The 57,671-nt window shown below is 55.9% G+C and carries 43 protein-coding genes and 11 pseudogenes (2 of these 54 running past the window's edge); 22 read left to right on the top strand and 32 right to left on the bottom strand.

Annotated elements, in window-relative coordinates:
• Together H1Y61_RS24000 and H1Y61_RS23995 are read left to right on the top strand one after the other, a co-directional pair.
• Nucleotides 1–120 carry the 3' portion of a hypothetical protein gene (locus H1Y61_RS24000; protein WP_180575352.1) on the top strand. 45 nt of this gene lie to the left of the window's left edge, so the window shows 120 of its 165 coding nt (coding positions 46–165); its start codon lies off the left edge, out of view; it ends in the stop codon at nt 118–120.
• Nucleotides 117–779: a hypothetical protein gene (locus H1Y61_RS23995; protein WP_180575351.1), complete on the top strand. Its 663-nt coding sequence runs from the start codon at nt 117–119 to the stop codon at nt 777–779. The genes H1Y61_RS24000 and H1Y61_RS23995 overlap by 4 nt, the downstream gene beginning before the upstream one ends.
• Before the next feature lie 40 nt (nt 780–819).
• On the opposite strand, the gene H1Y61_RS23990 is transcribed toward H1Y61_RS23995, so the two are convergent.
• The 5 genes and pseudogenes from H1Y61_RS23990 to H1Y61_RS26800 form a co-directional block, all read right to left on the bottom strand.
• Entirely contained in the window at nt 820–1,125 is a 306-nt protein-coding gene (locus H1Y61_RS23990) for a DUF2958 domain-containing protein (RefSeq protein ID WP_180575350.1), read from the bottom strand.
• Nucleotides 1,126–1,231: 106 nt separating this feature from the next.
• The gene (locus H1Y61_RS23985; RefSeq protein ID WP_180575349.1) at nt 1,232–2,176 is read right to left on the bottom strand and encodes a nucleotidyl transferase AbiEii/AbiGii toxin family protein; all 945 of its coding nucleotides are present in this window, start codon (nt 2,174–2,176) and stop codon (nt 1,232–1,234) included.
• Entirely contained in the window at nt 2,166–2,753 is a 588-nt protein-coding gene (locus H1Y61_RS23980) for a DUF6088 family protein (protein WP_180575348.1), read from the bottom strand. The genes H1Y61_RS23985 and H1Y61_RS23980 overlap by 11 nt, the downstream gene beginning before the upstream one ends.
• Nucleotides 2,754–2,891: 138 nt before the next feature.
• On the bottom strand, nt 2,892–3,878 hold the full coding sequence (locus tag H1Y61_RS23975; RefSeq protein ID WP_235680977.1) for a 3'-5' exonuclease: 987 nt from the start codon (nt 3,876–3,878) through the stop codon (nt 2,892–2,894).
• Between the two features lie 58 nt (nt 3,879–3,936).
• A pseudogene (locus tag H1Y61_RS26800) lies at nt 3,937–4,035 on the bottom strand (hypothetical protein); the annotation flags it as partial.
• A 98-nt stretch (nt 4,036–4,133) separates the two neighbouring features.
• Between H1Y61_RS26800 and H1Y61_RS23970 the strand changes: the two are divergent.
• Nucleotides 4,134–4,379 (top strand): hypothetical protein, encoded by a 246-nt coding sequence (locus H1Y61_RS23970; RefSeq protein WP_180575347.1) that lies wholly within the window; start codon nt 4,134–4,136, stop codon nt 4,377–4,379.
• A gap of 21 nt (nt 4,380–4,400) precedes the next feature.
• Nucleotides 4,401–4,873, top strand: a pseudogene (locus tag H1Y61_RS23965) (transposase); the annotation flags it as partial.
• 73 nt (nt 4,874–4,946) lie between these two features.
• Here the strand turns inward: H1Y61_RS23965 and H1Y61_RS23955 are convergent.
• The 4 genes and pseudogenes from H1Y61_RS23955 to H1Y61_RS23940 all read right to left on the bottom strand — a co-directional run bounded on the left by H1Y61_RS23955 (nt 4,947) and on the right by H1Y61_RS23940 (nt 9,169).
• Nucleotides 4,947–6,298: pseudogene (locus H1Y61_RS23955) on the bottom strand (IS3 family transposase).
• Nucleotides 6,299–6,772: 474 nt separating this feature from the next.
• Complete coding sequence (locus H1Y61_RS23950) at nt 6,773–6,976, bottom strand: hypothetical protein (protein ID WP_041699854.1); 204 nt, start codon at nt 6,974–6,976, stop codon at nt 6,773–6,775.
• Nucleotides 6,977–7,060: 84 nt separating this feature from the next.
• Nucleotides 7,061–8,071 (bottom strand): IS30 family transposase, encoded by a 1,011-nt coding sequence (locus tag H1Y61_RS23945; RefSeq protein ID WP_180575345.1) that lies wholly within the window; start codon nt 8,069–8,071, stop codon nt 7,061–7,063.
• A 309-nt stretch (nt 8,072–8,380) separates the two neighbouring features.
• Complete coding sequence (locus H1Y61_RS23940) at nt 8,381–9,169, bottom strand: DUF4394 domain-containing protein (protein WP_180575344.1); 789 nt, start codon at nt 9,167–9,169, stop codon at nt 8,381–8,383.
• A 204-nt stretch (nt 9,170–9,373) separates the two neighbouring features.
• On the opposite strand from H1Y61_RS23940, the gene H1Y61_RS23935 reads away from it, so the two are divergent.
• Entirely contained in the window at nt 9,374–9,919 is a 546-nt protein-coding gene (locus tag H1Y61_RS23935; protein WP_180575514.1) for a sigma-70 family RNA polymerase sigma factor, read from the top strand.
• Nucleotides 9,916–10,620: an anti-sigma factor gene (locus H1Y61_RS23930; RefSeq protein ID WP_180575343.1), complete on the top strand. Its 705-nt coding sequence runs from the start codon at nt 9,916–9,918 to the stop codon at nt 10,618–10,620. The genes H1Y61_RS23935 and H1Y61_RS23930 overlap by 4 nt, the downstream gene beginning before the upstream one ends.
• Nucleotides 10,621–10,699: 79 nt before the next feature.
• Here the strand turns inward: H1Y61_RS23930 and H1Y61_RS23925 are convergent.
• Together H1Y61_RS23925 and H1Y61_RS23920 are read right to left on the bottom strand one after the other, a co-directional pair.
• Nucleotides 10,700–11,453, bottom strand: a pseudogene (locus H1Y61_RS23925) (IS6 family transposase).
• 241 nt (nt 11,454–11,694) lie between these two features.
• Nucleotides 11,695–12,756: a zinc-dependent alcohol dehydrogenase family protein gene (locus tag H1Y61_RS23920; RefSeq protein WP_235680976.1), complete on the bottom strand. Its 1,062-nt coding sequence runs from the start codon at nt 12,754–12,756 to the stop codon at nt 11,695–11,697.
• A gap of 14 nt (nt 12,757–12,770) precedes the next feature.
• Between H1Y61_RS23920 and H1Y61_RS23915 the strand changes: the two are divergent.
• Nucleotides 12,771–13,070, top strand: a pseudogene (locus H1Y61_RS23915) (acyl-CoA thioesterase); the annotation flags it as partial.
• Nucleotides 13,071–13,204: 134 nt separating this feature from the next.
• Here H1Y61_RS23915 and H1Y61_RS23910 read toward each other — a convergent pair.
• Nucleotides 13,205–14,476: a HAMP domain-containing sensor histidine kinase gene (locus H1Y61_RS23910; RefSeq protein ID WP_180575342.1), complete on the bottom strand. Its 1,272-nt coding sequence runs from the start codon at nt 14,474–14,476 to the stop codon at nt 13,205–13,207.
• The gene (locus H1Y61_RS23905) at nt 14,476–15,162 is read right to left on the bottom strand and encodes a response regulator transcription factor (protein ID WP_180575341.1); all 687 of its coding nucleotides are present in this window, start codon (nt 15,160–15,162) and stop codon (nt 14,476–14,478) included. Before H1Y61_RS23905 ends, H1Y61_RS23910 begins: the two co-directional genes overlap by 1 nt.
• 155 nt (nt 15,163–15,317) lie before the next feature.
• On the opposite strand from H1Y61_RS23905, the gene H1Y61_RS23900 reads away from it, so the two are divergent.
• From H1Y61_RS23900 to H1Y61_RS23890, 3 genes are all read left to right on the top strand, one after another.
• Nucleotides 15,318–16,790 carry an efflux transporter outer membrane subunit gene (locus H1Y61_RS23900; RefSeq protein ID WP_180575340.1) on the top strand — a complete coding sequence of 491 codons (1,473 nt, stop codon included), beginning with the start codon at nt 15,318–15,320 and terminating at the stop codon, nt 16,788–16,790.
• Nucleotides 16,791–16,852: 62 nt separating this feature from the next.
• A complete protein-coding gene (locus H1Y61_RS23895) occupies nt 16,853–17,893 on the top strand; it encodes an efflux RND transporter periplasmic adaptor subunit (RefSeq protein WP_180575512.1) in 1,041 nt (346 codons plus the stop codon).
• Nucleotides 17,890–20,973, top strand: coding sequence for an efflux RND transporter permease subunit (locus H1Y61_RS23890; RefSeq protein WP_180575339.1), 3,084 nt, complete (start codon nt 17,890–17,892; stop codon nt 20,971–20,973). Before H1Y61_RS23895 ends, H1Y61_RS23890 begins: the two co-directional genes overlap by 4 nt.
• 37 nt (nt 20,974–21,010) lie before the next feature.
• Here the strand turns inward: H1Y61_RS23890 and H1Y61_RS23885 are convergent, their stop codons facing one another.
• Complete coding sequence (locus tag H1Y61_RS23885; RefSeq protein WP_180575338.1) at nt 21,011–22,306, bottom strand: Zn-dependent hydrolase; 1,296 nt, start codon at nt 22,304–22,306, stop codon at nt 21,011–21,013.
• Nucleotides 22,307–22,311: 5 nt separating this feature from the next.
• Nucleotides 22,312–23,154, bottom strand: coding sequence for a BtpA/SgcQ family protein (locus H1Y61_RS23880; protein ID WP_180575337.1), 843 nt, complete (start codon nt 23,152–23,154; stop codon nt 22,312–22,314).
• A gap of 46 nt (nt 23,155–23,200) precedes the next feature.
• Between H1Y61_RS23880 and H1Y61_RS23875 the strand changes: the two genes are divergently transcribed.
• Nucleotides 23,201–24,097 (top strand): ribokinase, encoded by an 897-nt coding sequence (locus tag H1Y61_RS23875; protein ID WP_180575336.1) that lies wholly within the window; start codon nt 23,201–23,203, stop codon nt 24,095–24,097.
• A 5-nt stretch (nt 24,098–24,102) separates the two neighbouring features.
• On the opposite strand, the gene H1Y61_RS23870 is transcribed toward H1Y61_RS23875, so the two are convergent.
• The 10 genes and pseudogenes from H1Y61_RS23870 to H1Y61_RS23825 all read right to left on the bottom strand — a co-directional run bounded on the left by H1Y61_RS23870 (nt 24,103) and on the right by H1Y61_RS23825 (nt 34,367).
• Nucleotides 24,103–24,867 (bottom strand): glutamine amidotransferase, encoded by a 765-nt coding sequence (locus H1Y61_RS23870; RefSeq protein ID WP_180575335.1) that lies wholly within the window; start codon nt 24,865–24,867, stop codon nt 24,103–24,105.
• 29 nt (nt 24,868–24,896) lie between these two features.
• A complete protein-coding gene (locus H1Y61_RS23865; protein WP_180575334.1) occupies nt 24,897–25,964 on the bottom strand; it encodes a phosphotriesterase family protein in 1,068 nt (355 codons plus the stop codon).
• Between the two features lie 3 nt (nt 25,965–25,967).
• Nucleotides 25,968–26,972 (bottom strand): ABC transporter permease, encoded by a 1,005-nt coding sequence (locus H1Y61_RS23860; RefSeq protein WP_180575333.1) that lies wholly within the window; start codon nt 26,970–26,972, stop codon nt 25,968–25,970.
• Entirely contained in the window at nt 26,969–27,784 is an 816-nt protein-coding gene (locus H1Y61_RS23855) for an ATP-binding cassette domain-containing protein (protein WP_174113670.1), read from the bottom strand. The genes H1Y61_RS23860 and H1Y61_RS23855 overlap by 4 nt, the downstream gene beginning before the upstream one ends.
• Nucleotides 27,781–28,737 carry a substrate-binding domain-containing protein gene (locus H1Y61_RS23850; protein WP_174113686.1) on the bottom strand — a complete coding sequence of 319 codons (957 nt, stop codon included), beginning with the start codon at nt 28,735–28,737 and terminating at the stop codon, nt 27,781–27,783. Before H1Y61_RS23850 ends, H1Y61_RS23855 begins: the two co-directional genes overlap by 4 nt.
• Nucleotides 28,738–28,774: 37 nt before the next feature.
• Complete coding sequence (locus H1Y61_RS23845) at nt 28,775–29,794, bottom strand: LacI family DNA-binding transcriptional regulator (RefSeq protein WP_174113685.1); 1,020 nt, start codon at nt 29,792–29,794, stop codon at nt 28,775–28,777.
• A 378-nt stretch (nt 29,795–30,172) separates the two neighbouring features.
• Nucleotides 30,173–30,517 (bottom strand): annotated as a pseudogene (locus tag H1Y61_RS23840) (radical SAM protein); the annotation flags it as partial.
• Nucleotides 30,511–31,866, bottom strand: coding sequence for an FAD-dependent oxidoreductase (locus tag H1Y61_RS23835; RefSeq protein ID WP_180575332.1), 1,356 nt, complete (start codon nt 31,864–31,866; stop codon nt 30,511–30,513). The gene H1Y61_RS23835 and the pseudogene H1Y61_RS23840, both read right to left, overlap by 7 nt.
• A complete protein-coding gene (locus tag H1Y61_RS23830; protein ID WP_015918666.1) occupies nt 31,863–32,168 on the bottom strand; it encodes a ferredoxin family protein in 306 nt (101 codons plus the stop codon). Before H1Y61_RS23830 ends, H1Y61_RS23835 begins: the two co-directional genes overlap by 4 nt.
• Before the next feature lie 72 nt (nt 32,169–32,240).
• A complete protein-coding gene (locus tag H1Y61_RS23825; protein WP_180575331.1) occupies nt 32,241–34,367 on the bottom strand; it encodes a molybdopterin-containing oxidoreductase family protein in 2,127 nt (708 codons plus the stop codon).
• 185 nt (nt 34,368–34,552) lie between these two features.
• On the opposite strand from H1Y61_RS23825, the gene H1Y61_RS23820 reads away from it, so the two are divergent.
• Nucleotides 34,553–35,467, top strand: coding sequence for an AraC family transcriptional regulator (locus tag H1Y61_RS23820; RefSeq protein ID WP_087730802.1), 915 nt, complete (start codon nt 34,553–34,555; stop codon nt 35,465–35,467).
• Nucleotides 35,468–35,960: 493 nt separating this feature from the next.
• Nucleotides 35,961–36,956: a helix-turn-helix domain-containing protein gene (locus tag H1Y61_RS23815; protein WP_235680974.1), complete on the top strand. Its 996-nt coding sequence runs from the start codon at nt 35,961–35,963 to the stop codon at nt 36,954–36,956.
• A 60-nt stretch (nt 36,957–37,016) separates the two neighbouring features.
• Here H1Y61_RS23815 and H1Y61_RS23810 read toward each other — a convergent pair whose 3' ends face one another.
• On the bottom strand, nt 37,017–38,267 hold the full coding sequence (locus H1Y61_RS23810) for an acyl-CoA dehydrogenase family protein (protein ID WP_174113667.1): 1,251 nt from the start codon (nt 38,265–38,267) through the stop codon (nt 37,017–37,019).
• Between the two features lie 582 nt (nt 38,268–38,849).
• On the opposite strand from H1Y61_RS23810, the gene H1Y61_RS23805 reads away from it, so the two are divergent.
• The 3 genes and pseudogenes from H1Y61_RS23805 to H1Y61_RS23795 all read left to right on the top strand — a co-directional run.
• Nucleotides 38,850–39,290, top strand: coding sequence for a hypothetical protein (locus H1Y61_RS23805; RefSeq protein ID WP_180575330.1), 441 nt, complete (start codon nt 38,850–38,852; stop codon nt 39,288–39,290).
• A 21-nt stretch (nt 39,291–39,311) separates the two neighbouring features.
• Nucleotides 39,312–40,595, top strand: a complete 1,284-nt coding sequence (gene tnpC, locus H1Y61_RS23800) for an IS66 family transposase (RefSeq protein ID WP_180575329.1) — start codon at nt 39,312–39,314, stop codon at nt 40,593–40,595.
• Between the two features lie 11 nt (nt 40,596–40,606).
• Nucleotides 40,607–42,188, top strand: a pseudogene (locus H1Y61_RS23795) (putative bifunctional diguanylate cyclase/phosphodiesterase); the annotation flags it as partial.
• A gap of 38 nt (nt 42,189–42,226) precedes the next feature.
• Here H1Y61_RS23795 and H1Y61_RS27040 read toward each other — a convergent pair.
• From H1Y61_RS27040 to H1Y61_RS27180, 3 genes and pseudogenes are all read right to left on the bottom strand, one after another.
• Nucleotides 42,227–42,385 carry a hypothetical protein gene (locus tag H1Y61_RS27040; RefSeq protein WP_322790787.1) on the bottom strand — a complete coding sequence of 53 codons (159 nt, stop codon included), beginning with the start codon at nt 42,383–42,385 and terminating at the stop codon, nt 42,227–42,229.
• A 226-nt stretch (nt 42,386–42,611) separates the two neighbouring features.
• A pseudogene (locus H1Y61_RS23785) lies at nt 42,612–43,715 on the bottom strand (IS630 family transposase).
• Between the two features lie 82 nt (nt 43,716–43,797).
• Nucleotides 43,798–44,620: pseudogene (locus H1Y61_RS27180) on the bottom strand (methyl-accepting chemotaxis protein); the annotation flags it as partial.
• A gap of 357 nt (nt 44,621–44,977) precedes the next feature.
• On the opposite strand from H1Y61_RS27180, the gene H1Y61_RS23775 reads away from it, so the two are divergent.
• From H1Y61_RS23775 to H1Y61_RS23755, 5 genes are all read left to right on the top strand, one after another.
• Nucleotides 44,978–46,336, top strand: coding sequence for a hypothetical protein (locus H1Y61_RS23775; protein WP_180575328.1), 1,359 nt, complete (start codon nt 44,978–44,980; stop codon nt 46,334–46,336).
• Nucleotides 46,337–46,381: 45 nt separating this feature from the next.
• Nucleotides 46,382–47,971 (top strand): hypothetical protein, encoded by a 1,590-nt coding sequence (locus H1Y61_RS23770; RefSeq protein ID WP_180575327.1) that lies wholly within the window; start codon nt 46,382–46,384, stop codon nt 47,969–47,971.
• A gap of 634 nt (nt 47,972–48,605) precedes the next feature.
• Entirely contained in the window at nt 48,606–50,492 is a 1,887-nt protein-coding gene (locus H1Y61_RS23765) for a sigma-54-dependent Fis family transcriptional regulator (RefSeq protein ID WP_180575510.1), read from the top strand.
• A gap of 164 nt (nt 50,493–50,656) precedes the next feature.
• Nucleotides 50,657–51,730: a 2,3-butanediol dehydrogenase gene (locus H1Y61_RS23760; RefSeq protein ID WP_180575326.1), complete on the top strand. Its 1,074-nt coding sequence runs from the start codon at nt 50,657–50,659 to the stop codon at nt 51,728–51,730.
• Between the two features lie 121 nt (nt 51,731–51,851).
• On the top strand, nt 51,852–53,654 hold the full coding sequence (locus tag H1Y61_RS23755; protein ID WP_180575325.1) for an NAD(P)/FAD-dependent oxidoreductase: 1,803 nt from the start codon (nt 51,852–51,854) through the stop codon (nt 53,652–53,654).
• 301 nt (nt 53,655–53,955) lie between these two features.
• Here H1Y61_RS23755 and H1Y61_RS23750 read toward each other — a convergent pair.
• Nucleotides 53,956–54,629, bottom strand: a pseudogene (locus H1Y61_RS23750) (4-carboxy-4-hydroxy-2-oxoadipate aldolase/oxaloacetate decarboxylase).
• A 261-nt stretch (nt 54,630–54,890) separates the two neighbouring features.
• On the opposite strand from H1Y61_RS23750, the pseudogene H1Y61_RS23745 reads away from it, so the two are divergent.
• A pseudogene (locus H1Y61_RS23745) lies at nt 54,891–55,821 on the top strand (IS481 family transposase).
• Nucleotides 55,822–55,834: 13 nt separating this feature from the next.
• On the opposite strand, the gene H1Y61_RS26790 reads toward H1Y61_RS23745, so the two are convergent.
• Nucleotides 55,835–56,263 (bottom strand): methyl-accepting chemotaxis protein, encoded by a 429-nt coding sequence (locus H1Y61_RS26790; protein ID WP_235680972.1) that lies wholly within the window; start codon nt 56,261–56,263, stop codon nt 55,835–55,837.
• 125 nt (nt 56,264–56,388) lie between these two features.
• Nucleotides 56,389–57,671: the 3' portion of an FAD-binding oxidoreductase gene (locus H1Y61_RS23735; protein ID WP_180575324.1), read on the bottom strand. The gene runs 418 nt beyond the window's last position; 1,283 of the gene's 1,701 nt are visible here — the last part of the coding sequence; its start codon lies off the right edge, out of view; it ends in the stop codon at nt 56,389–56,391.

Here is a 57,671-nt window from a genome sequence, read left to right as displayed (position 1 = left end):
ACGAAGACCGTCTCGGGTCTTCCTATTGAAACCTTGCTTGGGCTGATTGCCCTTGGCGCATTCGGCCTGGCTGCATTCGCGATCTATGCGGTGCTGTCGGTGGCAGGGAGGCATAAGTGAAATCACTGTCGAAGTGGGTGCGTTTGCCATCGGCCTGGATCGAGGGAGGCGGCTTGCGTGATTTCGTGTGGGAGAAAGAGGTAGGCGGCGATAACATCGCGGCCCTTATGGCGTTGATGGCGATCGCGCATCATGCGGATGCGGAGACAGGTGAGTCTCACGTTACCTATGACGTGCTGTGCAAGGCCACGGCGGGCGACGAACTGGAAATCGTTGATCGCGCGTCCAATGGCCGGAGCACGTATCAGCTACGCAACTACGATCGTGAAGGCGGATGGGCCATGCTGCTGGCCAAACGGCTTTATGCCGGCGGCCGCGTCGCCAGCCTCACGGAGTTCCGCTTGCGCAGCGTCACCGAACTCAATGCGCTGAAACTCTATTTCCTGTTCGTCGCCCGCCGTGGCCGTGACACGAATATGGCGAACATCAGCTTCCCGAAGATCCATGAATACACCGGCGTCGATCCCGCGAAGATCAAAGCGGCGACAAGTTTGCTGGCGTCGTCGTCGCTCGCCTATATCGAGCGTATTCCCAGCCGCACGAACGACATGGGCGTATCGAACGCCTATCGTCTTGTCGGTCTGGAAGCCTATCAGCACATGGGCACGCGGGGGCGTGGTCAGGATGCGAACGATTTTTACTGGCTCAGCGATACCTAGCCTAAAGAGAGGGCGCCATTCGGAGATGACGCCATCGAGGCTAGGCATTGATCCGCGAAAGGGTCGCTGCTTCGCTCGCATACGCCGACAAGGTCTTCTTCGGCGTGAAATGCAGGTCACGTTCGACCCTCAGCCCGGACGGACCTGCCACGCTGGTCAACTCGATCATGCTGACCGATCCCAGCTCGGGAAGGCCCATGCCGAGATAGCGCAGGCCGAAGGCCGGGTCCGGTTTGTCCGGATCGATCTCCGTCAACAGCCAGGTGGCATTGCTCCATCGCGTTGACCACCGGCTCGAAGTCGATCTCGTCGTCGTTGCGCCGGACCGGTTGCTGCTGGCGACCATTCGCCAGCAGCTTCGTGGCAATCTCTTTAGTGAACAACATGTTGGCCCCCCTATGCGTCAGCTTTGGGAGCGCGAAGGACGATGCGACCGGAATACGAAGGATCCGTCAGAGGCGCGCGGCGTAGAAGGTGATGCTGGCGAGGATTTCTTTCAGGCTGGGCCTGCCGTGATAATAGAGCGACGACGTCCGCTCGTATGCGCGCTCGTAAAGTCCGAACGTCTCTGGGTCGGAAAGGCTGAACGCGGGATTGCTGCTGATGTCCTGATTGTCGGCCTTGGGGAAGCGCGTTTGCTTGTGGGCAACATACGCGTCCGAGCCGAGGAAAGCTTGCACGTCCGGTTGGTTAAGCAGGCAGTAGACGTCGTAATAATGCCGGAGGAAATTGGCGGGGAACTGGCCGGTTTCCTGCTGTTTGCGATATTTGGTGGAGATGGTCTGGAGCTTCTCGACCAGTGTGTAGCCGGGCTCGTAGCAGGGAACGGCCATTGCGCGATTATCGATCAGGTCGACACGCGATGCAGCGTAATCATAGGCCCAAGAGCTGATATCCTTGTTGATATTGGGAGCCACCGTGTCGAAGCCGGCTTCGAGCAACACGCCGTCCTTGAGATCCGATTTGGCGCCGGTCGTCTCGGGGTAGTAGAGGCGGATGCCGCCGCTGCGATACGTCTCGTTGTCGAATTCGGTATCGCGCTCGATCTTTTGGATTCCGTCGATCGTGATTTTCTCGGCCAGCCAGTCATAGAAGGCCTTCCGGCTTTCACGATGCGCCGCCTTGTCGTGATTGGGGCCGGTTTTTACCTCCATCGCCTTCGGCGGCTCGATACGGATATCGATATCCTCCGAGAAGCGGTTGATGATGCGGTATCCTTTCGAGAGCGAGGTGCCGCCCTTCAGCTCGAATGCCATCTCCAACTGCTGCAGTCCGTACAGGCAGTGCATGATCCAATAGTCTTTTTCGACCAGCACCGGCTGCACTTTCATTTGGTCAGCGACGATGCGCAGCAGGGAAGCAAAATCCTTGTGCCTATGGAGGAAATCAGCTGGCATGCGTATCTGCGGCGAGGTTGTTGAAAAATTTCCGCGTGCGCACCACGCCGTATTCCTTAGCGGCACGGGTGAGGGCGGCGCGATTGCCTTGCAGGGCACGTTCCTTCACGCGAGCCAGCACCTGATCTCGGTCCTCGGCCAGCTGGTCGAGATTGTTGACCAGATCGACCAGTAGGAATTCTTTGGTCAGGGTTTTGGGAAAGGCTGGCTTTCTGCGGAACTCGAACTCTCGGCCGCCCAGCATGAAGTTGCCGTGGCGCTTATGGTTATAGACGACGGTCTTGTTATAGAGCTGCGTCGCGCCGACACCGAGGCTATTATAGGCATTGGGCGAGGTGACGAGGTAACGGTCATCCTTCAGGAAAGCCTCGACGAGCGCGTCATCCTCGGCGGGGGCTTTGCCGAACGCGGTCTGCTTCGGTCGGTGATAGACGCCGGTCGATAACTTGTTCAGGTATCCTTCTGCCAGCAGCTGCTGAAGATGCCGATCGACAGACGACGACCATTGGGCGAGGTCCTCCCTACGGTAGACCTTGCCGGACCGCAGATGCTTTTTCAATTCCTGTAACTTCGTCATGGGTTAGCTCCTGCACTCACTATACCGACATATGGTCGTGATTGCAATTTTCTCCAAATTTCATGCATATTCTGGCGACGACGAAGCATCTATTTTACTGAAGTTATTGAATTATATAAGGGAGATTTCCGGAAAAATTCACTGCTCGAATACTGAAAATCCAGGAAATGACTTGCCCTCCGGAAGGTCATGGACGATAGCAACGACATAGCGTGCCCTCGTCAAGGCGACGTACAGCTTGGCACGCGCTTCTCCTTCCAATTGGTCCTTTGGGTCTTCCAGCCACGACATCATCTTTTCCGTGGGATAGATAACGACGCGGTCAAAACCGAGGCCTTTAGATCGTCCGAACGTAAGCGTCGGTAGATCGGCCGCCGCGACCTTGATGCTGGAACTCCATCGAAGCTGCACCGGCTTACCCGTTTTGAGATAGCTAGGCAGGTCCTTGCGCCTGACGATATGAAGTCCTGCATCATCAGGGACCGGCTGGCGGCAATGGTCGCAGTCGCATGCAGCGGTCGCTGCCATGGCAGGATAGAGTTTCGAGGACAGCGCACAAATAGCAGCGCTATTGCGGTGCGATGTGGCAAGGCTCGCCGTATCAATCTCGCAGGTCACCTTTTTAGGCAGTCTTTCGCGAATGAAGTTTTCGATACCGCCGTTCCTATATTTCTCGTGACGGGCTTCTAGATGGGTGAGATAGGTGACCTGCCTCGGGTTCCCTACGAGCACGACATGGGAAGGTGTTTTGAACAAGGCCACAAGGATATCGAGATCGTAGCCAGCAAGATCCTGCACTTCGTCAACGAAAATGAACGGGTAGATGCGTGAGAACCGCTCGAACACTGCGCCGGCGGCCTCCTTGTTGCACCGGATGACCAGCTTCGCAAGTTTGTCGGAATAGACGCGATTGCGGCGATCGAAATAGTAGCGTTGGAACTTATCCTCTCCCCAATAGACGGGGAAACCTTTTGCGTTCTTGTAGCGTAATCCCGACCGTTTGGAATCGAGCAGCATGCCGGCGACATCCCACTCGAAAAGCCTGCCCTGAAATGGTTTGATGCCGTGCTCGATCAGCAGGCTGAACCATGTCTGAATGTGCACATTGCCGGGGGACCGAACCATGGAGTTCGAAGAATTTCCGGCGGATCTCTTCTTCGTTCGATTCCGTGTAGGTGGTGATGAGGACGCGTTGCGATGCAACAGCGAGCGCCTGTTTCACGAGATAGGTGGTTTTCCCCGATCCGGCGCCTGCAATCACCAGCTTGTTAGGCCCCGTCATTTGGCGATCGCATCCAGAATATATTGCGGGTAGGTGATCTTGGTATCCGACGAAAAGATCGTCAGCGCGCACTCGGTCTTTCTGCCCAGCATGTATTTATGGAGGTTGTCGAGCGTGTGATCCGTGCCGAACAGCGTGTTGAACAGCTTAAGGCTGTTCGCCTTCAGCAGCTTGGGCTCGAGCGTATTGTAGTTGAAGGCCTTGTCACCAATGCCGAGGTCGCCAGCATCGATCTCGGCATCGTAGCAGATCTGGATGTGGTCGATGCCTTCATAATCAGTGTACTTCTTCTTCAGCCTGTCAACACTGGACTTGCCCGGAAGAAGTGGAGAGCGAATCCCTAACCTTTGATAGGATTTCGCCCTATGACGAACACGAAGAAGAATTCACCCGGCCGCCACGCCAAGTTCACAGATGCTTTCAAAGCTGAGGCTGTCCGACTTGCGCGCACCAGCGGCAGGCCGTTGCGTGCAATATCCGATGATCTTGGCGTTGGGCTCTCGACGCTTGGGAAATGGGTGAGCGCCCACAAGGAAGCCGACCTGCTTTCTGGACCACACGAAGATACTGCCAAGGAACTGGCGCGTCTTCGCAAGGAAAATGAAATTCTGCGTCAGGAGCGCGATTTATTAAAAAAAGCAGCCGCCTTCTTTGCAAAGGAAACCATGAAATGAAATTCAAGGTCATTGCGGCAGAGAAGGCCAATGTTCCTGTTCAGCGTGCCTGCACGCTTCTGGGTGTCAGTGAAAGCGGATATTACGCTTGGGACATACGCAAACCAAGCCTGCGACAAAGGACGGACATGGTTCTTTTGGCTCATATCCGGGCTCAGTTCACTGTCCGTCTGCGAAAGATTTGAGACAGATTGGCGTTGCGAAGATCGGAGTTTCTGGTCCGTCGTTATGTTTGTTTTAAGCCGCTCGCTGACGATGTTGCAAGCGGCGCTGTTTGATGGTGTCGCGTTTGATCCTTTCGCGTTCGAGTAGGATGGTATTGCCGCGTCCGAAGTAGACGTCGGCCGGGGTCAGATTGCTGAGACTCTCGTGATATCGGCGATGATTGTAATGATCGACGAAGGCTGCGATCTGGGCCTCAAGGTCCTGCGAGAAGTAATGGTTTTCCAGCAGAATGCGGTTCTTGAGCGTCTGGTGCCAGCGCTCGATCTTGCCCTGGGTCTGGGGATGGCCCGGCGCACCATGCACCTGTTCGATGGATCGCTGTTCGAGCCAATCGCCAAGATCGGCAGCGATGTAGCATGGGCCATTGTCAGATAGCAGGCGTGGTTTGTGCTCGACTCTCGCCGTGTCGCATCCTGAGGCCGTCAACGCCAGCGTGAGCGTATCGGTGACGTCTTCGACCTTCATTGTGGTGCACAGCTTCCAGGCGACGATGTATCGCGAGAAGTCATCCAGGATGGTCGACAGATAGAACCAGCCCCAGCCAATGACCTTGAGATAGGTGAAGTCAGTTTGCCAGAGCTGGTTGGGCCGGGTCGTCTTGTCCTTGAACTCGTCGCCGGCCTTGATGACGATGAAGGCCGGCGAGGTGATGAGATCATGGGCTTTGAGCAGACGATAGACCGAAGCCTCTGATACAAAATACTTTTCCGTATCAGTGAAGCGAACGGCAAGCTCGCGCGGCGACAGTTCGGCCTGCTCCAGCGCCATGTCGATGATCCGGCTGCGAACATCGTCGGGAATGCGGTTCCACAGCCGAGACGGCGCTGAATGCCGATCCTCAAGTCCATCGACACCATGGGTCAGGAACCGATCATATCAGCGGTAGAACGTGGGTCTTGGAATACCGAGCTTGTCGAGTGTGGCCTTGATCGGCAGGTGTGACTGCTCGACGATCCAGATGATCTCAAGCTTCTCGGAGGCGGGATATCTCATTCCTCGTCGCCCCCATCCGCTATCATGCTTTTTTTGAGAAGCCGCAGTTCCAGCGCTTGCTCAGCCACGACCTCCTTCAGATCGCGGGTCTCACGGCGAAGAACCTTGACCTCATCAGAGGTGGCAGCACGCGCCGTATCGCCAGCCAGGCGCTTCTTGCCAGCTTCGAGAAATTCCTTCGACCAGCTATAATAAAGGCTCTCGGCAATGCCTTCGCGGCGGCACAGCGCGGCAATGCTGTCCTCGCCACGCAGGCCTTCCAGCACGATGCGGATTTTGTCCTCCGCCGAGTGGTGCTTGCGCGTCGCACGCCGGATATCCTTGATGACCTGTTCGGCCGCTGCTTTCTGCGGCCCGGATTTCTGTCTCATCTTCGCTTCCTTTGATAGGGCTACGATGAACCAGAAATCCTCCCTTCTCAATTACCAGTCATTTGTCTCAAAGGCGCTGATGGCGGACATGTTGTAATAGGCGGCGGCAATGTCACTAAGTTAAAAACGCTTCCGACCAATGCCCGTCACGGCGATAACGCCAATGCATTCAAAGGCGGATTTGCTCTGTGGCTGGATTCCCGGTTCCAGACTTGACTGGCCTTCGACTTCTGAAGACAGCGTGGCGTTCACTTTAGGAACTGCTGCTGCCTTGGCGATCTATTGAATGATGATTATCGGTCTCAAGAAGCGGATAAATCGTCGGCTTGGGCCATTTTGCATGTTCAATTTGCTTTTTTTATAATCGCGGTCAACGCTCGGTGCCTATGGCGGTGTTAAACTCCACAGCGGACACTCAGATAGACATGACAACCACTTCGGCGCGTCTAAGTTCTGCTATCATTGCTGGTCTTATTATGTACTTAAGCCATCGAACACTTCGAGGAGTGCATCAACAATCGCTTGACCCATTGCATTCCCCGCAACGCCGATCTGTGCCTCGTCCATATCACGAGCAGCGAGTGCGAGATGTCCCCCTTGTTCAGCGACAATGGCACGCGCCCGTTCTATCGCCCAATTTGCAAAGTCTGCACGTGTTTCGATGGTAACAGTATCCAATGGAGCCTCCGATTCGGTTTATGCAATTTTTGAACCCACCCCCCTGTGAGTTCACGCTGAAGCGCGACCTGCGTGGCTTTCAAGCTAGCTGGCATGTCGCATCTGCGCGAGCAGTTTCTTGCGGAAGACCTCAGCCGGCGTTCGGTAGCCGAGGCATTTACGCGGTGTCTGATTGAGTCGATTGCAGATCTCAATCAGATCGGTGTCGGCTACGGACAAGGGATCGACGTCCCTGGAAAGCCATTTTCGCGCTCGCCTGTTTGTATTTTCGACCGTTCCTTTCTGCCAGGGCGACTGAGGGTCACAAAACCATGTTTGCGTGCCTATACCAGCCTGAAGGTACGGCCAATCAGTGAATTCTGTGCCTCGGTCGAATGTCATTGATCGGCGGGCGAGGTGAGGGAGGCTCCTCAGCGCCTGGATGATGCCATCCATGACCGGGCGGGACTGGCGATCATTGTTGCGCAACAAGATCGTAAAGCGGCTCACCCGCTCAACGAGCGATGTTACGTTGGCCTTGCCGAACTTCTTCCGGAACTGAATCAGATCGCATTCCCAATGCCCGAACTGCTTGCGTTCAGCAACGACATCTGGACGATGCAGAATGTTGAGTTCCGGACTAAAGCGTTGACCATGCTTGCGTCTTGCATGTCGTGGTCGTCGCTTAGCTCGATGCTCCGGCAGGTGACGCCACAGCTTGATGGCATGATCGTCGGCCGAGTATGCGAACTTGTAAATTGTCTCGTGGCTGACAAAGATCGGATGCTGTTCCAGCCGCATGCGACCGGCGATCTGCTGGGGCGACCAACCATGCATGATCCGGTCGATCACGGACTGCCTCACATTCGCAAAGCGCGCCAGCTTCCGCAGCTTGGCGCGCCGTTCGCAAGCCATGTCATGCGCCGTGACGCAATAATAGCCATTCAGGTCCGGGACCACCTCATCGATGAACGTATTCCGCTTGATTTCACGAAAGATCGTCGAGCGATGACGACCGAGTGTCTCGGCGATCATCTCAATACTCTGGCCCGCCATACGCCAGCGAGCGATCTTGCGACGTTCGTCCAAGTCGATATGGGAGTAGGTGCGTTTCATTGCGCTTTCCTTGCAAACGATAAACCTTTGTTATCTATTGCAAGTCGCACTTCATCCTTGAACCCACCCGCCGCACATCATTAAAATTGATAATCTATCTTATGGAACATAATTCAAAAGGGAATTTTGATCCAATTTCAAATAATCCCGATGTAATGTGATGTGAACTGTTCTCTGTTAAAGTCTGCACCGCACCTCTCCATTTCATCTCAATTAATCAGAGCCTTACGGAACCGATCGCAGGGGTCACCCTCCGACGACGCGTCAAGAAGAGGAAGGCAGGCTCATCGCCTGCCTTCCTCGTCAGTATCAGGTCGCTGGCAGGACTGCGATGTCCCGCACCTCATTTTCCAGACCAGAGATCGCGCCGACTTCGGTCGCTGCGCCCGTTTCGAGATTGACGGTGTAAAGCATCTTGCTTGCCACCAGATAGGCCGTGTTCTTGCCGCCCTCCATTCCTTGAATGTCGAAGGCATAGGTCGCGGGCTTGTCTTTCAGGCCAAGCTTGCCGATGGCTTTCAGTGTGCCGTCATTCGGCTTTGTCTGCTGGATCAACGCTCCGATAGTGGCGTCGATATTGTACATCGCAGTCTTTTCCGGCTTGCCGATGGAATTGGTATAGGCGGCTGCGACGATGTTCGGAGTCTCGCCCTTATGCATATCGCCCTCTTCGAAAGCGAGCACGCCGTCAACCGTCACGGCACCCGTATCGGGGTGAACGCGGTGGTTGGTGGTGCCGGTCATGAAGCGCAGGCGGTCTGCCATCGGGTTGAAATCGACCACGACGGGCGCGTCAGTCATGGTCAGCATCTTGTCCATCTTCGCCACTTCGCTTGCAGCGCCCGTCTCCAGGTTGATTCTGACAATACGGTGGTCCGGCGTTACGCCAATGACCGTCTTGTTGCCAGAGCGATAATCGATGCCGACGAGCTTATCGACGCCCGTAACATCCATCGTCTTTGTCACGGAAGGTTTTTCCGTATCGAAAATCACGAGTGTCTTGTCGCCGCTCAATGCCAGAACGGGTGCCGCAAAGGTCGATGTTGCCGTGGCAATGACAGATATGGAGGCTGCTAAAGCAAAGCGAATGGTCTGCATGTTTTTCTCCCGTGCGTTCAAAATCGAAGAAGGTTCCGCCGTCTGGCTCACGACCTTCCATCTTGAAGACACAACAGACGATGCGTTTGGATGCAGCGCTCGAAAATATTTTTGATGACTGCATCTATTCCGCTCTCGCGGCGGGTATAGTTTGCAAAAGGCAGGCGGTTTGCGCACTAATCTAAGGAGATGGTTTTGACAGTGATGGGCTCCAGGCCGGTTAATCTCGATGAGGCGCTTGATGGCTGCGCAAAGGGCGACCGCCTGGCATTGCGACACATCTTTGATCAGGAGGCGGGTAAGCTCATCGCGGTTGCCCAGCGCATCGTCAGACGTCGCGAGCTTGCTGAAGAGGTCGTGCAGGACTCTTTCATCCGTATATGGACGCATGCCTACCAGTACCGTTCTGATAGCGGTTCGGCGCGCGGCTGGATCTATGCCATCGTTCGAAACCGGGCGCTCAACCTGTTGCGTGATGGCAAGCGGGAACACTCCGTCGAGGAGGTTGAAACGCTTCAGGACGATCAGCAGACGGATGAAATCATGGCAGCATGGCATCGCCTGGATCGCAATTCACGTCTCTATGACTGTCTCGGTACGCTGGAAGATACCAAGCGCCAGGGAATTCTCATGGCCTATGTTGGCGGTTATTCCCATGGCGAAATTGCAGGCAGGCTGCGCATTCCGCTCGGCACCACCAAGTCGTGGATCAGGCGCGGGCTTCTGGCGTTGCGGGAGTGCATGGCATGAGCTACGACCGCAAAGACATAGCGCATCTCGCCGACGAATATGTGCTGGGATTGCTCGAGCCAACGCAGGCGGAAGAAATCGAGAACGCCATGGAACGTGACCCTGAACTCAGGGCTGCCGTTGCTGCCAGTCGAGATCGTTTCCTGCCGCTCGATACGAGTATGGCTCCTCGACCCGTCAGCGAGGATCTCTGGAAGCGTATCGAGGCTTCCCTGCCAGTTCAGGACAACCGTCTCGCCAAACCAAACACACATATCGCAAACGATAATGGCTCTCGCCGCTGGAAGTTGGCTGCACTCACGTCGCTTGCCGCCTCGCTACTGCTCGTCGTCGGCCTCGTCTACAGCCTGACCAGAACGGTGGAGCCACTCGTCGTCGCCGTCCTCGTCAACGAGGCGGGAGAGGTTCAGGCGGTTGTCGAGGATTTCGGCAATGACCAGGCCTCCGTGCGGCTTCTGGCGGATTTCGTCGTTCCGCGTGACAAGACGATCCAGGTCTGGACCCTGCCCTCTCGCGATGTCGGGCCGGTCCCTCTCGGCCTGCTGGAAGGCGTGCGTTCCGCCCGCCTCCATGGGCCGACGCTGCCGAAGCCGCGCAACGATCAGCTTTATGAGTTGACGCTTGAGCAGGCAGGCGGTTCGCCGACCGGTCGTCCCACAGGACCGATACTTGCCAAGGGATTTGCCCGTATGCCGCGATGACGCTTCAGTGGCACAGGCAACTGAGGGGCTTGTCGCAAAGATTTTCGTGGGCCGCGATTATCCCCTAAACGGTGTGCATTTATACTTTGTTAACCTTTTGCAGTCCGAAGAGGCGCGCAAAGCAGATCGTTCTGGTCGTTGACGGTCCAGCCGCCAAAAAAGCCGAAGCCTTTCCTCAACCACAGCATCGCCTCGAAACCCGCGATGGTTCGCCGCGCAGTGTTGAATGACTGGAACCCGCCGATCTTGGGCATGTTCTTCTTCAGCCGGAAGTGGTCGCTTTCGATGCCTTGTTGGAGATGCTTGGTGGCATAGTGCACAGGATCCGGATGCAACAGCCCGCTATCGACCGATGTTTTGATCGCCGACGGAAACGTATTGGCGCCATCCGTGCCGATCTTATTCGGCGACAACAAGGGTTCGTCTTTGAGCATCTTGCGGAAGAACCGCTTGGCGGCATCAAGACCGGGCTTTGCCCTCAGCAGGAAGCCGACAGGATTGCCGTGCTTGTCGATTGCGCGATACACGTATCGCCACTTGCCGCGAATCTTGACGTAGGTCTCATCGACACGAACCGAGCCGCAATGTGGCCGACGAAACTGACGTAACCGCTTCTCGATCATCGGTGCGTAGGCCAGAACCCAGCGGTTGATCGTGCTATGATCGACCTCGAAGCCGCGCTCTGCGAACATTTCCTCCAGGTCGCGGTAGCTAAGCGGGTAACGCAAGTACCAGGCAACCGCCTGCATGATCAGCCACGCCTCAAAATGCCGTCCCTTGAAATCGTCTTTCGATTGGCGTTTCAGCTTCTCGGTAATGGCATTCAGAACCATCGGTACGCTCCGCAACAATTGGAGCGGAATTTCTCTTCCGATAGGCAACATACCGTTAAACGAAAAAAATTGCGACAAGCCCCAGATCGGACCATCGTTGTTAAGGGCCATTGCGTGGGGGTGGATGATAGAGGTTTCTTGTTGCTCGATGTCGCCGGACAGGGAGTGAGAGCATTTTCAACCGGCGATGTAGGCGCTTGACCTGGCTTCTAAAAACTCACGACCGGTTCAATTGAAATCATCATGCAATAATCACCTTCCCGGCGGAAGACAGATTACTGGCATCAATCAGCGCTTCGCGCAAATTATCCAGGCAATATCTGCTACGGATTTTAGAGGATATTTCGCCTTTTTTAATGAGAGCAGACACGCTTGCGTAGGCGTGATGTACGTGAGGGAGTGGCACCTCTCTAATCCAACTGCGCAAATGAAACATAGAAAACCGGATATCAGGCCTATCGGACCAGAATGATGGCGGGATCGAATGTCCCGACAACAAGCCGTAATGCACGAATTGGCCGTTTGGCCGCAGAATTTTAGCAAGTGCGACGGCCTCATGGCCTCCAACGTTATCGAAGACAATGTCTACCAAACCATCGTTTGCCAGGCATTTGATGGATGCCAGATATTCGTCAGCTGTTTTATAGATTACCGTGGTGGTGGAAGCCCCTGCTAAAAGCGAAGCGGATTCCTCGCTCCGGACGAAAGCGATCGGCGCCAATCCCGCGATATTTGCAATGCGGATCATCATTTGCCCGATTGCTGAACCCGCTGCCGTGATTGCAATCCGCATTCCAGGCCTGACCCGTCCTATCTCGTTGAGCATGACCCATGCTGTCATCGGATTTACATAGCTCACTGCCGCCTGTTCATCAGAAATATCGTCGCAAACCGCCAAGCACCAGGCCGCATCGGCATCTTTGAGATCCTGCCAGGCGCCAGCGCTGCCGATTGGCATGACGCGATCTCCCTTTTGCAAGGTGGAAACGCCAGATCCGATTTCTTCGACAATACCAACGCCCTCGAAACCAGGAAGGAACGGCAAGGCTATCCGCGATCGGTAAGCGCCGGAAATGGTAATGAGGTCTGACGGGTTGATCGAACGAGCGATCATTCTGACCCGCACACAGCCCTCAGCAAGCTGCGCAGGCCTATATGCTTCGAGTTCAACCACTTCGCTCGCTTCGCCAAATTCTCGAATTATCGCTCTTTGGAACATTGCTTTTCTGTTGCGTAAGGTTGAAACTAACAACTTAAAGGGGAAGATGCCCGTCCGTGACAGAAAAGCCAATACAGCCTGCACAGTTCAGGGTCTCAATGCGGGATATCGATATATATGGCCATGTCCACAATTCCGTTTACCTGGACTACTGCGAGGATCCAGTTGTCGAATTTCTCCGCGAGATCGGAATTCTTTCGCAGTTCAGGCATAGAACATCTGGCGTTGCGTATCATGTGAAAAAAGCGGAAATCACGTTTCACAGCCCTCTCGACGTCGATGACCTCGTGCAAGCGGACGTGAAGGTCGCTCGGATAGGCAATATAAGTTTGACGTTCGAAATCAACCTCCATCGCGAGCGAGATCATGTCTTTTGCGCGACCGGACAACTCGTATGGGCTCTGATGATGTAACCGCTCTCCTGTGTGGACCCATGGAGACCCACCTTCGCACATTGAGGTCGTCGGAGAGCGGTTACATCATCAGAGCCGGCCGTTCCACATATGAGTCAGCCCCAGTTTTCGATGCTACTTCATAAGCCAGGAGAAGCTGGCACTTTCAGCGTCATCAAAAGATGACCTTCTTGTGTAAGGCTGGCAACTGCGCTGCCATGATGTAGTTCCAGGGCTTTGCGCGTAATGGCAAGGCCCAGCCCGTGACCCTTCGCGGTTTCACCTATTTCGGATCGGGAAAACGGCAGAAAGATCCTCTCCAGATCGCAAGCGGGAACGCCGGGGCCATTGTCTGTGACGCTGATCGACAGGACATCCCGAAACGCCTGCGCCGTCACGGCAACGGTCGAATCGTCCGTTGTAAATTTGACTGCGTTTCGAACAACATTCTCTATGGCCCGGTAGATGAGTTCTCCGTTCAATGTTGCGATAAAACTGTCGCAGCCGCTATAGGTCACATCGACCCCCCGATCCTGCCCTTCAAAGCAGGCGTCATCGACAATCCGGGTTATCAGATCAATGAGATCAATGGTCTGGCGTTCTGGCGGTGCATGTTCGGGCGAGCTTATGCGTGCCAGCGTCAGGATTTCATCGACAAGGGCGTCGAGCCGCATGACTTCCCGCCCCATACGCGAGGCGATCATATCGATGCGGCCCGGATTCTTGTCCAGCACGCCCAAAACGGCCTGTAATCTCGAGAGTGGCGAGCGGAGTTCATGGGAGACATCATGAAAGAGCCGTTGTTGCGCTTCCTGCAATTCCTGCAAGCGTGCGGCTGTCACATCGAAATCCATTGCCAGCGCCGTGATTTCATCCTGGCCTTTGCCGAAATTGCCACCGATTCTGGTGTGAAAATCGCCTTTCGCCAAGGCACTGAGCCCATTTCTGAGCTTGGCCACAGGACCGACCAGATAGCGTGTGATCCAAAGGGCCGATAACGTACTGGCAATAACTGTGGCGATCCATGGCAAAGCATCTGGAAGCGCGTCCTCAATGAAATTATAATGTCTGAGTTGACTGGAAAGACGGAAACAAGCGCCGTCGTGATGGCGATAAATGGCCAGGGTCTCGTCGTTACCCGTTGCGCATTGAAGATTCGGCACGGGCGAAATACTAACACTCACCGGATTTGCGAAAGTGACCCAAGCCTGTGCAAACTTACCGGCCTCGACCAAGCCTTTTTGCTCAAGGACGTCCCCTATGGTCTGCAAGACAAACGATATGCGTTCTTGCTGCCTCTCGCTTTTCAGCGGAAACAGATGGAAGACCCTATCCAGTGAAATGATGCCGACGATAGACACGGTCATCGCCAGCCAGACGAAAATGAAGAATTTTCGGAAAAGCCTTGTCATCAAACATCCCGGATGAGTTGGTAGCCCTGTCCGCGCACGGACTGAATCCAGGACTGCCCGTCCTCCCGTCGGCCCAGTTTCTGTCGCACGCTGCTGATGTGAACATCGATGCGTCGATCAAAGGCCACCAGCGGACGGCCGAATGCCTGCTTTGAGATAAACTGCCTTGAAAGCAGCTGTCCCGCATTGCGCACCAACACTTCAAGCAGGATAAATTCTGTGCCGGTGAGCTCAAACGGCAGGCCGCGCCATTCCGCAGTTCTGTTGGCCGGGTTTAAAACCAGATCACCCGATCGCAATTGGTTGGTCTCGACATCCTTTTCCGGGCCAATGCGTCTGAGGATCGCGCGGAGCCGGGCAACAAGCTCACCGGATGAGCAGGGTTTTGCCACATAATCATCAGCACCCAGATTGAGGCCGGAAATGCGGTCTACGTCATCGCCACGGGCGGTGAGCATGAGAACGGGAACCTCGCTGACGCGGCGTATTCGTTGCAAAACATCAATTCCGTTCATTTGCGGCATCATGATATCAAGGACGATCATATCGATCCTGCGGGCAGCGATCTCAGCCAGTCCCTGCTTGCCATTGACCGCTGCAAATACCGTGAAGCCTTCTTCCGTCAGGTACTCACTCAGAATCGTGGTCAGCTCCTTATCGTCGTCAATCAAGAGTACATTGGTCATCGATCTGGTCTGCCATTGAAATTATAAAGGACAGGATAAACCGGCCGCACGGCTAGCAAGTGTTATTTTACCCAATTTTACACATCCCTGACGGCACTTAACATTCACATCTTTAAAGATCGGTCCGCACGATTGCGAAACCAGGGCCGGATCTGATGACGCCAGCACATGACAATGCACTTCAACCGAACAGTATGCGGCATGGCAAATGGTGGCTCAGTCTGATTGTCGTACCCTTGTCGGCCTGCGTGGCGGTGACCCAGTCAAATGTGGATATTTCCAAATTGGCAGACCGCTGGCATGCGACGTTGCCGCATTCGGGCAGCACCGCACAGCTGGTTGATTGGTGGAACACCTTTAATGATCCTGCCCTCTCAGAGCTTTTGCGCACCGCCGAAGCCAACAGCCCCACCCTTGAATCCGCAGTTGCCGAGATTGAAGAAGCCCGCGCCACCTTGGCCTCATCAAAGGCAGACTATTTCCCATCCCTGACCGGTTCCGGTTCCTATGACCGTTCTGGAACGAGGGGATCAAGAGCCAGCCGCGTTTCCCCCTCCACCACGGGTACCGGAGAGCTGGATGCCTCGTGGGAGCTGGATTTTTTCGGCAAGACGCGCAACACCGTCGAGGCCGCCCGCCAGCGCGTGGCCGAAGAAACGGCAGACTGGTATGATGCGCGCGTCACACTTGCCGCTGAAGTTGCCGATGACTACGTGCAATACAGGGGATGTCGGCAGTTGCAGGGCATTTATGCAGCCGAGCTGGTTTCTCAACGCGATACTGTCAAGGCAACGGAGGTTTCCACCGCATCCGGATTGAAATCGACCTCCGATCTCGCCCTGATCAAAGCAAGTGCGGCGAGCACGTCTTCGTCCCTGAAGTCACAGGTGGCGGATTGCGAGGTTCTGATCAAATCGATTACCGAACTCGTTGCCGTTGATGAAGGCAAAGTGCGCGATATTCTCAATAAAAGCTCGTCGAAAATACCCCGCCCTGCAAAACTGTCCGTTGATGCAATACCAGTCAATGTTATCCGGCAAAGACCGGATGTGAACGCGCTGGAAAAAGAAGCCGCCGCCTCGCTTGCCGATGTCGCAACGGCCAAAGCCGATCTTTACCCAAGCTTTTCTCTGAGCGGCACGCTGACGGCGAGCCATTCGACATCCAGCGGAACAAGCCTGCCGTGGTCCTTTGGGCCAGCCGTTTCAATCCCGATTTTTGACGGCGGATCGCTTCGCGCCACCGTCAAATACAAGGAAGCGGCCTATAAGGCTGCCATTGCGAGTTATAAGTCCGGTGTTCTGACGGCCATCAACGCCGTGGAAACGGCGATGGTGAATGTCGATAGCACAGAGCGTCAGATTGGTGATGCTGTGGTCGCGGCAAAGAACTACCGGGCGTATTTCAAAGCCATAGACACCAATTGGAAGGCGGGCGGGGCAAGTGTTCTCGACCGCGAAGATGCGCGCCGCGAATTGCAGGCCGCCGAGTTAACGCTTGTGGAAAATCAACGCGATGCCGTGCGTGATTGGATCGCTCTTTACAAGGCGATGGGCGGCGGCTGGACCCCGAATGCAACGGGCGGCGTGATGGCAAGTGACGTAGATGCCAAAGGAGTAAAACAGTGAGTTCAGTTTTCCGCAGTGCGGGGTTGGTTGTTGTGTCGGTGGCGTGTCTTGGCGTGCCATCTATGGGCTTTTCCAAGACCGAGCAAGCGCAAACCACGCAGTCTGCGGCGCTGACAGTGTCCGTTACCACACCGCAAACATTGCAATGGGCAGACACGATTGCGGTCAGCGGCTGGTTGGCGGCGTGGCAGGAAGCAATTGTTGCAGCCGAAACCGGCTCTTTAAAAATCACGGATATTCTGGTTGATATCGGCTCTGTGGTGCAGAAAGGCGATGTGCTGGCGAGATTGTCAGATGCAAGCGCCATCGCCGATGTTCACAAGCAGGAAGCGGCTGTCGCCTCTGCCAAGGCCACGCTCGCCAAAGCGAAAGCCGATAGCCTGCGGGCAAAAAAGGTCACGGGTTCTGGCGCGTTGTCCGATCAGGACACCCTTGGCTATTACATCACCGAACAGACAGATGCAGCCGATCTCGCGTCTGATGAAGCCTCGCTTGAATCAAGCAAGATCACGCTTGCGCAGACAACGATAACAGCACCCGACAGCGGCATTGTTTCATCGCGTTCCGCCGATCTTGGCAATGTGGTTTCAGCCGGAACCGAGCTGTTTCGCCTCGTGCGTCAAGGACGCATTGAGTGGCAGGCAGAAGTTCCGTCCTATCAACTGCCGCGCATCCATCCCGGTGCCAAGGCCATCATTCATGATCCATCGGGCCATGATCAATCAGGCAAGAGCTTTGAAGGAACTGTCCGCCTTGTCAGCCCGATTGTCAGCAATGACACGGGACGCGGCACGATCTATGTGACCCTTCCAAATGATCCTGATATCCGGGTTGGCCTCTACGAATCCGGCACCATTGAGCTTGCCGTCACGCCCGCGCTCACCCTGCCCGAAACCGCTTTGGTTTACAGTGACGGCATCAATTACGTCTTCAGGGTCAACGCCGATAACCGGGTTACGCGCTTGCGCGTCGACATTGGCCGACGCAATAACGGCCGGGTTGAAATCCTTTCAGGGATTGATGCTCACGCACAGATTGTGGAAGCAGGGGGGGCCTTCCTGTCCGACAATGATCTCGTGCTTGTGAAGGCCGCCACCAAATGAATATTTCAGCTTTTTCCATCCGCAATCCGGTTCCAGCCATTCTCCTGTTTGCACTCATGACCGTTTGCGGCTTGATTGCCTTCGAGAAACTCAAGATTCAGCAGTTTCCGGACATGGACCTGCCGACAATCAAGATCAGCGCGACACTGGATGGCACCGCGCCATCGCAACTTGAAACCGAAGTTGCCCGCAAGATCGAAGACAAGCTGGCAACCCTCAACAAGCTGGACCATATCACCACGACAATCACCGACGGCTCCGTCTCGATCAGCGTCTCCTTCAGTCTGGAAAAAGACGGGGAACAGGCGCTGAATGAAGTTCGCAACGCGGTGGATAGCGTCACCGATCTGCCATCGGCGATGCAAACACCCAGCGTCTCGCGGGTCACGGTGCAATCGTCGGTGCTACAAACCTATGCGGTGCGATCAACCAAGCTGAATGAAACGGAACTGTCGTGGTTCGTTGACAATGATATGACCAAGGCTTTGCTGAAAGCCCAAGGCGTCGGAGAGGTTGATCGTTTTGGCGGTGTGGACCGCGAAATTCATGTCGATATCAACCCGGACTTGCTGACTTCATTTGGTGTGACGGCGGCGGACGTGTCATCCCAGCTGAAATTGGTGCAGGAAAATGCCTCCGGCGGGCGTGGAGATTTGAACGGGCTGCATCAGACAGTGCGCACATTGGGGGCCGTCAACTCCGTCAAAGACATTGCAGCACTTTCAATTCCGTTTTCCAATGGCAAGAGTGTGCGTCTCGACCAGATCGCCAAGGTGACGGATGGCTTTTCCGAACGTTCATCGCTTGCTTATATGGGGCAGACGCCGGTGATTGCCGTTGAGGTCAAGCGCAGCAACGGCTATTCCGATACGGGTGTCGCCACCGACCTGACGCGGGTGATGGCAGCATTTGCAGCCGAGCATCCCGAAGTCGAAATTGTGCAGGCCTACACCACGGTTCAGCCAACAATCGACAATTATGAAGCGTCGATGCACATGCTGTACGAGGGAGCGGCGCTGGCGATTGTCGTGGTGTTTCTCTTCCTGCGCGATTTTCGGGCAACCCTTCTTTCTGCTGTGGCTTTGCCGCTCTCCATCATTCCGACATTCCTGGTGATCTATCTGGCGAATTTCAGCCTCAATACGATTTCGCTGCTTTCGATTTCGCTGGTGGTGGGGATTCTCGTTGACGACGCAATCGTCGAGGTTGAAAATATCGAGCGACATCTGCGCATGGGCAAAAAACCCTTTGATGCCGCCATGGAGGCCGCCGACGAAATCGGCCTTGCGGTGATTGCAACCACATTCACGCTGGTTGCGGTTTTTCTGCCAACCGCGTTCATGGCCGGGATTCCCGGGTTGATCTTCAAGCAGTTCGGCGTCACCGCCGCCGTCGCGGTGCTGGCATCGCTGATGGTTGCGCGTTTTCTAACGCCGATGATGGCTGCTTACATGATGAAGGCGACGCCGAAAGTGGAAGTGGATGGGGTCATTATGAAGACCTATCTCTCCATTGTGCGCGCATGCCTGCGCCACCGTTTTCTGACCAGTCTTGGCATTATCGTCTTTCTTGTCGTGTCACTTTCGGCAGTGTCTCTGCTGAAGACCGGCTTCTTTCCCGCCTCTGACAACGCACAGACGCAAGTGACATTGACAATGCCGCCGGGATCAGAGCTTTCCGACACGGAAGCCATGTCGCTGAAAGCCGTAAAACTGATTTCAGGCCTTGAAAACATCAAGCGCGTGTTCACTGTCGTCGGCTCCACCACAAGTGGCGGCGGTGCCGATAGCAGCACAACCAGTGACGTGACAACCGCCACATTGGTGGTTGATCTTACCCCAATCAATGATCGAAAACTGAAGCAATCGCAAATCGAGCAACAGATGCGCGATGCCTTGCAGCAGCTTGCTGGTGTACGTGTCGAAGTTGGCAACGGCGGCAATGGCACCGAGCTGCAGCTGACGCTGGCAAGCGATGATCCGATCCTTCTCGATCAGACCGCTGCTGTTGTGGGAGAACAATTGCATGGCTTGAAAGGCATTGGCGGCATTACATCCAGCGCAGCCAGACAGGCCCCCGAAATTCAGATCAGCCCGAATTTTGCCCGTGCGGCGGCTTTGGGTATCACCTCGGATACAATTGCGGATGTTGTGCGCGTGGCAACCGATGGCGACTATTCCACATCACGGTCCAAGTTCAATCTTCCGCAGCGGCAGATCGATATCCGTGTTCGGCTTGATCCGAAATATATTCGCAACCTTGATGCTATCTCGCAACTGCAACTCTCCGGGACGAACGGCAAAGTATCACTCGGCGCGATTGCCGGAATCCGGATCGGGGGCAGCCCCTCGGAGATTGATCGGATCGATAGATCCCGCAACATTACCTTCACCATTCAGTTGAATGGCCGTGCCTTGGGAGATGTCAACAAAGAGGCGATGGCGTTGCCGGGCTTGAGCCACCTTCCGCCGGGGGTGCATGTTGTGCAGCAGGGCGAGCTTGAGCGGATGTCGGAATTGTTCACCAGCTTTGCCTTGGCCATGGGCATCGGTATCTTCTGCATTTATGCGGTGCTGGTGTTGTTGTTCCATGATTTCATGCAGCCAGCGACAATCCTGATGGCACTTCCCCTCTCGCTTGGCGGCGCACTCTTTCCGTTGATTGCCACAGGCACGAGTTTCTCCATGCCCGCCGTCATTGGCCTGTTGATGCTGATGGGCATTGTCAGCAAGAATTCAATTTTGCTGGTGGAATATGCCATCATGGCGCGACGCAATGGCATGGACCGCTACGAGGCGCTTATCGATGCCTGCCACAAGCGCGCCCGACCCATCGTGATGACAACCATCGCCATGGGCGCTGGCATGGCCCCCGTTGCACTGAGCCTCAGCGGCGGCGATACGAGTTTTCGCCAACCCATGTCCATCGTTGTGATTGGCGGTTTGCTCACATCCACCGTTCTGAGCCTATTGGTGATCCCCGTCATTTTCACCTTTGTTGATGACCTGCTGGGTCTTGTCAAACGGCCCTTCGTGAAGAGCCAAAAGGATATTGCAGATGGGGAATCCGTGAACGGCTGATGGTTTCGATTCGGTTGATTGGCTGTGTCCTGGCACTCTAACGGAGGTGAGCGACAACGACAGATGCCTGTGTCGCCAAGTTTGACAGGAGTTGCACGCTCGCGGTCAGCAGCACTTGCGCTCCTGCGACAGAATCCGCAGGTTTGACATACTCTTCTTCGTTATGGCTCAATCCGTCTCGGCATGGGGTGAAAATCATCGCAGAGGGTGCGACATGATTGATGAAGAGTGCATCGTGAAAAGCGCCGGACACCATGGATTTATGGGCAAAACCAGCCTTAACAACCGCACCCTCCAGTATGGTAACCAGATGATCTGGGAAACGCGCTGGAGCCATGTCGAAAAGCAGTTCCATTTCGAGATCACATCCATTCTTCCCGGCATGATCCTGCAGGACCTTGCGTATCTTCGCTTCAATCAGATCCAGTTGGTCACCATTGGGGTGGCGGATATCCAGCGAAAACGTCACCGCTGCCGGAATGGCATTGATGGCCCCCGGCTCCAGCGAAAACCGGCCGACTGTCAGGCGTGATTGGGCATCCCCCGGCATGATGTCATTATAAAGCACGTTCAAGCCGGAGACGGCGGCGCGCATGGGGTCTTTGCGATAGGACAATGCTGTGGTGCCTGCATGGGCAGTCTGGCCCGAAATGGTCACCTGAAGCCAGCGGGTGCCCTGAATGCCTGTGACGATGCCGATGGGCAGATCCTCTTTTTCCAAGGATGGGCCTTGCTCGATATGCACTTCAAGATAAGCAAACACCGGAAAGCCCAGCGGCCTCATGGCCGCGCCTTGCAAATCATCAAGCGTTGCTGTCAAGTCATCGGAAAACAGCGCGCCATCCGTTGCCCGCGCCATAGACCATGCGGCGGGAATGGCACCCTGCGAAAAGGCCATGGACCCCATGCATCCGGGTGAAAAACGGCAGCCCTCTTCATTGGTGAAGGCAACAACCTCGACAGGCCTGACGGTGTCTATGCCATTGTCTTCCAATGTTTCCAAAACTTCGAAGGCGCAGAGTGTGCCCAGCGCACCATCAAACCGCCCGCCAGAGGGCTGGCTGTCGAGATGGCTGCCGATCAGCAGCGGCGGCAAATCCGGGTTCTGGCCCTCGCGGCGCAAGAACAGATTGGCGATCGGATCTTGATAGACGGAAAATCCACGCGCCCGGCCGAGATCGGCCAGCAATTGCCGCGCCTGACGATCAAGCGCCGTCAGGGCCTGCCGATTAACACCGCCTTTGGGCGTTGCGCCAATCGCGGCAAATTGGTCCAATCGGGCCAAAAGCCGCTTGCCATTGACCTCTAACAGTCCTTCACCCGCCTGTGCCATGGTATTTACGCCTTCAAGCCAGGCTGGGCCGCCGCCACGAAAGCTTTGACCCGTTCGATATCGACCGGATTCCACCAGACATCGCCATGTTTGAGTGATGAAGCGACGATAACCCCGTTGGTGCGTTTCAGGATCTCGACGATATTGTCCTTGGAAACACCCGAACCAACCAAAAGGGGCAGATGCGTCGCCGCTCCGATCTCTTCAATCTCCTCCATGGTCGCGGAATTGCCGGTGCGCTGGCCGGTGGCAATCACCGCATCGGCATCGAAAAACGCAAGGTCACGGGTCAATTCCTGAATGGTGCGGTCGGCAGTGATGGCGTGGGCGCCGTGCTTGACATGGCTATCGGCAAACACCTTGATATGCTCTGCCCGCAGCATGGAACGGTAGCGCATGGCCTCCGCCGCTCGTCCCTCCATGAAGCCTTCATTGGCGACATAGGCATTGGCCCATTGGTTGACCCGCACGAATTTTGCCCCGCCCGCCATGGCAATGGCAAAGGCCGGAATGGGTGCATTGGCCAGCACATTGATGCCAAGCGGAACTCCAACTGAGCGGCAAATGCGGTCGGTAACAACGCTCATGAAAGCAGATGTTTCCGGCCCAATGTCATCCGGCTTGGAAAAGGGAATGTCGCCGTGGTTTTCAATGATCAGTCCATGCATTCCGCCCTCGATCAGGGCCTCGGCATCAAGCATACAGGCATCGTAAATCTCAGTCATGCTCGCGCCGCGATAACGCGGCGCACCGGGAAAGGCCGGGCAATGGATCATGCCGATCAGCGCCTTGTCGCGCCCGAAAATTTCTCGCATAGTGCTTGATGTGTTGTCGGATATATTCAGCATTTCTCATTTCCTTTTGAAAGCCTGCCATGCGTGTTGAAAGTCTGTGATGCGTGCCTGGGTCGTCGGTAATGTCGCAATCGATGAAATCATGTCCGTACCGACCATGCCAGAGGCCGGGGCGTCGATTTTTGGCCAGCAGCAAAGCACGGATCTGGGTGGCAAAGGCGCCAACCAGGCGATTGTTCTGGGCCGCGCCGGTTTGGACACCACGCTGATTGCCGCTGTCGGCAACGACCTTCGCGCCTCGATGATCCGGCAGAGCCTGTCGCTGGAGCCGATCGATACCCGCTTGATCGAGCTTGTCGATAAAGCCAGCGATATCTCGATGATCTTCACCACGCCGGATGGCGAAAATGCCATCATCACCACAACAGACTGTGCCACCAGCCTCCGGCCCGAGCATGTTACCAGTGCCTTACAGGCGGCAAAACCCGGCGATCTGGCCATTCTCCAAGGCAATCTCACCGATGACACCACGGCTGCCCTCCTACACGAGGCCAAACGCTGCGGCCTGATCACCGCCTTCAACCCATCACCGCTGCGGCCCGGCTTTGCCGCCCTTTGGTCGCTGATCGACATTGCATTTTTGAACCAGGGCGAAGCCGATAAGCTGACAGGTGAAAGCGGCGAAGCCGCCACCCAAAGCTTGCGTGATGCCGGTGTTGGTACCGTCATCATCACACTTGGCGGCAAGGGTGCAATCTTGGCGGATCGCACCGGCACCACCACAATCCCAGCCGTTCCATCCGTTGCTGTTGACACCACAGGTGCAGGCGACACGTTCATGGCGGTTGCGCTTGCATCCAGCCGTTTGCGCCATGTCATGCCCGATTGCTTGGCGCTGCGCCATGCAGCACAGGCCGCCAGCATCACCGTCAGTCGCCGGGGAACCCGGTCTGCGTTTCCATCACAGACCGAGTTGGCAGCTATCCTCGCCACGTGAAAGCATCACCGTGCTTGCGTCATCCAGCCGAGAATGTTCTTCCACAGCTTGCCATAGCCTTCCCATTCACAAAACGCAGGCGAGAGCCAATGAGGGCCGATATCCGAGGTCCAGGCCACGGTGCGACCCTTGCCAAACGTGCCGGTGACCAGTAGCGGATGGCTGCCCTGATCCTTCGGCAGACGCACGATGACCTCCGCACCCTCGCGCACCTCAACCTCGTTGACACCGAGCAGCAAAGGCCATTCACCGGTCAAGCCGGCAACTGTTGGGTGGTCGGGCTTGATCACATCGGCACTGGAGCCTTCCGGAATTTCCACCCGGTCATCATAGGGCAGGCAGGTGACGGGCAGCACGTCTTCCACCGGCGTGCGACGCCAGCGGGCCTTGCCGTCAATGCCCTGGAACGAGAAATAGCCGCCAACCATCAGCAGGTTGCCGCCCTTTTCCACCCAGGCCTTGATCAGCTTCAGGCGGTTGGGAACGGTCTTGGAATGCAGCCACACAGCAGGCGGCAGCAGCAGGGAATTGGCCCCGATGTCCGAGAGAATAATGACATCATAGGCATCGAGACCGGCCATCTCGAAGGGGAATTTTTCCACGGCTTCATGGGCAGGCATATAGGTCAGCTCAAATTCGCTGCCCTCCAGCGCTTTCACCAGCGGCTCCGCGCCCAGATGAAAGGTGACGCTGCCGAATTGGTCAAAACCTTTGTAATGGGTGGCGGAGCTGACCCAGCTTTCACCCACGAGGAGAATTTTCTTTGTCATGATTGTGTTCCTTATCTGTGCAACAGGTCTCAGGCGGCAGCCTGAAAGACCGAACGGGGATTGCCCCGCATGAGGGTGGTGAGAGCGTCAGCACCGAGGCCATGACGCTGGAGGCGCGGCAAGAAATGCTGCAAAATATAGGCATAGCCATTGCCGCCATAGCGGCTGAGCATCATCTTCAAAAACACATCATGGGAGAGCAGGATGCGGTCGAGATGGCCCATCTCCACCAGCTTGACGATGGCGCGGGCGGCATCCTCATCGCTGGGGCATTGCACCTGCTGATCGGCGTAGAAAAAATCCATGCCGATCATGTCATATTCAATGAAGGCACCCCGGCTGGCCAGTTCGTCTTGATAGGTCAGATCATCATGGGATGGGTTCATGTGGCACAGCACCGTGTGGCGCAGGTCTGCCCCTTCTTCGGCAGCTATATCCAGCACTTTGTGACCCAGCCGATACCAGCCCGGCAGATGCACCATCAGCGGCAGGCCGGTGCGTAGCTGCGCCTGGGCTGCGGCCCGCAGTGACTTTTCTTCCTCAGCGGTGAAATCAGAGGAGACGCCAATTTCCCCAATCAGGCCGATTTTGACATCGGTGCCATCGACGCCAACCAGCGCTTCCTGCACGATTTCATTGGCTATGGCCTCCACCGTCATCTCCGCCACCTTGGCGGGGTGGGATGAGGCCAGATAATAGCCTGCGCCCATCACAATATTCAGCCCGGAGGCCTTGGCAATACGGCGCAGCGCCAGAGGATTTCGGCCAATGCCCTGACAGGTTGGCTCCACCACAGTCTTGCCACCCGCTTTGGCAAAATCCATCAGCTCGGTGATCGCCAAAGGCTCATCATCCAGCGTGATATTGTGCTTGTTGACGAAGGGGTCCTGGCGCAATTCGCCCAGAATTTCCATACAGACAAAGCCTTCCGCCAGATATTGCCTATCAGGCGTTTTGGGCTGATGCCACCAGCAACGGCAATCATTGAGGATATGCTCGTGCATCAAGGTTACGCCCATCTCGTCCACGCCGATGGGGCCGGCCACCGTCATCACTTTGCCGGAGCGGATATGAGCCTCAGAGAGTTCACGGGTCATATCTCACCCCTTCTTCGCCGCGCCAAAGCGGAAGTTTGCGGAAAAGATCCGGGTGTTCAGCCAGATCGCCACCAGAATGATCGCACCCGTGACAATCTGCGTGAAAAACGGCGAGATATGCATGAGGATCAGGCCGTTGCCGATCACCGCAATGGTCATGGTGCCCAGCAGCGTTCCCAGCATCGTGCCGCGCCCGCCCGTCAGCGACGTGCCACCCAGAACCACGGCAGCAATCACCTGCAATTCAAAGCCGACGGCGGCGTTGGAAGAGCCGGAGCCAAGACGCGCGGCAATCAACAATCCGGCAAGGGCGCAAGCCACGCCCGACACCAGATAGACGGAAGCGACAATCCACTTGGCGGGCATGCCCACCCGGCGCGCGGCTTCCAGATTGGAGCCGACGGCCACCACCTGACGTCCGTATTTGGTCGAAGTGACCAGCACAAACCCAAACACAGTCACGGCAATGGCTATCAGGGCCGGAACCGGAAGGCTCAAGAACTCGCCACGACCCAGCGTGAAGAAGCCCGGCACCTCATTGATCGGAATGGAATAGCCTTGCGTGATGTAGAGCGCCACACCGCGCAAGATCGACAGGCCCGCCAGTGTGACAATAAAAGCCGGAATGCCCTGATAGGCAATGAACCACCCCTGGATCAGGCCGATCACGCCACCAAGCACCAGCATCAGCAGCACGGCCAAGGGCCATGACAGGCCGGTTGCCAGCACAATCGCCACCGTTGCATTGATCAGCGCCACCAGCGAGCCAACGGAAAGATCGATGCCGCCGGTAACAATCACCAGTGTCATGGCAACCGCAACAATCAGAATGGGAGCAGCTTGTCGCACCACGTTGAGAATATTGCCCAGTGTGAGAAACGTATCGGTCGTGATCGAGAAAAACACCATGCAGGCGAAGAAGAAGATCGCAATCGACAGAACCTGGGCATTCTCGGTGATAAAGTCTGCGAAGGGCGAGCCTTTGGCGCGTTCAGTATAGGCGGTCAATGTCTTTCCCCCCCGACGATCAATTTCACCAGATCTTCAAGGTTGGTGCTGCCAATCTGCCGTTCGGCCACTTTCGTACCCTCATACATTACAGCAATGCGGTCGCAGACGCGAAACAGGTCCTGCAGGCGATGGGTGATCAACACCACGGATACGCCTCGAGCCTTGACGCGGTTGATCAGTGCCAGCACCGCTTCCACTTCCGCCACGGCCAGCGCCGAGGTCGGCTCATCCATGATCAGCACTTTGGGGTTGAACGACGCCGCACGGGCAATGGCAATTGCCTGCCGCTGGCCGCCCGACAATTTCTCAACCTTGGCAGTGAGGCGCGGAATGCGGATTTCCAGCGCATCCAGCATCTTGCGGGCTTCCACCAGCATCCGGGCGCGATCCAGAAACGGGCCTTTGGTCAATTCCCGGCCCAGAAACAGGTTGCCAACCACATCAATATGGTCACACAGGCTCAAGTCCTGAAATACCATCTCGATATTGCGCGAACGCGCCTCAGCGGGACCGGAAAACCGCACCGCCTCGCCATCCAGCGTTATGGTGCCATTATCGGGGATGTAGGTGCCGGAGATCACTTTGGTGAGCGTTGATTTCCCTGCCGCATTGTCGCCGACCAGACCCAAGCATTCGCCGGGAAACAGATCGAGATCAACACCACGCAGCGCCTGATGCGAGCCAAAGGTTTTGCGGATACCACGAAGCGAAATCCGGGGTTCACGCGCACCGCCTTCTCCGGGTTGCCGGGGGAGATCAACTCCCCCGGCTCCAGGGACAGCGGTTGGGAGCTGTCCACCGGAAATCATTTGAACACGGCCCGGTAAGGCTCAACATTGGCCTTGGTGACGATGGTGACAGGCACGGCAATGGTCTTTTCAACCGCGCCACCGTCAGCAATGGTCTTCAGCGCTTTCACAGCCGCTTCACCCATGGCTGCCGGGTCCTGCTGGATCACGGCTGCAACATAACCGGCGTCAATACCGGCAATGGCCTGAGCGGTCAGATCCCAGCCAAACACTTTGATGCTGTCCTGCTTGCTCTGGCTTTGCACGGCAGCAACGGCACCCAGCAGCGCGGGCTCGCCGGTGGCATAGATCGCCGTCATGTCCGGGTTGCCGGTGATCAGGTTTTCAGCCGCTGCCAGCGCATTGTCCTGGACGTTCTGGCCATCAACCACACCTGCTGACGTGATGCCGGAGACGCCCTTGATGGTGTCTTCGAAGCCCTTCTGGCGGATATTCTGGATGAAGGAGTTCAACGCGCCGACAACTCCCAGCTTGGCTTTGCCACCCATGTCCTTATTGACGTAATCGACGAAGAATTTGCCAATATCGGCACCCGCCTTGGCGTTATCGACGCCGATCTGTGCCTTCTGGGGGCCAGCAGGCAGAATGCTGTCGATGGCGACCACCGGAATGCCTGCATCCGCTGCCTGTTTGACCGCTGGCATAATGCCGTTGACGTCGATGGCCACAACGGCAATGCCGTCCACCTTCTGCTGAATATAGGTCTCGATGGCGCTGTTTTGGGCCGCAGGGTCATTGTTGGCATTGAAGATTACCAGTTTTGCGCCAGCCGCATCAGCGGCCTTCTGTGCACCCTGATTGATCTGGTTGAAAAACAGTGCCTGTTGATTGATCTGCACCAGCGCAAAGGTTTTTTGCGCGGCATTGGCAATTCCTGCCGTCAGGCAAAGGCCGGTGAGGGCCGTGACAGCCAAGGCTGCATTGATGGTTCTACGTGTGAAAGTCCGGGTCATCATTCCATCCTCTGGTTAGATTTGCCCATTGCTTTTGTTATTTCGCAGGCGGTGCAACGGAGTTCCGCACGACGATTTCCACTGGCAGCAATTCCTCCGATGCTTTCGCAGGCTGTTGCCAATCCGTATCGAGAAGCAGCGAAAGAGCGCGGCTTCCCATTCCCCGCACCGGCTGACGGATGGCCGTCAACGGCGGGGCAAAAAGATGCAAAGGTCCAACATCATCGAAGCCGATGACGGAAATCTGCTCAGGAATGGAGATCCCTTCCGCTCGCAGCACTTCAATGACACCGATGGCGATTTCGTCAGAGCTGGCGAAAATTGCGGTCGCCTCGCGGCTTCCCGCCAGAAAACGCCGCGCCGCCTGCCTGCCAAACTCTGCGGTATAATCGCCGCAATAGCGCTCAATCACCGCATTCTCACCGTGCTTGGCGCGCATGGCGGCTTCAAAGCCGGTAAAGCGGCGCTCGGTGCTGATCATCACATCCGGCCCGCCAATATAGAGAACATGCCGATGGCCAAAACCGGCCAGATGCTGCCCGGCCAGTTCTCCGCCTTGCCGGTTGTCACAAAACAGCTTTGGCACCGTCGCATCCGGCACGTCTTCATCGACCACAACCACTTTTCCGGTGCGATTGATGATCGCCGCCAGCTCACCCTGGTCAGGGTGATTGGTGATAAAGATCAGGCCATCCACATGGTTGCGCTCCAGCAGACTGAGATATGCCATTTCGCGGCCCGGGCGATTTAGCGTGGCATAGAGCGACAGCGCCAAACCGCGCAGATCCGCTTCCTCTTCAACGGCGGCCACCAGAGTTGCAAAGAACGGATTGGCAATATCCGGCACCACAAGACCGATGGTGTCCGAGCGGCCACGGCTGAGACGTCTTGCATGCGGATTTGGCTGATATTTGAGCGCGACAATGGCGTCTTCAATCCGCTTGCGCGTCTCGCCGGGGAGATCAAGCGAGCCATTCAGCATGCGCGACACGGTGGTCACCGACACGCCAGCGGCGGCGGCAACATCCTTTAGCCCAGTGACCCGTTCCTTGACCATATCCACCCTGTAAAGCGGTTTAGTAAAACGCTTTACAAAGTTCACATAACCCTGCACTTTTTGTCAAGCAACCATAAGACTATTTTTTAGTCGGCGGCGAATGTCGCATAAAATGTAAGCGAAAAATTCTCTCTATCGTTTCAATGAACACCCTTTTATGGCGGTAAAATCCGGGGTCGCGTCGCCTTAATTTACAATCTGAGAAAGGTGGCGTCGCCTTAACCGAGCACAGCATGCGATCGTTGCTTCGGCGTAAATATCAAGCTTTGATTGACAAGGCGATCTATCTGGCTCTGATGATGTAACCGCTCTCCTGTGTGGACCCATGGAGACCCACCTTCGCACATTGAGGTCGTCGGAGGGCGGTTACATCATCAGAGCAAGCTGAGTGCCGTTCGTCGTCAATGTCAGTTCTTGTAGCGGACCGCCTTGCAAATTGCGTCCCAACGAGCGGATTAAGTCGATGATACCCTTACGAACGAGAGGTTCACCACCCGTGAGACGGATCCGCGTGACGCCGGATCGGATGAAGGCAACCGCAAGACGTTCCAGCTCATCAATCGACAGCACATCACGCTTCGGCATGAATGTCATGTTTTCCGGCATGCAATACATGCAGCGTAGATCGCAACGATCGGTCACTGAAAGACGTAGATAAGTTACGCGGCGACCGAACCGGTCGATCAGACCACACGAAGGCAAGGCAGTCCCGCGGGTCAGCATGCTGTGCGCCTCTTTGTGACGACAGAAATCATCTGGTCGACAGACAAAAATTTTTCTCGGGGCTTTCCAGCAAGACGGCCTTGCTCCAATTCCGCAGCATCGATAGCCTGCCACGACGCGAAATCGATGTGGACACCATGCTTACCGGCCAGCCTTGCGATCAAGGCATCGGCATCCGCGAGCACGCGATGATCATTGCTGGAAATATCGGCAAGAACATGCTGCACTGTTTCGACTGCGCATGCCCTGTTGGTACCAATCGTGCCTTGTGGGCCGCGCTTGCTCCACCCACAAACATAGGTCGCTTGATGAGGGCCTCGTCCTGCTACATTGGCATGAACGCCCCTCGCCTCGTCATAGGCAACGCCCGGAACGGGCGCAGACCGTCTGCCGATGCTGGAAAATACGAGACCGCAGTCGATGGAAACCGGCATAGACCTATCGCCGGATAGGCTGGAGCCTCGGCTGAATACCATCCGCTCAACCCGCTCTCTTCCCTCGATAGCGTGCGGCTGCAGATGGAACCGGAACACGCAACACCGCTTCCGATCCGAGATCTGCGTCGAGAACGATGCCAGCATGCTGACAGCTGCCCTTTTCTCAGCGTCAATGCCATCAGGCAAAGCGGCGACATCCGGCACCGGATCGTCCGGATCAAGGACGGGGTCGCAGTCCGAGAGCATGCTGAACTCCTGCAATTCCTTGGCCGAAAAGCGCGTTTCGAGCAGGCCACGACGCCCGACGACCTGCACCTCGCGGATCTTGCTTTCGGCTAAGGCCTCCAGCGCATGGGCCGCGATGTCGCTATGACGCAACTCGTCGGTCGTCTTCAGCAGGATGCGGGCAATATCGAGAGCGACATTTCCATGTCCGACAATCACCGCACGCTCACCGGAGAGGTCGAAGCAGCAATCGCGATAGTCAGGGTGACCGTTATACCAGCCGACGAAATCGCTAGCCTGGTGGCTTCCCGGCAGGCTCTCGCCAGGAATACCCATCTTTCGACCTAACGCAGCACCCGTCGCAAGAATGACGGCATGATAGCAGTCAAACAGCGTGTCTATCGTCACGTCGATCCCCACGTCGATCCCGCCGACAAAGCGGAAGCCGGGCATGCTGGCAATACGATCGAATACGGCGGTCACCTGTTTCAATTTCGGATGATCCGGCGCCACGCCGAACCGCACCAGGCCATAGGGCACCGGCAGCCGCTCGAACATGTCGACTTGAATGTTGATCGGCGCTCTCAACAGAGCTTCGGCGGCGTAGAAGCCGCTTGGGCCTGCACCGACAATGGCGATGCGGAAAGGCGAAGCAGCCTTCGCTGCGGCGGCAATTGTGATGGTCATGATGTCAGAGCCTGCCGTCGCTCCTCAGCCCCTGGCAAGGGCGGCAGCCGACTGGCGACCACCGGCGTTTCTGCAGCGCGGCGACGATTGATTTCAATCCACTCTTGCTTGTCGGCTGGCAGGAGATAGGACGCATGAATGGCGCCGACGGGGCAAACAGGCGCACAACCACCGCAATCGATGCAGTTATCGGGATCGATATAGGTCATTTCCTCATCGATATGAAAACACTCGACGGGACATACAGTCACGCATTCCGTATAGCGGCATCCGGAGCATTGGTCGGTTACAACATAGGTCATGGTCAGCTTTCATCATATGTGGCAGACGATTTGGTGAACACGCCATCATCCGCCCGGAAAATCTTGAAGGAGTCAGGCCATTGCAACCTGGACCAGCGCATCGGAAAATGTCGGCGCCCGGCCGAGATCGGCATAGGCGGGCGGCGTCACGGCATGCACGGTCGCGCCCTTTCGGTTGGAGCGCTGCCAGTAGCCGGACGGAGCAACCACAACGCCACGCATGACATCGGGCGATAATGTCGCAAATGCCTCGAACATTCCGCGATCATTGAACACGCGGATCGGCGCTCCGGCGATGATACCGCGTTCGCTGGCGTCGTCAGGGTGCAGCAGCACCGCCTGCTCCTCGCCGGCCTGCGCAATCTGCGCCGGCAGATTCCCGTAATTCGAGTTGAGAAAGGCGTGGCTTTTCGGAGAAATCAGGCTGAGCGGATACTGCTGCGCCAGAACCGGATGGGTTGCGGGGCTCTCGTTGGGACGGATGTAATGCGGGAGCGGATCGACCGCTTCGCCCGATTGGTCGCCACCGTAACCCTGCCTGAACAGCGGCGCGACGAAATTGCCGCCTTCGGCGAGGGTTGATTTGAATTCGCATTTGCCCGTAGGTGTCGGAAAATTTCCGTCACGATGCGGCGCCCATCGGTTGGCAGCGGGCATGTTCAATCGCATATATCCCGACTGTTTCAATTGATCGAGCGTGATCCCTTCAAGAACCGGGCTTGCCCAATCCATCGATGCTTCGATCATCTCGTCGTCCGAGCGGAAGAAGAAGGGATCGTCGATGTCCAGTGCGCCGGCAAGGCGCCGGAACAATTCCGTGTTTGAAACCGCCTCGCCGAGCGGTTCGATCGCTGGATTGTTGTAGGACAGATAGAGATGGCCCCAGGAGAACATGATGTCCTTCTGTTCCAGTTGCGTGGTCGCTGGCAAAAGGATATCAGCATATCTGGCGGTGTCGGTGATGAAATGCTCGCTGACGACGGTGAATAGATCGTCCCGCCCCAGCCCCTGTTCCAGCTTTTCCTGTTCGGTGACCATGGCCATGGGATTGGCATTGTATACGAACAAGGCACGGATCGGAGGGTCCAGTTCAAGAGCGCCCGTCAGCGCCTGGCCAAGGCGCCAGGAATTGATCACCCGCATCTTCTCAGGCTGGAGATCGGGACGCATCAGCCCGCCCCAGTTTACCGGAAAGGCCCAGATCGGCAATTGCAGTAGCCCCCCGCCGACATGTTTCCATGCACCGATCAACGCTGGCAGGCAGGCAATGGCACGAACCGTCTGGCCACCACCAGCATGACGTTCCACCGCCACCCCAATCCGCACGACCGCCGCAGGCGTGGTCGCGTATTCGCGAGCCAGTTTCAGGATGTCATCAACGGGAATGCCGGTTTCCAAAGAGGCGAATTCCGGTGTGTATTCCGCCACCCGCTCAACCAGTTCGTCATATCCCAGCGTGTGCTTGTCTACATAGTCCCGATCCACCAGATTTTCCGTGATGATGACGTGCATCATGGCCATGGCCAGTGCCCCATCCGTGCCGGGCCGGATCGGAATGTGCCAGTCGGCAAGCCGCGCAGTGCGGGTACGCACCGGATCGATCACCACAAGTTTAGCACCACTCTTTCGGGCTTCCTCGATGAAGGGCCAATGATGCGAATTGGTACTGAGCGTGTTGCAGGCCCAGAGAATGATATATTTGGAATGAACGAAACTCTCGGGATCGACACCCGGTGTATGCCCAATCGTCATCATATAGGCCGTGCATGAGCCTGAATCACAGAAGGTGCGCTCGCTCACCGAGGCGCCCAGTTTGTTGAACAGAGGATCGCCGACATTGAGGCCATTGAGAATACCCTGCGTGCCAAGATAGCTGTAGGGCAATATCGCCTGAGCGCCATCGGACGCGATGATATCCTTCCAGCGGGTGGCGATCTCTTCGAGCGCGTCATCCCAAGAGATTCGAACGAACTGGCCGCTGCCTTTAGGGCCGACGCGCCGCATCGGGTAAAGCAGGCGCTTATCGCTATAGACCCGATCCTGGTAATTGTTGACCTTCACGCAGAGCCGGCCGCGGGTGAAGGGATGGTCTGGATTGCCCCGCACAGCAAGCGCCTTGCCGTCCTCGACGGTCGTCAGGATCGAGCAGGTATCAGGACAGTCATGCGGACATGCACCTACAACAACAGAACGGGCCATCGCTTTTACCTCGCTTCAACGCTTCGAATGGCGGCATTCTGCTGTAAAATTCAGCCCTCGGCGTTATCCAAAACTGCTTTTTACTGTTCCATTCCTGCGAAAACCCCCTCCTTGGAGGCTGGCGCAAATCTTGCTTGTCTTTTGAGCCATATGTCGCGGCGCCAATCTGAAGGAGAGGCCAAGCCATGCTCGGACATTCCGTCGATAAATATGTGACCGGATCCATGCTGGAGACATCCAATGCCCACGGATGGACCAATATGCTCGCCGAGCGCTGGAGCCATGCGCCGGGTGAACTGCCTTCGCTCGTGCCACGCGAAACCGAAATTGCCATCCTGCTACGCGGTCGATCCGTGGTGGATCGTATCGGCGGCGGCATGCGCCAGTACACCCAGGCGAGACCCGGCACGATCTGGCTCTGTCCTGCAGGGATCGAGGAAGAGTTCATAAACGTCACCGAATCGATCGATGACTGTCTGCACATCTTTCTGTCCGGGCAGCCTTTCGACGAGACAATCCTGCGCGAACACGATATTGATCCAGCCCGCGTGGAACTGCGCTACGAGAGCATCGCCAGCGACCCGTTCATTGAATTCATAGCGACCGAGATCCTCAAGGAAATGGCGGAGGAGAGTCCTGCCGGGCGGTTGCTGATGGAAACCCTGGCCATTTCCCTGTCTGCCCATCTCATCAAGCGGTATTCCGCAACCGACCTTCGTCCAAAACAGCCTTCGGCACAGGATCGGCCGCTAGACCAGAAGCGCCTTTCGCGGGTCAAGGACTATATAGACGCGCATCTGGAAAATGATTTCACGGTTGTCGATCTTGCCACTATTGCCTGCATGAGCGTGGCTCACTTTGCGCGCAGTTTTAGGGCTGCAACCGGCAAGACTCCCCATAATTATGTGAGGGATTTGCGCCTCGAACTCGCAAAACAGCGCCTGACACGCGATGACAGCCATATCGCAGAGATCGCTTTTGCTGCGGGCTTCTCGTCACAGGCCAATTTCACAAAGGCCTTTCGGAGCGCTACCGGCCTCACTCCGGCGAAGTTCCGCGTTATGACAGCTCTTCGAACACCGCAACGGAACAAAAATTAGCCGCTCGTTCGTGAACGGGACAGATTCGCTTACAGGCTTTGGAATTGCTGACACCGCCAGCGAAACCAGACTTCATCGTTGAGCGACAATTCAGATTGTGGGGTAGATGTCCCGCACGTCTCTTCTCGTCGCCCCGAAAAGACGCACGAATAGAGGTATCGTTGGTCAGGGTTGATTGGACCGGAACCACCAACTGCAATCATGGTGTCAGGCAGTCCGGCGCTCACCCGGACAGTATGCGCGACCCGATCCAATCGTTGAAAATCCCGAGTAATATACCGTCAGGGAATACACTCTCCGCAGCCTCACACAAAAGCCGGTCCTGCCCGTCTCGACAGCGCTATTGTTAAGGACCCGTAAGGGCACGGCAAGCAGCCAATGTCGCCCCTCGCGATTGACGGCACATGGCTTTTCCGTCTCAGTTGTCGTGACCTGTTTTTGCCGCCACAAAATATGTTTGCTATCCCAAAAATCCGCTTCCAGATAAGCGAATTTGGCGCATTTCTTGCTTTTCTGTTGTCAGTTTGTGACGTCCCAACAAAGGCAGCACGATATGCATATGAGGTGTTTCGATCTGGGTGAGATCAGGACGGCAGAGCGCTTTAGCTACTGGAGGGACGTTCTGTGCAACGTCTATGTCGCGCTCGACCCAGAAACACCGTCCAAAATGGACTTCCGAGGTGCTGTAACCGATCACCCGTTCGACGAAATCGGCATTTCGAATATCGCGTCCCTGAAACAAACCATTGCACGCACGACAAGCGGCATACGCCGCGACACGAATGCCTATTGTTTCCTCAATCTGCAAGTAGCCGGCACATGCCGCATCCGTCAGGGAAACCGCGATGCCATCACGATGCCCGGGGAGTTCACCATCGTCGATTCGTCCGAACCGTTTCTTCTCGACTATACGAGCGACACTTGGGAACAATATGCGTTCAAGATCCCGAAGCATATGTTTGATTCCCATGTCGGCCACGAATTCGTGGCGCGCACAGTCACGGACCGCACACCCATCGGCAAGGTCGTTGTCGATTTTCTGGCATCCATCGCCCGAAACCCCGAGAATCTGCGCCACAGCTCGATCAACATGACGAAGACAATCATCGACCTTGTCGCCATGTCGCTTCGAGCCTCGACGCCCGAGCGTGACGACGATCGCCGCCGGACCTTCAGGTCACCCCTTCGTCAGTCTGTTCTACGTTATGTCGAGCTTAACTTCGCAGACCCGGAGATCTCACCCGCCAAGGTCGCGGCTCATTTCGGAATATCGATCCGCTACCTGCACAAGCTGCTGGAAGAACACGGCGAAACCTTGGGGCAGATCATCCTGGCAAAGCGCCTCGATCGTTGCGCCTCCGAGCTGCGTAAAGGGACATGCCTGACCATTTCGGAAGCAGCCTTCCGCTGGGGTTTCAACGACATGTCCTATTTCAGCAGAGCCTTCCGGCGACGTTTCGGCGTTGCCCCCCGCGATTACAGGCAATGACCGCAACAAAACCGCAGCTCTGCCGCTGTGCGGCAAAGCTGCGCTAGGCCTGATTATCGTTCAGGCAAATGTCGCGTAAGGCGCCGTCAGAGAACTGTAGGAAGAACTCTTGATGATGCTGTGCAGATTGCGTCGGCGCGCTCCCATGTTGCCGCCGTCATAAAGCGGGAAGCACATCGCATCGTTCATCAGTTCTGCGAGCGGATGCATATCAGTATAACTGTCTACGCCAACAACCCGCATGGCATCGTAGACGACGTCTACGCATGTTTCCGAGCAGAAGACCTTTGTCATCACTGCCAGTTCATGCTCCACCCCTTTGGACTGGTCGTATTGATGGCACGCCTTCCACGTCATGTAACGGCAGGCCTCGATCTTCATCTTCATGTCAGCAAGCATATAGCCGACCGTCGGATATTCGATGATTGGATGTGGCCCGGAGCGGGAGTCGGCACGCGCATATTGCAGGGCATAGTCGTAGGCGGCACGCATGACACCGACGCAGGCCGCACCGATCAGCGCGGCGGTCCAGGCGAAATTCGTGGAAACGATTTTGATTCCGTCACCCGGCTCACCCAGGATGTTGTTTGCCGGCACACGTACATTCTCAAAGGCCATCCGCGGGGAAATCGTTGCCCGGTGGCCGACCGTATCGAGGAGCCCCGTCACCCGAACGCCGGGCGTGTTGCCAGGAACCATGATGACTGCAAGTGATTCTTCGGCGTTCCGTGTCAGATCGGTTCTGCAAACGACCGCATAAAGGTGGCAATTATTGCCGTCCCAGCCGGTACCATTGGTGGTGTAATGCTTTTCGCCATTGATCACCCACTCATCACCTTCCAGGGTAGCGGACGTCTTAACACCGAAACGGGGATCGGGAGAATCGAAATTGGCGCCACCCGTAACTTCCGTGAACGCCAACGCTCCCAGGCGCGTTCCATCCTCGGCAAAATCCGACAGCAATCGCTTTTTCTGCTCTTTGGTTCCGAACATCGCAACCGGCTTGATGCAAAGGCCGCTGCCCAAAAGCGCAGATGGAATGTTGACATCGACCGATGTTAGCTCTTCCGCCGCAAGTGCAAAATCAAGGGTGGGAATTTCTGAGCCGCCCGCTTCCTTAGGAAGGAGAGCGTTGACAAAGCCAGCATGAACGCCCTGTTCAAAGAATGGCTTGATTGCATAGAAGCGTTCATCCGGTCGAGAATATTGGGCGATTGTCTTGCGAACGTCCTTCAGGACTGTGTTGGCAAAGGCACGCGCGCCATCGCGAAGGGCAATCTGGTCCGCATTCAGGTTGAAATCTATACTCATCGAACTTCCCCTTTTGGTTTATTTTTTGACGGACGCTGGCAGCGAGAACCTTCGCCTCCGCATACGTCCATCGAAACCATATTTCCTCCTCAGCCCGGAATCTTGTCTGTCAGCGCCCTAAGGCTTGCACCTGAAGGAACAGTACCCAGAGTGCGAGTTCAGTCATTTCGAAACCGGCTGGAGCAATTGCAGGGATGAATGGCGCAAAGCGGTCGTGGATATCCATAACGAAACCATTATCCCGCCTTCCAAAACGGCAGTTCAAAGCAAGGAACTTTGACATTCAGACCTGACGCAAATGTCGGCGTCCGCGCGCTCAATCGGATGACTGAGCTTGGTCATCAAGAATTCACCTGCAGTGCATGGAAAATCCAAAGGGTTGGGCTACCTCGACTGGAATCTGATCGCTGTAACAACAGACGCCTCCGCGCTTGTTGATCTCACATGGACAGATTACAGATTTCATGGCTGACCGATTTATCAGCCCCGCAGAAGATTCTTTTTTGAGATGGAACTTCATTATGTTTATATAAGGAATATATAATTATAATGGCGGGCTGAACCTTAATCCTGGATTAAACGATGCCGGTTTTTAAATTCTCCAAACGCGTTCGTGAACTGCTGACTGTCCGATCTGATAATCCCGACTTGCTAAAAGCCCAATATCGCGCTTTCTCCAGCCAAATGCCGATGATGTATTTCATCTTGCTATCCAGCAGCTGGGCGTTGGCCATCACGCATTTTCATTCCTCGCCCTTGTATCTTACCGTCGGCTTGCCGCTCCTGTTTACATGTATAGGTGGCTTGCGAATGGCATTTTGGTTGCGAAACCGCAATGTTGATCCGACAACTGAAATGGCTCATGCCGCAATGACGTGCACAAATCGTCTTGCTATTGTCATTGCAATCGCTTTGGCGGCTTGGTGTTACATGTTATTACCTTATGGAGATGAATACGAACGATCTTACGTTTCTTTCTACATGGCAATTACTGGTAATTACCCACCCCTTGCCATTGCTTGAAATTCCTGAATCCATTGCGTGATGGATAGAGGTGATTTGCAGCGGCTGACGAAGGACGAATTGATCGAGCTGGTGTTGCGGATGCAGCATCCCGAGAAGACATCGCGCACGTCCTCGAAGCCGCCATCGAGCGACCGCAAGGAGCGCCGCGATCAGTCGAAGCCCGGCGGCGCCAAACCGGGGCATGAAGGCCATAGCCGGTCCTTGGCCAGCGATTTCGACAGGGTCGTCGATCATCGTCCCGATCAATGTTCATGCTGTGGGATTTTACTGGCGGATGAACTTGCCGCTGAGATCGTCAGCGAACACGATGCGATCGAACTGCCCGATATCAAACCCTTCGTCGAGCGCCATCGGCGTTTGAAGGTCGCCTGCCCGTCCTGCGGCACGTTGGTTGTGGCCCCTATGCCAACTGCGGCCAAGGGCACGCCGTTCGGTCCGCGCCTGCATGCGGTGGCGACCTATCTCAAGACCTTTCAGGCTCTGTCCTACGAGCGGCTTCAAAACGCGTTCGCCGACCTGTTCGGGCTGACCATAAGCCAGGGTGGCCTCATGAATATGCTGCGCCGGGCGCAAGGGACATTTGTCCCCGAACGCGATGTTGCTGTTGGGGCTCTGCGCCGCGCCAAGGTCGTGGCATCCGACGAAACCGGCGTGCGGATCGAGGGCAGCAATTCCTATCAATGGGTGTTCCGCTGCACCGAGGCCGTCGTCCATCAGGCCGCACCGACACGCGGCGCCATCGTGGTCGAAACCCTGATGAACGGGCATCGCCCGCAGGTTTGGTGCTCGGATCGCTATTCGGCTCAGCAAGGTCATGGCTCTGTGCATCAGACCTGCCTTGCCCATCTGGCGCGCGACGTTGCCTATGCCGAACAGGCCAGCGACGACCCGCTTGCCTGGCGACTGCGGCTCTGGCTTAAAAACGCCTTTGCCTTGGCCAACGACATCACCAATCTTGCCGCATCGACGATCAACATAAAGCGGCGAGCCCTGGAGAAAAGTCTCAACGATATTCTGGCGACATCGACACACTGCGATTTTGCCAGAACCGTGCAGAACAAGTTCCGGCGAGCCCGTGATCAGCTTCTGACCTTTGCCCTGTATCCCGGAATGGTCGAACCGACAAACAACGCCTGCGAACGCGCCTTGCGGCCCGCCGTCATCCAGCGAAAGGTCACAAACGGATATCGTGCCATGTGGGCTGCAAACGGCGAGGCCGATATCCGCACCGTCATAGATACCGCTCGCCTCAAGCCGGGAGCCAATACCTTCAGCGTCATACTCCAAACCGTCACAGCCTGAAATCGGCTGGAAACACGGCGTGGGTAATTACAATTACTGTAATGTCGTGCATTTTTTGCCTGATGTATCTCCGATCCGCGGCAGTAGTTGTTACTATAATTGTCAGTGTAACATTTATAATATTGTTTATTTCGTTGAAAAAACTTATTTTTATAGCCGTTGCGGTCAATATCATGTTAGTTTGCGCAGGGATTATATCGGTTTTGCTCACGAATTACCGCAATTTCGAGCAGATGGTCCTATCACAACATAGGGCGGAAGCGTTGAGCAATGAAAATTTGCGACTGGCCCACGTCGATAGCCTAACCGAGCTACCAAACCGGCGAGCGTTTTTTTCGTATCTTGAATTCGAGCTGACGAAAGCGAGGGCCGTTGGTTCCAGAGTCGCCCTTGGCCTTATCGACCTCGACGGGTTCAAACCGATTAACGACCTTTACGGCCATTCGACAGGTGATCGGCTTTTGGTTGAAGTGGGAAAACGTCTCTTGGATCTTTCTGAGGGCCACAAAATCTTCCGGCTGGGCGGTGATGAATTTGCGGTGATTGCGACGAATTCTCTAGACAATGAACAGTTCTTAAGCGCCGCGAATGAACTGATTGAGCGGCTTCATCACCCTTTCCATATGGTGGAGGCTACCGTTCAGATTTCTGCATCAATAGGCATTGCAATCTATCCGGATCTCACATTGATGCCAGATAGATTGCTTGATCAAGCTGACTACGCCCTCTATCACGCAAAGAATACTCGACGTGGGAGCGCGGTATTGTTTAATGCGTGCCATGAAAGACAAATCAATATTAACGCCAGCATCGAACAAACACTCAAGCAAGCTGACATATCGCATGAAATGTCCGTCGTCTATCAGCCCATCATTGATATCAGACAGGGAAAGCCCGTTGGCTTCGAGGCACTGGCCCGGTGGGATAGCCCAACATTAGGCTGTGTATCGCCCGCCGAGTTTTTTCCTATTGCGGAGCGAGCCGGGATCGTCGGCCTTTTAACGAGACCACTTCTTAGAAAGGCACTTGATGCCGCAAGCCATTGGGACAGGGACCTCCGGCTATCGTTCAATCTTTCTGCTTACGATCTTAACTCGAGCGAAAGTGCAACGCTCTTGATTGATATCATCGAGAATGGAAAATTTGACGCAGGTCGTATTGATTTTGAAATTACCGAAACAGCATTCACACATGACTTCGCGCAGGTTAAGCGGTCCATTGAAATGCTGCGCTCACGTGGCTGCGGAATTTCTCTTGACGATTTTGGTATTGGTTACTCGAGCCTCACACGACTGCACTCTCTTCCACTTACCAAGATCAAGATTGATCGCAGCTTTGTCGTAGGTCTGCAAGACACCTGCAAGTTATAAAATTGTTAAGTCCGTGCTCGCTCTCAGCCAAGACATGGGATTGGAGTGTGTTGTTGAAGGTATAGAAACACACGACGAATTGGCGGCTCTACAGAAACTCGGCGGAATCCTCGTTCAAGGTTATATCTGTTCTCCGCCACTCCGAGATCCAGACGTGGCGGAGTTCATTGCGCGAACGGCAGATAACAGTGCTTTTCAGGCGTCCGGCGTGTTCAATTTTTGATCCACGAGCGTTAATACAGGTCATAAATAGTCTGTCGGTCAGGCCGCGGAGCGATTGCTTTCCCGCCTGTCGTTGTCGCGCATTGCAGCAGAACTTTGCGGCTCGCGGATGGCACTGCGCCTGTTGAGCTGGAAGCGCTTGGCCAGTTCGCTCAGTTTAGCCGCGCCACTGGAAAGCGCTTCGCTGATGGCATTCATGCCGCTGACTATTCCCGCGTTTGTTGTGTCATCTGGTCTAAGGCGTTGACCGCAGTGCTGATTTCCGTGAGGCTAGTGGATTGCTCCGACGCTGCCGTGGAAATGGCTTCAATATTAACATCGATAGGATTGCACGAAGGACTCGATCCGGTTCAGCGCACTGCCACTTTCACCAGCGCGGGCTGCTTCGACGCCTGCATTCAGGGCTAATACGCCGTCTCATTGATCAAAACCCATTTGCCCACTCTCTGCGTCCGATGGACATGATGCGGCACGGCTGGCTTTCGAGCTTTCGCCAGGCATCGCAGCAGTGAGCGACGATGTCGTCGTAAGATTTGAAGATCCTGTTTGAGAGCCAGTTTTCGCGCATGAAATGCCAAAGGTTTTCGACGGGATTGAGCTCCGGCGACTTCGGCGGCAACGGCAGGATGGTGATGTTGTCGGGCACGACGAGCGTGTTGGACATGTGCCAGCCAGCCTGATCCATGATCTGGATGGCGTGCGCGCCGTCATCGACATGACGGGCGATTTCAGCCAGATGCTGGGTCATTGCGTAGGTGTCACACCATGGCATGACCAGCGCGGAGGCCTTGCCGAGCTTCGGGCAGATGGCACCGAAGATATAGGCCGATCTCGTGCGTTGATCATGCGGCGCGGACGGTCGCGTTCCGCGCTTGGCCCAACGGCGCGTGATCTTCGTTCGTCGGGCAAATGATTCACTGGATCATTTGCTTTTCCGCCTCACTCTGCCCGATCCGGGCCTCGTCCTGGAACCAAATCTCTATTCGTTTTCCTTGGGCTGCTCCGGCAACAATTTCTGCCACTGCGGCTGGGAAACTTTTTTAAAATCGTCAATGGCCTGAGGGTCCTGCGCGTGATGTTTGGGCCGGGCAGCCAGCTTGCGATAGCCCATGGCTCGTACTTCACGGCTCAGCGTTTGCTCGCTCACAGAAACGCGAAACTCTTCCCAGAGCCATTGCGCCAAATCGCACAGACGCCAGCGAACGACGCCGTCGAGATAGGGCGTCGGACCACGCTCGATGGCCTGCGCCAGCGCCACACGCTGCTGATCGTTCATCCGCGACTGCTGACCGGGAGCCTTGCCATTGATCAGGCCCTGGGGGCCGCGTTCGTTAAAGCGCAGGACCCAGTCCCGGATAATCTGGAGCGTGACATTGCCGAGGCGGGCGGCATCTGACCGCGTGCCGCCGTCATAGATCGACGCGAGCGCCAACAAGCGTCTTACCTGGGCCGCGTCCTTCGTCTGCCGCGCCAGCCGCCGGAGATGGTCTCCATCAAAATCTTCACGCAACGAAATCCCTGATCGCATCGTAAACCTCCGGTTTGCCCCAGAGATTCAGATTCACCGCGATTTGGGAAGCCCAAAGAGTCAACATCAGCAAGGCGACGTATAAAAGGTTGGTCTGGAAGGCAATTTCATCGATAACAGTGATGATATTACTGATTTCCTTCGAAGCGCTCTCGATGCGGCTCATGGCGGCGACGGTGAAGTTAACGACCTTTACAGACTCGGTTGCAGCCTGACGAGCGTCGCGCACCAAGTTTCGAGTATCTTTGGAACGCGCACTGGATTCTCTCACCGTCGCGGTTATTTCTTCCAATGCCGCAGAAGTCTGCTCCAGTGCGGCAGCCTGTTGCTCCGAGCGTCTTGCCAAGCTGTTCGATTCCTTGGGCATATCATGACTATTGGTGGAAACCGCCGCCGTTTCCGTCAGCACCTGCGCCAGGGTTTCCTGGAATTTGCCAATGGACATGTTGAAGTCTTTACGCAAGTGCTCGAAGGTTGGAATGAACGGCTCATCAATCGTCATTCGGATATTGCAGTCCGACAAGCGCTCAAAACCGGCACCAATCGTAGCAATGGCGTTGACGCGGCCGCTGACATCGATCGCGAATTTCACAACCTTGACGACCTTTCCCTTTTCATCTGTGATCGGGTTATAGGTGGCCTGAATATAGACTTTCTTGCCACCTTTCCCGATCCGCAAGAACTCGTCGCTCTGGAACTCATCTGTTCCAAGCTAACGCCAGAACTCTTAGGAAGCGGGGGGACGCGCTGTAAGCTTGTTCACAAAACTTCGAATGATTTTTGCCAATGATCTCGCTGAGGTCGTAGTTCATCGCCTTGCAGAAATTCTCGTTGGCAGTCAAAATCTGACCAGTCGGTGTGAACTCGATAACAGCCTGAGAACGCAACAACGCTTCCATCTTGCCGCACTCAATCCTGCATCATTCCGGCGATATTTGCTCGTGCCAAGGCGGTCTTGAATTGAAAAGGCGCGGCCGGATTGCCGCCTGATCCCGCCAGCAGATGCCTGGTTCAGGCGCCAGGATTACTGGGCATCACCGTCCATAGGCCTCAAAGCCTTTATTGGGGACGACAAAGGAATTTTCGTGGTGCTACTCTATAACTTCGGCGAAAGGCAGGTAACAATCTTCCATCGAACCCCCATCGGTTAATACACCTAGACAAGTTACAAAATACACGTAAAACACGTGTCAGGTTGCATATTTACAATCCAAGACTCTTGGCTTTACATCGGTCTGACATCACCGAGCTGGGGAGCCACAATGAAAACTGTTCTTTTCTGTTTAGCCCTTTTTCTTTTGCCTATTTCATTTGCTTTTGCCGACTGTCCCGCCCCAATTGACAACAGTTTTGCAGCGGCGGCCAATGCCAAGTTCGACTGCTCCAGTAGCCTGCCCCTGAAAGGTCACGAAACAGACCGCAAGTTCCAGGTTCATTATGATTTTCCAAAGACCTTGCCCGATACCAGCAAGCTGCCATGGCTGACGATCGATCCCTTCAAGAATCCCGCTGACTACATGCAGGCCGTCTTGAATTACGTCACCAAGGTGAACGCTCGCCCTGAGATTGATTGGCGCATCCAGGATAATAAGGTCGAGAAATGGTGCGATGCGCCATGGTTCTTCATGCTGAGGGAGCCACTGCACGGTATGACCACCGAACGGTGGTCTCGTCCGAAGGAGCTTCACGCGCTCCAAACAGATTGGGAGCGTACTTTCGCTGTCGGGATCTACAACGATGTGGCCTGCTACGGTTTTGGGCAGATCTGGGCCGATCCGGCCTTTCCCAAAACCCTTGACTTTGCATTCGCGGATGGTGCCGTGGGGGCCAAAATGCTGTTCACGTCAGCAAAGCCTTCCAGCGTTCCTTATCTTGCAGGGTCAAAGGAGTGGGACGTTGCCGGAGAAAAGGACGGCAGCACCATGACGATGCGGCTTCTGCAATTTGATCTGTCGATTAAGGACAAACGTTCGCCCAACGGCTGGTTCTTCGGGACATTCGTTTATAATGCCATGCAGGCCGGTGATACGCCGTATCAGCGCCTGGTTCCGGTCGGCTTGATCTGGGGAAGCGACCCCGCGTTGAATGCAAAAGCATATCTGGAACAAGCCATGTCGCCGACCGAAAGCTGGGTCAATCCTGCCGTCGCCACGATGTTTTATCCCCTCCCGAGACAGCATCTCGGCCTTTTCGGGCGCGCCAATGGCCCAGTTGACAACCCAATGTCCGCCTGCATTACATGTCATCAGCGCGCGCTTGACTGGGGGACAGCAGTCTTGCCTGACAGCCCTGAAGCGGCGCAAGCGGCGGAGCTGTTACCAGATGTTCCCACTGATCCATACAACGACTCAGCCGTCGCCGCCTATTTCAGAAACATTGGGTCCAATTCACCCGTGCCGGACACCCAGTCGCTTGATTATGTTTTGCAGGTTTCAAAAGGAATTGCTGCCTTCCGCAATTGGGTGAAGACCGATTTTCCTGATCATGCCGCCTCCACCTCGGATGTCCCGCCCTACCCCTTCAAACCCGGCAACACAATCACCGTGACGCCTGTTGACATTACTGCTCCTGGCGGTGAAAAACTTGAACTCGATCCAACCGGCAAGCTTTTCCTTCGCTGATATGATATGATACTTTAAATATATTCTGTCTCCAGGAGGCTGCACATGTTGTCATTAAACATCTTTGGCCGCTTTCTGATTATCGACTCTCATGGGTGCGACCGCAGCCCAAGAGGATCGAAGGCCCGCGGGATAGTGGCGTTACTTGCCATGTCACAAGGCTACTCCCGCAACCGGACTTGGTTGCAGGATAAGCTGTGGAGCGATCGAGAGTCCAAGAGAGGGTCGGACAGCCTTCGCCAAACGCTCGTTGACATACGACGGGCGTTTGGCCCCTATCAAACGATATTGAAAGCGGATCGGGAAAAGGTAGCACTTGATCCAACCCGCTTTTCGATAAAATACCGGCTCATGCCCGCCTCTAATGACTGGAATAATGAGCAGGACGCATTTGCCGACCTCGACATTCGTGACCCTGAGTTTGAAGACTGGATCCGGAACTTACGAGCCTCTCTTGCGGACAAGGCGCGGATCAGTCCGCCCCATGCCCTACGCAGTCATACCGCCCCCAAACCCGCAATTTTTTTCCACTTCCTATCCGACAACCAGCCTTCTAGTGAATTGACATCAAGTCGGCTGATGACACTGACAACGACGTCGCTCCGCGATTTAGACGAGTTTGAAATCTTTCCCCGTCACGCTGCCATCGGCGGCACACTCCCTCCCTTGCCTGTCAAGGGCCTCACTGTCGCAGTGCGGACCGTAACTTTAGGTCGAGACAGCCATGTGGCTATTGCCCTCAGCCATGCAGGGACTGGACAGCTCTATTGGTCGCGAACCACTCAAATATTGGCATCACACACAGAGTTGCTGCATCACGAATCCGGGATTCTTGTCCAAGCCATTCTTTCGACGTTGCGCGAGCGGAAGGATCAGCTTGGAATCTCACATTCGGGAGCCATGCTCGCCAATCATGCGCGGGCCTTGATCTTCCGATTTGATCGGCAAAGTTTAAGAGATGCAGACGTCAATCTGCGCTATGCCTATGATCGCGATCCGCGCCCGCAATATCTGGCATGGCGGGCATTCCTGCGCAACATGGCACAGTTCCAGCATCGCAGCAGCGCATTCCTGGACGACAAGATCACATCGACAGAACTGGTACAGGAAGCACTGCGCGAGGACGCTGGTAGCGCCAGCATCCTGGGCATCGGGGCCCATCTCGAATATCTTGGAGGCGGTTCAAGCCGTGGTTCACTGCGGCTTGCTGAACGCGCGGTCAGCCTTGACCCGCTGAACGCAGTCAACCTGGCGATTTTATCCAATACGGAACTGGTTCTCGACAAGCTTAGGGATAGTCAAGGATCGGCTTTAAGCGCACTTGCATTAACAGGTGGAGGCGAACACAGGGCCTTTGTCGAATTCTTTTGCTGCATGTCCGCCGCCGCATTGGGCGAATATGCAACGGCCATAGGCCATGCAGAAGCAGCGCTTATTCTGCGCCCCGCATTTCGTGCGCCCCTCAGGTATTTGATTGCACTTTACAAGCAGGCGGGCATGATCGAGCAAATGGATCGAGCCGTCTCCCGGTTGCAACAATTCGAGCCTGACTTCCTGCCTGCACGCTTTCTCGACAGCGATTATCCGGTCACAACCATGCGACGGATTCGGTTGATTGACGCCATCGCCAGTTAGTTATCCAAGCGCTTCAAACTCACGGACGATTCACGCTGGACTCACGATAGCAGACTAGCGTCGCGTTATAGAGACACGTAGGAACGACTATGAGCAATAACCGTATGGTTGTAGACCATCTGAAGGCCGCTTTGCTTGCGACAAACGCAGACAAGACGTTTCTTGCCTACCTCATTCAGATGGCGCTGATTGAGTGCGCGACCGCTCCGCAGGTTTTTGGCTCAACGCCGACTATGAATGAGTGTCGCGTGTCCCCCCCTATGATCAGCCCCGTAAGGCCTTAATTTACTGAATAAAAATGCAGCCTGGTTGGGTGGCGATCGGCGCCGGTTACGCCCCTCCAGTAACAATTTTGCATGTAAAGTCAGGTGCTTACTGTCTTTTCTAACAGCTTCAATCTTCGGCGCTGTTGCACAGGCCCTCAAAAACGGCTCCACATGGAGCCACCGAGCCCCAGCTTAAAGACAGTTGCCAGCCTGCCATTGTTAGCCATTTGTTTGCCGCGAAAGCAACCTGCCCGACAATCGCTACGCGTGAAGAGCAAGATGTCTCGAAGCATTAGGCGCTTCCGGCAATTGGGGCTATGATCTCCTTAAAGATCACGGGAGGCGGCTTTTCAAGAGCCGGTGATTTCATGGGTTTTGCCGATCACGTCAAGGAAATCGAGCGCGTCGGGCAGGGAAGCAATACCGGTCGCGACGCTATTGTCGTAGAATCTTGGCGGCGATGCCTGGAGACCTATCAGCTTGATCCGGCGCAAGCGCGTGAGGCGGTTATCGTCTCTCAAACACGCCTGCGCGAACATCGTCAGCAGGCGGAGGACCTCGTACACATCGCACGCTCTGGGCTGGAGCGGCTCTACCGGCAGGTTGCCGAGCAGAATTATGTTCTTCTCCTCTCCGACCGGCAGGGCGTAACCGTCGAATTTCTCGGTGATCCCTCCTTCAACAACAACCTGCGAAAGGCCGGGCTCTATCTCGGCTCGGAATGGTCCGAGCCCCGCGCTGGCACGTGCGCCGTTGGCGCCTGTTTGGCCACTGGCGAGGCTCTGACGATCCATCAGACCGACCATTTCGACATCACCCATACACCACTTTCCTGCACCGCCGCACCAATCTATGACACGCAAGGCACGTTGGCAGCGGTCCTCGATATTTCGCTCCTGAGTTCGCCCATCTTAAAGACGAGCCAGAATATGGCGCGTCATCTTGTCTCCTCGACAGTGCGGCGCATCGAACTCGCCAATCTCATGGCGAACAGTCGACACGACCTGGTGCTGCGCTTTGCTGGCGCCCCGGAATTTCTCGATGTTGATCCGGAAGCGGCGATTTCCGTCGATGGCGGGGGCCGCATCACCGGCATGACGCATGGCGGCGCGCGGCTTCTCGCTGCCTCGCGTGGAATTGACTGGCGACGGCCCGAGCTTGTGCTAGGCCAACCGGTCGCGGATTTTTTCGAGGCAGGCTTGGACGAGCTCGCTTCGCTGACCCGCGCCAGCCTGCCGCAAGACCGGCGGATTGCCGTGCGCGATGGGTCGGTCCTCTTTGCTCATGCGATCGAGCCGCAACAGCGCCTGGCCGGGGCGCCGCTCGTTCGAGCTCTTCGGTCGCCGCCAGCCATAAACCTGCTCGGCGGCAGTGTAGGCATCATCGACAGACTTCGCCATAAGATTGCCAAGCTCGCACCGAGTGCACTGCCGATCCTGCTTCAGGGCGATACCGGAACCGGCAAGGAATATCTGGCACGCATCATCCACGAGGTGAGCGGGTTGTCAGGCCGTTTCGTTGCGGTCAATTGCGCAGCAATCCCTGAACAGCTGATCGAAAGCGAATTGTTCGGCTATGCGCCAGGCGCCTTCACTGGTGCCCTTGTCAAGGGACGAAAGGGCTTGGTCGAGGAAGCGGTGGGCGGAACCCTGTTCCTCGACGAAATCGGCGACATGCCATACGCCGCGCAAAGCAGTTTGCTTAGGGTTCTGGCCGAGGGTGAGGTGTTGCCGGTCGGCGGTTCGGTGGCGCACAAGGTGGAGTTTCGCGTCGTGTCTGCGTCCCATCGGTCTTTGTCCGACATGGTCGCAACCGGCGCATTCCGGCAAGACCTCTATTACCGGCTGAATGCCGCCGTACTATCCCTTCCACGGCTTTGTGAGCGCGGCGACCTGCCATGGCTGCTCGACAAGTTGCTCGAAAAACATGCTCCGGCGGACCGATCGCTCAGGCTTTCAAACACTGCCCGCCTTTTGATCCTCAATCATCGCTGGCCAGGCAATATTCGCGAGCTGGACAATGCGATCGCCTTCGCCGCAGCCCTGTGCGACGATGGGCTGATTGAGGTAATGGACCTTCCAGAACAGCTGGCTGGCAACGTGCAGCTGCCTGGCGACGACAGCCCTGAAGCCGAACTTCGCGCGGTGCTCGCCGCTTGCCATGGCAATATTTCCGAGGCGGCGCGCCGCCTCGGCATTGATCGCACCACTATGCATCGCCGTATGCGCAGATTCGGCATAGACAGGCCGCATTGAGCATCCAGACTGTGGCATACGCCACACCTGTCGCGCCACAGCTGTGGCGTAGCAAAACCTGCCCCGTCTCGAAAACTGAGTAATTCCAGTCCTTCGCCCTGCCAGGAGCCACTGGCACGGGCATTGCTCTTCTCTTGGCATCGACAGCAGCCAAGGGAGGAAACATGCGCGCGCTTAGATTTCATGCAGCCAAGGATTTGCGACTGGACGACATTGCCGAGCCGAAGAGACCGGGACCAGGTCAGGTTCTGGTCCGTAATCGCTTCGTCGGGATTTGCGGCACGGATCTTCACGAATACAGCTACGGCCCGATCTTCATCCCGACCGAGCCGCACCCCTTCACCGGCGCCCATGGTCCGCAAGTGCTCGGCCATGAATTCGGCGGTATCGTCGAGGCGATTGGCGAGGGCGTTACGTCCGTCGTTGTTGGCGACCGCGTATCCATCCAGCCCCTCGTTATGCCAAGGTCCGGCGACTATTTCGCCGATCGCGGCCTTTTCCACTTAAGCACACAATTAGCGCTGGTGGGCTTGAGCTGGGATGGCGGCGGCATGGCCGAAGCAGCGCTCGTCAACGACTACAATGTCCAGAAAATCCCGGAGGAGATGAGCGATGAAGAGGCAGCCCTGGTCGAGCCAACGGCGGTTGCTGTCTATGCCTGCGATCGCGGCGGCGTAACCGCTGGCACAAGCGTCCTCGTGACGGGCGCTGGTCCCATCGGCATGCTGACACTGCTCGCCGCGCGCGCGGCGGGCGCCACCCAGCTTTTTGTGTCTGATCTCAATGACTCCAGGCTCGCGCTGGCGAAAGGGGTGTTGCCCGATGTCATCACGATCAACCCGCAGCGCGACAATGTCGGTGATGTCGTTCGCTTGCAAATGGAAGGCAACGTCGGCTGCGATGTCGCCATCGAATGCGTAGGCAACGAACATGCGCTGAAGGCCTGCGTCGACGCCGTGCGCAAACAGGGCGTCGTGGTCCAGACCGGCCTGCATCCGCATGAAAATCCGATCGACTGGTTCCAGGTGACATTCAAAGATCTGGAAATCAAAGGATCCTGGGCCTACCCGACACACTACTGGCCACGGGTCATCAGGCTGATTGCTTCCGGTCAGCTGCCGGCAATGAAGATCGTCACCAAGCGCGTCACCCTCGACACAGCTGTCAAGGAAGGCTTCGACGTCCTGCTCGACCCGGCGGGAGCTCAACTCAAGATTCTGATCGATCTTTCAAAATAGGCGTCTCGGCCACCGCCTGGTCCGGGAGAGGAGCCCGGCAGGCCAAGGCCATGCCGCTTCGTAGGGCGCCTGGAGGGGCGCTTCATTCGCCGAGACACAAGCACCCATGGAGGAGAACACGATGCTTGATATCAGCCCAGCCACCAAGATAGACGCGACGTTGTCGAAGCTCGGCAAAGCGCTTGAGAGCGGCGACATTGATGCCGCCATCAACTTGTTTCAGACCGATTGCTATTGGCGCGATCTGGTGACATTCACCTGGAACCTTAAGACACTCGAGGGTCAAGAGCAGATCCGAGAGATGCTGAAGAGCCAGCTTGCCGCCATCACACCCTCGAATTTCGTGCAGGATCCGAAAGAGCCCGCCACTGATGCTGGTGGGATCACTGACGGCTGGTTCGAGTTCGAAACGGGCGTCGCACGCGGTTATGGACATATCCGCCTGAAGGATGGGCGGATCTGGACCCTCTTGACCACCATGACCGAATTGAAGGGCCATGAAGAGCCGAAAGGCATCCGCCGCCCGATGGGTGCCGAGCACGGCCATGACCGTAACCGCATGACCTGGAAAGAAAAGCGCGAGAGCGAGAGCGCCGAACTGGGCTATTCGGTGCAACCCTATGTCGTTATCATCGGTGGTGGCCAGGGAGGCATTGCACTTGGTGCACGGCTTCGCCAGCTGGGTGTGCCGACAATCATCATCGAGAAGAACGAGCGCCCGGGCGACAGCTGGCGCAAGCGCTACAAGTCGCTCTGCCTGCACGACCCCGTCTGGTACGATCATCTGCCTTACATTCCGTTCCCGGAAAACTGGCCCGTCTTCACCCCGAAGGACAAGGTGGGCGACTGGCTGGAAATGTACACCAAGGTCATGGAGTTGAACTACTGGGGCTCCACGACCTGCAAGTCGGCGCAATTCGATGAAGTGACAAAGGAATGGACAGTGATTGTCCAACGCGCCGGCAAGGAGGTCGTGCTCAAGCCAAAGCAGCTGGTGCTGGCGACGGGCATGTCGGGCAAGGCCAACGTGCCGAATTTCCCCGGTCAGGATGTGTTCAAGGGCGAACAGCAGCATTCCTCGCAGCATCCGGGGCCTGATGCCTATGCCGGCAAACGAGTGGTGGTGATCGGCTCCAACAATTCCGCCCACGATATCTGCGCAGCGCTCTGGGAAGCCGGCGCCGATGTCACCATGCTGCAACGGTCATCCACCCATATCGTCAAATCGGGTTCACTGATGGAGATTGGTCTCGGCGATCTCTATTCGGAGAGGGCAGTGCAGGGCGGCATGACCACGCGTAAGGCCGACCTGATTTTTGCGTCCCTGCCCTACCGGATCATGCATGAGTTTCAGATCCCGATTTACAACAGGATTCGTGAACAGGACGCAGATTTTTATAAAGCGCTGAAAGAGGCTGGCTTCATGCTGGACTTCGGCGACGACGAGTCTGGCCTGTTCATGAAATATCTGCGGCGTGGATCGGGCTATTACATCGATGTCGGCGCCTGTGATCTGGTGATTGACGGCTCGATCAAGCTCAAGTCAGGGGTGGACGTGTCGCATCTGACGGAAAACGCCGTCGTGTTGAAGGATGGCACGGAATTGCCAGCGGATCTCGTGGTCTATGCCACCGGCTATGGCTCGATGAACGGCTGGGCGGCCGATCTCATCTCGCGCGACGTCGCTGACAAGGTGGGTAAATGTTGGGGGCTCGGCTCCGATACGACCAAGGACCCGGGTCCCTGGGAAGGAGAACAACGCAACATGTGGAAGCCGACGCAACAGGACGCATTGTGGTTCCACGGCGGCAACCTGCACCAGTCACGACACTATTCGCAATATCTGTCACTGCAGCTGAAAGCTCGTCAGGTCGGTATCGATACGCCCGTCTATGGCATGACCAGACCGCATCATCTGTCGTAAAGCCCATAAGGGGCGCCAGCCTGGCTGGTGCCCCCCTCTATGATTGGTCCCGTAAGGTCGTGATTTTTGGAAATGAAATAGAGATCGGGTAGGGTGACGATCGGAGCCGATGATGCCCCACTTTTTTGCATTTTTTCAAGTAAAATCAGCTGCCTATCGCCCTTTCAACGAGGTCAACCTTCTGTGCTGTTTCACATCTTTACGCCGTGACCATCGTCAGACGGATCGCACGCCAATGATGATTTTTCGGACAGACTCTTAGATTTTAAGGGAATTTCAAATCCATGTCCGGAGCAAGCGTTCACGCTTCGACCAAAAATCCTTTAGCCCTCAGCACGGGCTCAAGATTACTGACTTCAATGACCGACTTCCCCGCCTTATAAGCGGCAATATAGCCAGCTTCAGCGTCTTCCCGGGCTTGGGCAAGTGCGGCAACATCCATCGCCTCCTGTTGGCGGACCACCACCAGACCGTCGGCATCACCGACGATAATGTCGCCCGGGTAAACCGGCTCACCGCAATGACAATCGGGTCGTTCACTGCGGTCAAGGTCTCCTTCACGGTTCCCTTGATGCAAACACTGAGCGAAAATACCGGAAAGCCAAGATCTCGAAGCTGCAAGGTATCGCGCACGCCTTTATCGGTCACCAGGCCACCAATTCCTTTGGCGAGGCAGGCATTGGTCAGAACATCACCGAATGATCCCGCCTCCTCGTATTCGCCGCCGGATACCACAATGATGTCGCCCGGTTGCGCATAATTGATCGCCAGTTGCAGCATGATGTTATCGCGTGGCGCAGACTTGACCGTGAAAGCAGGCCCGCAAAGCTTCATGCGGTAATCAACTGGCTTGATGCTGGAGGAAAGCGCACCACGCCGACCTTGCGCCTCATGCAGGGTCGCAGACGAGAATTTCGCAATCGCATCAATCTCTTCCTGGCTTGGACGCTCGGGAATTTTCTTAATGTGGATCATAGCAACCTCAAAACACCTTTGTTCGATAAGGCGAAACGGCGCAGGTTAACCCCAGCCCTTTCGCCTTCTCCTCCGTTTTAAGAGGCTTGCGTTATGCCAAGAAATATATTGACGATATTTGATATATGAATCCTGTATATCAGGAGCCAGCCTTGGCATTGGATGTGACAAAAATGCGCTATTTTGCGCGTATTGCAGAGCTAATTGTTTAGTCCCGGCCTTTAATGATGTATTATTTTCCCATGCTTGGAGAGATGCACTATGGGACAATTTCTACACGCAAGCGCTAGGACGACTGAGGCAATCCGTCGAGCAATACAAAATAGTCAAAAGAGCCTGATGGCGTTGTCGAAGCGCTATGGGATCAACCCGAAGACGGTGGCGAAATGGAGGAGACGGACATCGGTGGCCGATCTTCCGACCGGCCCGAAAGACCCACACTCGACGGTTCTTTCCCTTGAGGAGGCCGTGATTGTCGCCTTTCGTAGGCACACGCTTCTTCCGCTCGATGATTGCCTCTACGCTCTTCAGCCAACAATCCCGCATCTGACGCGCTCATCCTTACATCGATGCCTGCAACGCCATGACCTCTCCCGTTTGCCGGATGTGGGAGGCGACAAAGAGCCAAAAAAGAAGGTCAAAAACTATCCCATCCCTTGCCCGGCAAGCGATGCTTCGCATCGCTGAGAGGGGGCTACTTTCACATCGATATTGCCGAGGTGCAAACGGCCGAGGGCAAACTCTATCTCTTTGTCGCCATTGATAGAACATCCAAATTCGCCTTTGTGGAACTCTATGCCAAGGCAGGAAAGATGAATGCAGCCCAATTCCTGCGCAATCTGATCAAGGCAGCCCCTTTCCGCATCCACACCGTTTTCACAGATAATGGCATCCAGTTCACCAATCAGGAGCGGTATAAAGACGCCGGCTATCACATCTTCGACCGCGTCTGCGACGAGAACGGCATTGAGCATCGTCTGACCAAGGTGAAGCACCCATGGACCAATGGGCAGGTTGAGCGAATGAACAGGACGATAAAGGACGCAACCGTCAAGCGTTTCTACTACGACGACCAAGAACAGCTCCGAACCCATCTCCAAAGCTTCAGCACGGCGTACAACTTCGCTCGTCGTCTCAAGACCCTCAAGGGCTCACACCCTACGAATTCATCTGCAAACAATGGATAATCTAACCGCAAAGATTCATCATAAATCCAATCCATCAAATGCCGGGACTAAACAGTTAGAGGCCGCGCGCGCGATATCTTCAACCAAGAAGAGATGGCGATGACCAGCCAGATTGTTCACTGCGCGGTCTATAATGCCGGCGTCATCTATGCCCTCCATCTGCGCAGCATCCTGATCCATTGCGACTTCAGTGGACAAGTCGTCAGCACTCGCACTGACTTCTCGGCTGCCGTTGTCGATCGTACCTGCCGCATCAGAGACAGCACACATAGTCTCGGAAAACTGGCTTAGCATTGCGTTGAAATTGGCACGCAGCGTTTCCAACTCAGCAGCAAAGGATTGAACAAGCTGAAAGATGAGGTCGCCGCGATCGAACTGCCTCAGCCACAACTGAATGAGATTGGCTGAAACGCCGTAAGTTCGTTGCGCATCGCGCCGCCCAGTCACGCTGTTTCGAATATCCTGGCAAAGCTGCACCTTGAACGGCGTTGAATGTCATCGATATGGGCCTCAAAACGCCATGCAAGGAACTTCGACAATCAGATGACAGACGCTAAGATTGTCGTTGATATTTACCCTCTTCGATCCGGCAGCTTTTCCTTTTTACTGACCACGCCCAGCAACAGGCAGACCAGATGCAGCACCGGAGCACCGGCTTTTGAGAAGGCGATTTTTTGCAGGGTCGGCCATCTCTTGGCAATGGGGAGCTGTTTGGCGCTGACATGCACTGTCGCGTCGGCCAATCCCGCCGGATCAACGCGCTGCTTAATAAGCCGCATCCATGCGGTAACGTTGCTGTAGCGCGGTCCGAACAATTCGATCAATGGACCCGCCATAAAGCCCATTAGTCCGAGCCTTGGGTTACGGTCCACCATATCAAGGTGTTTGAGGAAGCCCTTCCAACCGGCAGCAATGCCTTTAACGGTCCCTGCCTGCGATGCCAGAATGTTTTCCGTCCACAATTGTCGGCTCTCGGTTGGCCAGACCCAGCAGCCTTCCTTGCCGTCGGCTGCGAAATTGCGGCCGGGCATGCGATCTTTTGCCATAATATCCTCGCTGGCCTTGATCACGTCCGGCAGCAGGTTAAAGGTCTCCATGACCCCAAAGCTGGTGCCGCCGGAACCGGCACCCCGGAAGACGCGGCTGACATAAAGCGACGTCACCAGCGTGCGCAGCAACACTTCCTTGTCCTTCTGTTCAATCGGAATCATCCGCCCGCCGGTGCTCGCGACGATGTGCTGCACCGTCTTCTCCTGATAGGCCGTGTGCCCCGCAGAATGACCGATGGTCAGGATTTGCCAGCCAAATCTGTTTTCCGGGCGCGCACATTCCGGCAGGTCGCCCGCTTCGCGGCGGCGTGCATATTCGGCATTGGTTGCCGTCAGCGTCCAACCGATGTGGTTTGGTGGCATGCGCAGCAGCGCAAAGGCAACGCCTGTGCGGTTCAGGCGAAAGCTGGCGTCGCGCATCTGCTCAATCGTATCCCAGACGGGCAGAAACAGACGCATGTTTGGTTCCAATGCCATGCCCCGCATCGGACTTTGCCCGGTGAGGTTCAAATGCTTAGGCCCCGCCCACGGATAAAGCTTGTAACCAATACGGGTGAATACGCCGAGACCGCCATTTGCGCCAATCAGGCCGCGGATCATGCCGCGCAGGCCCGGCCCCGGCCCCTCCTCGCTGAACCAGTCATCATCGCCACCAAGAGACCCCATGCGAACGATGTCTCCCTGTGGCGTCACCCATTCTATGCCCAGGATATTGCGGAAATTGGCCCCCGTGCTGGCACCGGTAATTCCAACCCCCAGAAAGGATGTGGCCGAAGCCAGCGGCGAATGCGACGGCCCCGCCCCAA

This window comes from Agrobacterium vitis, from assembly GCF_013426735.1.
In the GTDB taxonomy this organism is placed as follows: Bacteria; Pseudomonadota; Alphaproteobacteria; order Rhizobiales; family Rhizobiaceae; genus Allorhizobium; species Allorhizobium vitis_D.
Note: the sequence above shows the minus strand (reverse complement) of the source record. Positions and strands in the feature narration are given on the sequence as shown.

What these genes read in the sequence shown, in the direction of transcription:
- H1Y61_RS23930 (WP_180575343.1), top strand. Translation starts at nt 9,916, where the DNA reads ATGAGCTACGACCGCAAAGACATAGCGCATCTCGCCGACGAATATGTG.
- H1Y61_RS23765 (WP_180575510.1), top strand. Translation starts at nt 48,606, where the DNA reads ATGGGTTTTGCCGATCACGTCAAGGAAATCGAGCGCGTCGGGCAGGGA.
- H1Y61_RS23970 (WP_180575347.1), top strand. Translation starts at nt 4,134, where the DNA reads ATGGAGGTTGTCGAGCGTGTGATCCGTGCCGAACAGCGTGTTGAACAG.
- H1Y61_RS23805 (WP_180575330.1), top strand. Translation starts at nt 38,850, where the DNA reads ATGCCGGTTTTTAAATTCTCCAAACGCGTTCGTGAACTGCTGACTGTC.
- H1Y61_RS23890 (WP_180575339.1), top strand. Translation starts at nt 17,890, where the DNA reads ATGAATATTTCAGCTTTTTCCATCCGCAATCCGGTTCCAGCCATTCTC.
- H1Y61_RS23875 (WP_180575336.1), top strand. Translation starts at nt 23,201, where the DNA reads ATGCGTGCCTGGGTCGTCGGTAATGTCGCAATCGATGAAATCATGTCC.
- H1Y61_RS23900 (WP_180575340.1), top strand. Translation starts at nt 15,318, where the DNA reads ATGACGCCAGCACATGACAATGCACTTCAACCGAACAGTATGCGGCAT.
- H1Y61_RS23850 (WP_174113686.1), bottom strand. Translation starts at nt 28,737, where the DNA reads ATGACCCGGACTTTCACACGTAGAACCATCAATGCAGCCTTGGCTGTC.
- H1Y61_RS23830 (WP_015918666.1), bottom strand. Translation starts at nt 32,168, where the DNA reads ATGACCTATGTTGTAACCGACCAATGCTCCGGATGCCGCTATACGGAA.
- H1Y61_RS23990 (WP_180575350.1), bottom strand. Translation starts at nt 1,125, where the DNA reads ATGGTCGCCAGCAGCAACCGGTCCGGCGCAACGACGACGAGATCGACT.
- tnpC (WP_180575329.1), top strand. Translation starts at nt 39,312, where the DNA reads ATGGATAGAGGTGATTTGCAGCGGCTGACGAAGGACGAATTGATCGAG.
- H1Y61_RS23895 (WP_180575512.1), top strand. Translation starts at nt 16,853, where the DNA reads ATGGGCTTTTCCAAGACCGAGCAAGCGCAAACCACGCAGTCTGCGGCG.
- H1Y61_RS23985 (WP_180575349.1), bottom strand. Translation starts at nt 2,176, where the DNA reads ATGCCAGCTGATTTCCTCCATAGGCACAAGGATTTTGCTTCCCTGCTG.
- H1Y61_RS23835 (WP_180575332.1), bottom strand. Translation starts at nt 31,866, where the DNA reads ATGACCATCACAATTGCCGCCGCAGCGAAGGCTGCTTCGCCTTTCCGC.
- H1Y61_RS23825 (WP_180575331.1), bottom strand. Translation starts at nt 34,367, where the DNA reads ATGGCCCGTTCTGTTGTTGTAGGTGCATGTCCGCATGACTGTCCTGAT.
- H1Y61_RS23870 (WP_180575335.1), bottom strand. Translation starts at nt 24,867, where the DNA reads ATGACAAAGAAAATTCTCCTCGTGGGTGAAAGCTGGGTCAGCTCCGCC.
- H1Y61_RS23845 (WP_174113685.1), bottom strand. Translation starts at nt 29,794, where the DNA reads ATGGTCAAGGAACGGGTCACTGGGCTAAAGGATGTTGCCGCCGCCGCT.
- H1Y61_RS23945 (WP_180575345.1), bottom strand. Translation starts at nt 8,071, where the DNA reads ATGAAACGCACCTACTCCCATATCGACTTGGACGAACGTCGCAAGATC.
- H1Y61_RS23980 (WP_180575348.1), bottom strand. Translation starts at nt 2,753, where the DNA reads ATGACGAAGTTACAGGAATTGAAAAAGCATCTGCGGTCCGGCAAGGTC.
- H1Y61_RS23865 (WP_180575334.1), bottom strand. Translation starts at nt 25,964, where the DNA reads ATGACCCGTGAACTCTCTGAGGCTCATATCCGCTCCGGCAAAGTGATG.
- H1Y61_RS23935 (WP_180575514.1), top strand. Translation starts at nt 9,374, where the DNA reads ATGGGCTCCAGGCCGGTTAATCTCGATGAGGCGCTTGATGGCTGCGCA.
- H1Y61_RS23810 (WP_174113667.1), bottom strand. Translation starts at nt 38,267, where the DNA reads ATGAGTATAGATTTCAACCTGAATGCGGACCAGATTGCCCTTCGCGAT.
- H1Y61_RS27040 (WP_322790787.1), bottom strand. Translation starts at nt 42,385, where the DNA reads ATGAATGCCATCAGCGAAGCGCTTTCCAGTGGCGCGGCTAAACTGAGC.
- H1Y61_RS23770 (WP_180575327.1), top strand. Translation starts at nt 46,382, where the DNA reads ATGTTGTCATTAAACATCTTTGGCCGCTTTCTGATTATCGACTCTCAT.
- H1Y61_RS23905 (WP_180575341.1), bottom strand. Translation starts at nt 15,162, where the DNA reads ATGACCAATGTACTCTTGATTGACGACGATAAGGAGCTGACCACGATT.
- H1Y61_RS23755 (WP_180575325.1), top strand. Translation starts at nt 51,852, where the DNA reads ATGCTTGATATCAGCCCAGCCACCAAGATAGACGCGACGTTGTCGAAG.
- H1Y61_RS23880 (WP_180575337.1), bottom strand. Translation starts at nt 23,154, where the DNA reads ATGCTGAATATATCCGACAACACATCAAGCACTATGCGAGAAATTTTC.
- H1Y61_RS23855 (WP_174113670.1), bottom strand. Translation starts at nt 27,784, where the DNA reads ATGATTTCCGGTGGACAGCTCCCAACCGCTGTCCCTGGAGCCGGGGGA.
- H1Y61_RS23820 (WP_087730802.1), top strand. Translation starts at nt 34,553, where the DNA reads ATGCTCGGACATTCCGTCGATAAATATGTGACCGGATCCATGCTGGAG.
- H1Y61_RS23975 (WP_235680977.1), bottom strand. Translation starts at nt 3,878, where the DNA reads ATGGTTCGGTCCCCCGGCAATGTGCACATTCAGACATGGTTCAGCCTG.
- H1Y61_RS23775 (WP_180575328.1), top strand. Translation starts at nt 44,978, where the DNA reads ATGAAAACTGTTCTTTTCTGTTTAGCCCTTTTTCTTTTGCCTATTTCA.
- H1Y61_RS23910 (WP_180575342.1), bottom strand. Translation starts at nt 14,476, where the DNA reads ATGACAAGGCTTTTCCGAAAATTCTTCATTTTCGTCTGGCTGGCGATG.
- H1Y61_RS23760 (WP_180575326.1), top strand. Translation starts at nt 50,657, where the DNA reads ATGCGCGCGCTTAGATTTCATGCAGCCAAGGATTTGCGACTGGACGAC.
- H1Y61_RS23940 (WP_180575344.1), bottom strand. Translation starts at nt 9,169, where the DNA reads ATGCAGACCATTCGCTTTGCTTTAGCAGCCTCCATATCTGTCATTGCC.
- H1Y61_RS23885 (WP_180575338.1), bottom strand. Translation starts at nt 22,306, where the DNA reads ATGGCACAGGCGGGTGAAGGACTGTTAGAGGTCAATGGCAAGCGGCTT.